Below are 57,671 nucleotides of genomic sequence, written 5' to 3'. Positions count from 1 at the left end.
TAGACTTTCTTCACCAGCAAGCTTAGCGAGTTTATTCCCTGACGTAATTAAAATAATCGAAACAAAACTGTTAAAAATCCCTGCTGCAGTAGCAAAAGAATAGTTATTTAAACTAATTCCATATTTTAATACAAAAATATCAATTGTCTGGGAAACTTCTTGTACTAAACCATTACCTAATAGATACTGAACTTCAAATCCAGCATTTAAAACACCACCAATATTGATTAACAATAAAATAAAAATGGTTGGTTTAATTCCTGGTAGCGTAATATGCCAAATTTTTCGTATTCGATTCGCCCCATCCATTTCAGCAGCTTCATATAATTCATCGTTAATCGCAGCCATGGCAGAAAGATAAATAATACTTCCCCATCCAGTGCTCTTCCAAACATTTGAGAATCCAACAATCCACCAAAAATATTTTGGATCAGAGAGAAAGTTAATCGGACGATCAATTAAGTTAAAACTCATTAGTAGCTGATTAATAATGCCAGTTTCTGGTGATAATACATCTAAGATAATCCCTGTTACAATAATCCAAGAGAGAAAATGTGGTAAATAGGAAACGGTTTGTACGACTTTTTTTACGTGTCTACTGCGTACCTCATTAAGTAAGACCGCAAACCCGATAGAAAAAAAGAAACCTAACGATAGGTTGATAATCCCCATAGCTAAGGTATTTCGAATGACTCTCAGAAAAGCAGGATCCGCAAATAGTAATCGAAAATTGGCTAATCCGACCCACTCTTGTTCAAAAAAACTAAATCCTGGTCGATAGTTTTGAAAAGCTATTACCCAACCTGCTAAAGGTGCGTAGTTAAAAACTAGAATATAGATGACAAAAGGTATCGATAATAAAATTAATTCCCGTTGTTTCCATAATCGTTTACTAAAATTTTTTCTATTGGCTTTCACTTTTAAACCCTTACTCTCTATTTTGTCTTGCTTTGCTTCCATATCGAATATCCACCCCTATCTTTTTTACTTCTTGTAGAGGAGAACTCCCCTACAAGAAGTAAATGAATTTTTATTCTGCGCCTAATCGTTCACGGATTTCTTTATCGGCTTCTACACGTCTTTTGACTTCAGTTGTTAACGCTTCTTCATAAGCCTTATAGTTGATACGTTTTTCATAATCATTTGTATACGATTTCCAATTTTCTGCGAAGTTCTCTGCACCACCACTAATAACTTTTGGTAACCATTGCATCTTAACTTCTTGCATATTTTGGCTAGCAATTCCAGCTTCATCCTTAGCTGTCCAACTGTTGCGTTCTGTATAAATTGGGAACCATGGTGTTAATGGATCTTGTGCGGCAACAAAGTCTGTCCACTTTTCGTGTCCGTAAGCTGCTAACAATTCTTTATCATAGTCCTCTAAAGTAGCAAGATATTCTTCCGGTTGCTGACTTGGATTTACAGCGTTAATGCCGTCTGGTAACATTCCTTTGAAGCCTGGTAAATAACTATACGGTGTTCTATTCACTTTATAATAATCTGGGTCTTTCCAAGTTGCACGTTGTTCTTCTGTTCGATAGAATTTTCCTGAGTCATCAATTTCGTAGTCGACTCCTACTTCACCCCAGTTACTAAGAATTGTTCCTTCTTCACTCACTAAATAGTCAAGGAAAGATAAAATACCTTCAACGTCTTTCGCACTTGTTGTAATCCCAACACCACCATTGGTATTTAATGTATTAACCTCACGATATTGCGGTGTCACTCCACTATCTAATACAAGGCCCCATGGAATATATGTCAAATCATATTTCTCTTGTGCATTTAATGAATCTACTGCAGTGTTGAAATTCCATCCTTGATCGATCATTCCTAATACACGACCAGATGATAATTTAGCGATATATTGATCATATTTTAATGTAAATGTTTCAGGATCAATCACGCCTTTGTCATATTGCTCACTTAGGATTTGGAAATATTCTTCAGCTTCTGGAATTAAATCGTATACTTTTGCCTCCAACGTATCTGGATCGACAATCGCTGCACCATCATTCGGATAGCCTGCTAAGAATTGCGGTGGATTTTCTAAAGCAAAATACCGCCAGTCATCCGACAATGTTTCAAACCCAATATTCTTTTGTCCATCCGTTTCTGGATTTGCTTCTAAGTATGCGCCAATCAAATCAAAGTACTCTTCAACTGTCGTTAGAACTGGCCAATCAGCCCACTCTAACACGCGTTTTTGAATCCAAAAAGCTTCTCCGCCGTAATTTGGATCCATATCCTCTACTTTAGTTGAACTAAATTGTGGAATGGTATAAATGTGGCCATCATTAGCCGATTTAATTTTTTCCCAATCAACATCTGAATAAAGCGCTCTCAAGTTCGGATAGTCATCTGTTTCTAAAATATAATCCTCTAAAGGAATATACGCACCTGCATCAATCATTGCGGAGCGACCATCGGAAGCATCCACTAAATCAGGATAATCTCCTCCTGAAATCATTACGCCAATCCGTTCTTTTGCTGTTTGTCCTGTTAGCCATGTAACTTTAACTTTTGCACCTGATTCTTTTGCTATCGCTTGATATAATCTGGATGAATCGGGGACTTCTTCACCTGGTACAGCAAAAAATCCCGAATAAACTTTAATACCATCTTCTTCTTTCTGTTGCCCGCCATTTTCACTAGAGGCACTCCCTCCTCCAGAAGAACATCCGGCAAAGACAGTTAACATAGCAGCAGAAACGAGTACAGATTTTAAAAGTTTTTTCATTTTTTTCTCTCCATTTCTAAAATAGTTTTTATCAATTCTTAGAACGTTTTCCTAGCGTGTTCCAGCTAATAATATGACTATAGCAATATTTCCATCCCCTTTGACTCCTAATTTTAATGCAACATACCCTTAACAATACTCTTTGTTGCGTTTAGCTGTATTCGATTTGTGATTACATCTTACAACTAAAACGCTTGCAAAAACAAGACACTAATTATATAGTTGTAGACAATAATATATTTCAGAGGTGAAAAAATGATTAAATTAGAAGATTACCATTTCGGAGAACGACTCTCTTTTGAACAATATCATCCAGAGTCACTAACATATGATGAGCATTTACATCGCAGTTTCGAACTATTGATTTGTCGAGCAGGAAAGGTCCAGATTACTGTAAATGATACGATGTATACACTCAAAAAAAATGATCTTTTATTAGTTCTGCCATACCAATTACACTGGATTCAAACGCCTGACTATTCAGAACTAGATATTTTAATTTTCTCACCGGAGTATGTGAGTGACTTCTATTCGAAAACAGAAAAATGCTCATTTGATTTTCCCGTCATCACGTTAGATGCAGCCTTAATCGAACAATTATATTTTCCTCTATTTGATACGGATTCCTTATTTTTTAGAAAAGCAGCTCTATACTTGATTATCCATCACTTTGACCAAGAGACTCGTTTAGTTCCAGATAAAGGAACTGAAGGATTACTTGCCCAACTTCTAATTTATATCGAAATGAACTTCAAAGAAAATATTACGTTGGATAATCTTAGTCAATCATTAGGATATAGTAATATTTATATTTCTAAGTTTATTGCAAAATATTTAGGAACGACTTTTCCAAAATTACTTAATCATCATCGCGTGAATCATGCTTGTTATTTATTATTAAATTCTTCTTTATCGATTACGAGTATTGCTACAGAGGTTGGTTTTCAAAACGTCCGAACATTTAATCGAAACTTCCAAGCATTTATTAAAATGACTCCCAAAGAATATCGTATTACACGAGACATTTCGTTTGTGCCATCGAAAATCATCTGGTACGGAAATTAATAGATACGATAAATAAGAAATAGTATGACTTTAATAGGACGAGAATATAATTATTTTTTGGCATCACAAAATAGGCTGCATTTATTTCCAATGCAACCTATAGTAATAATCTGTTATGTTAAGTGATTTTTATTATTCTATTATATGACACTTTAAAAAGTCGATAATTGTATCAATTACCGCTTCACTATAAAAAAGTGGTCCTCCATGATCTGCGTCATCCACACAATAAAATTGCGCTTCTAAATCATGTTTTTTGCACGCTTCAAACAATTGAATACTCTGTTCAAAAGGGACGACACGATCTTTATTCCCATGAAGAATTAATAAAGGGGCATATTCCCATTCTTGATTGATATAAGAGACGACCGCTGATTGTTCGGCCAACTCGGGGAAATCAAGGGGACGCTTACCGCCAAGAAATTGCGCCTCGACACTGTTAATGGACGCATGATCAAAAGTCGAGGCACCGTTAGGCGTGGTTCTTAAATCGACTACACCGTAATGATTAATGCATCCGCGAATCGGAGGCAATTTTTCTGAAGACTGCTCAAAAAAAGGCTGGTTCCAAGTGGCCCAACTCATCAATGCTGTATGGCCACCACTCGAATCTCCTGAAAGAAAAATGTTATTTAAATCAATGTGATACTTTTGACTATTTTTTGAAAGAAAGTGCACGGCAGTTTTTAAATCTTCAATTTGACTCGGAAAAATAGCTTCAGGTAATGGCAAATATTCAACAACTGCCAAAATAAATCCTGAGGTCACAATTTTTTTGAAATCCAATAGGTGTTCACTTAAATTTTGTTGAAACCACGCGGATCCTTGTACATGAACGACCATTGGCCATTTGGTAACAGCTTGATTTGACTGTGGATAGACCATTCGAATTCTTAAATCTTTATTGTTTTTCTTTGTATAAATGATATCTTCTATTTCTTGTCTTGCAAGAATATTCGAGTAATCGCCTTTAATGATTTTCATACCCGTAGTTGTTGCCTGTGATTTAGGCATACTCTCATCATCGTAAATTTGTTGCGCACACATGGTAATCCTCCTAGCTTCGATAGCGTTTTCAAATTATCATAGCGGAATCATGCTCTACTGTCAATCCTACTGGTTTTCCTATCAACGCTTTACCTACTAAAAGTGAGCTTTCCTAGCTGTCTTGATTTTGATGTTATCATGACTTCACACAGAATCAATCTTCTTTTGGCGCTTTTAAAATAAATGGCTTAGCAATTAATAACGTTTGTTTTTTCTATTTTTCCTACTAGAAAAACCAAACAGCCAACAAAAACATCAAGTGTTTTCGCTGGCTATTTGACTTATATAAAGCAATATTCTATTCTTCCTACTGACGGTACATCTTTAACTCAAGGAATAAATCATTGTAGATACTAATGTATTCAGGTCCTAAGTTTTCATAGACTTCCAAGCGGGCGATGAGTTCGTCGTTTGGATAAAATTGTTCGTCTTCAGTAATTTCGGGTGGTAAAAGAGCCATCGCTGCTTGATTAGGTGTTGAGTAGCCGATGTATTCGGCATTTTGCGCAGCGACTTCAGGACGTAACATGAAGTTGATAAAATCATAGGCACCTTGCACGTTTTTCGCGTTATGAGGAATCACGATGTTATCAAACCACAAGTTCGATCCTTCTTCTGGAATGACGTAATGAATGTGTTCATTTTCATACATCATATCCGCCGCTTCTCCAGAAAACGTGATCGCAACAGGGGTTTCTTCGTTGATCATGTACATTTTGATTTCATCAGCGACAAGCGCTTTGACGTTTGGCATTAAATCGCGCAAAAGTGTCACGGCTTCATTGAGCTCTGCGTCATCGGTACTATTTAAGGAGTATCCGAGTGTGTTTAATCCAATTCCAATGACTTCTCGCGCACCGTCAATCATCATGACGCTATTTTCAAGCGATGGATCCCAAAGGTCCGACCATTTACGCATCGCGTCTTCTTCGATGAACTTGTCGTTATAAACAATCCCGAGCGTTCCCCAGAAATAAGGGACGGAATAGTGATTTCCTGGATCAAAACTCATATCTAAAAAGCGCGGGTCAATATTTTCCATGCCTTCTAAACGGCTATAATCAAGCGGTTGAACGAGTTTTTCTTCAATCATCTTTTCAATCATGTACTCACTTGGAATCGTAATATCATACGACGTGCCGCCTTGCGACAATTTTGTGAACATGCCTTCGTTTGAATCAAAGGTCTCGTAATTCACTTTATAGCCAAATTCTTTTTCGAAATCTTTCAGTAATTCTGGATCGATATAATCGCCCCAGTTATAAATATTCACAACTTGTGCGCCAGCCATGCCCGTGCTTCTTTCGAGTTGTTTTACACCTAAGAACGCCACCAAAATAATTAAGAGAATGCCTATAATGAGTGATTGTAATTTTTTCATTAGATGGAAGACACTCCTCTCGTTGCTTGTCGACCACGTTTTAATTTTTTCGGTACATTTTCTTTACTAATTAAATAATAACCGACCACTAAAATCATGGAGAATAAGAACACTAATGTACTTAAGGCATTAATTTCTAAACTAATTCCTTGTCTCGCACGTGAGTATATTTCAACGGATAAGGTACTAAAACCGTTTCCTGTCACAAAAAACGTCACAGCAAAATCATCAAGAGAGTACGTAAAGGCCATGAAATAACCGGCAATAATCCCTGGTGATAAAAACGGTAAAATAATGCGTTGGATGACTTGGAGATAATTCGCGCCAAGGTCTAATGCAGCATCGACCATCGAATCGTTCATCTCTTTTAACTTTGGTAAGACCATTAAGACGACGATCGGAATACTAAACGCAACGTGAGAAAAGAGCACGGTATAAAAACCGAGGCTAAAGTTTCTTAACAAGCCGCCGATAGTTGTAAAGAAAATCAAGAAACTTGCCCCAATAATCACATCGGGAGAAACCAGTAAAATGTTATTTAAACTCATTAACGTATTGCGTAAGCGCCGTTTTCGCGTATAGTAAATTCCCATCGCACCAAACGTTCCAATAATGGTCGCGATTAAAGCGGAGAGAAACGCGAGCATAAAGGTTTCTAACACAATAATCAGTAAACGGGTATCCTCAAACACCGCCGTATAATGTTCCCATGTAAAGCCCGTGAATTCATTCATTGTTCCACCGGCATTGAACGAATAGAAAATCAAATAAAAAATCGGTGTATACAGTAAAATAAATACGAGGGTTAAATAAAAGCGAGGCCAAATTTTCTTACTCATTTGTTTTGTCCTCCTTTCGCTCTTTCACCGGTTAATGACATCACGACAAACATCGCGATAATCAAAATCACACCGATGGTTGACCCCATTCCCCAGTTTTGTGTCACGAGGAAATGTTGCTCAATAGCGGTTCCTAACGTAATAACCCGATTTCCACCAATTAAACGCGTTAACATAAAGAGTGAAAGCGATGGAATAAAGACCGCTTGCACGCCACTTTTCACCCCATTTAACGAAAGCGGGAAAATGACACGACGGAAGGTCTCAAATTGATTGGCCCCTAAGTCTTTACTCGCGCTAATTAAGGAAGGATTGAGTTCTTCTAACGCATTATAAATGGGAATAATCATAAACGGTAACTCGATGTACGTCGCAACCGTTAGGAAACTCACATCGGTAAATAAGATTTGTTTGGCACCAATACCAAAGAAAGATAAGAAACCATTCATGCTGCCGTTAATCCCAAAAATCCCAATAAAGGCATAGGCTTTCAGTAGTAAGTTAATCCAAGTTGGTAAAATAATCAGGAGTAACCACAAATCTTTGTGTTTTAATTTTGTTAAATAATAAGCCGTTGGATAGCTAATGATAAACGTGATAAAGGTAATCAAAAAGGCGTACCAAATTGAATTTAACGTCATCGTTAAGTATTTTCCTGAACTAAAATAATCTTGGTAATTCGCAAGAGTAAACGTGCCACTCATATCAAAAAACGATTGATACACAATCAATAGAACGGGTGCTAATACAAACAATAGAAGCCACAACACATAAGGCACGGCGTAAATACGTCTAACTTTTGTCATGTTCGTCCCCCCTACTCTTCGTAACTTTCAAGACGTGCATCAAAGTCTTCTTCAGATTCGTTAAAACGCATCACGTGGATATCTTCTGGTTCAAAGAAGAGACCGACTTCGCTACCTTCTTGTGCTTTACGGGTCGAGTGAACCATCCATTCATTACCTTCTGCATCGTAACAAATAATCTCATAATGCACCCCACGGAATAACTGCGTATCGACACGTGCGACCAGCTTGCCTTTTTCAACCGTCGTCAACGATAAATCTTCCGGACGAATGACAATTTCAACGGGTTCATTCTTACGCATCCCACCATCGACACATTCAAATTGCTTGCCGACAATTTCAATTAAATAATCATCAATCATCGTCGCTTTAATAATATTACTTTCGCCAATAAAATCAGCAACGAAGTTATTGATTGGTTCATCATAAATATCAACTGGCGTTCCACTTTGAACGATTTCACCTTGATTTAAAACGAAAATTTCATCACTCATCGCCAGGGCCTCTTCTTGATCGTGTGTCACGAAAATAAAGGTAATACCGAGTCGTTGTTGCAATTCACGTAATTCATATTGCATATCTGTGCGCAATTTTAAATCGAGCGCCGAAAGTGGCTCATCGAGTAACAAGACTTTTGGTTCATTGACAATTGCCCGCGCAATCGCCACACGTTGGCGTTGACCACCGGACATTTCACTGATTTCACGGTTTTCATACCCCGCTAAACGAACGAGGCGTAACGCTTCTTCGACTTTTTCTTTGATTTGATTTTTCGGTAACTTCTTGATTTTTAAACCGAAAGCCACATTCTCAAAGACATTCATATGTGGAAAAAGTGCATAATCTTGGAAGACTGTATTTACTTGGCGTTGATTCGCAGGCACATCATTGATGCGTTTGCCTTCAAAATAAACATCGCCCTCACTTGCCTCGGAAAACCCCGCAATTATCCGTAATATGGTTGTCTTGCCACAGCCCGAAGGCCCGAGCAACGTATAAAACTTTCCTTCTTCTATCTCAAAACTAACACCTTTAAGTATCGTTTCGTCATCGTATCGTTTCACCACATCTGTGAATGAAATGATTGGTTTTCCCATTTTTCTTCCTCCCCAATTGGTTGATTATATGCTCTTTTATATCCGTTTTTTCCTATATCACTGTTAGTCTTTCGAACTGCTCGTTTATTTGATTTCAGACCAGAACATACTTGTTAAGAATAGTGTTTTTCATATCAAATTACAAGTTTATTTGCTTTTTTTGTCTAATTTTCGCAAAAGCCTAATTATATGGTATGATATCTCTAATTTCTAATCAAATTTATTCTAAAGGAGTGGGATTCATGTCCGGTTTTATCGCTTTTGAAGTCAACCAAGAGGCACACGTTTTTTCACGTGGATTAATCAAAAAAGAAAGACAACCTTTACAAGACGGGTTTGTTGAAATTCGAGTAGCGTATTCAGATATTAATTACAAAGATGCGCTTGCTGCATCTAAAAATGGTGGGGTCATTCGCCAATACCCGATGGTACCCGGAATCGATTTAGCGGGGGAAATCGTGCAATCAGCAGACGAAGCGTTTCCAGTGGGCGAGCATGTCTTAGTGACTGGTTATGGTCTAGGCGTCAGCGCACCTGGTGGCTACAGCCAATATCAACAAGTTCCTACCAAATGGCTCATTAAAATTCCTGAAGCCTTAGATGCCAAACGAGCTATGATGTTTGGGACGGCTGGTTTTACTGCTGCATTGGCCGTTTTAGCCTTAGAAGAAAAAAAATATCCTAAAGAAGCGGCGATTTATGTGACTGGCGCATCGGGTGGTGTAGGTAGTCTTTCGATTCACTTATTACACAAACTAGGGTATCGAAATATTGTGGCTGTGACGCGTAAAAAAGCCGAATGGTTAACCGCTTTAGGTGCCACTGAAATCGTGGCACCGTCTGAAATCATTCCGTCTACGATTAAACCACTGGCTCGTCAAACAATTACCGCCATTATTGATACGGTCGGCGGAGAGCTTTTATCAGCATTATTACCGCAACTCGTTTATAATGGCAGTGCCTACCTTTGTGGCAATGCGGGTGGAATCACGTTTGAAACAACGGTCTTACCGTTTATCTTACGCGGTATCCAAGTCATTGGAATTGACTCCGTAGCGGTTGATCAAGCGGTGCGTCAGACCGTTTGGGATTTTTTAGCCGCCCACCACGAGCTGCTTAACCAAATGAAAATCAGAGAAGTTTTATTAAGCGATTTAGATGAAACAATTGAGGCGCTCCTTGCAGGAGAACATGAAGGTCGGACAATTGTAAAATTGGATGTGTAAAGATGAAGCAAATATTAATTACAGCGGGCGGAACTGCTGAAAAAATTGATCAAGTCCGTTCGATTACCAATCATTCTACCGGGCAATTAGGTTCTCTAATAGCGGAAGCCTTTTTAGCTCACGGTTATCAAGTGGATTATCTCACAACACCCACCGCACTACGACCAGTCAATCAAGACGGATTAGCACTCCACTTTATTCAAGATACAAAAGAACTTGACGAAACATTAACTTGGTTATTGCAACAAAAACCATATGATGCCGTCATTCACAGTATGGCTGTCAGTGATTTTACACCCGCCAACAGTTTTACGCTTGAAGCATTTACGAAAAAGATCAATCAGCAATTAACGAAACACTCAGCGCCTTTCACCAAAGAAGACGTTGCTAGCTTAATTGAACAGACGACAGCACAAGAAACAGCGACAAAAATTTCCTCAGATACCGATTATTTATTTTTAGTACTCAAAAAAACGCCGAAAGTCATTAAAAAAATCAAAGAAATTCAGCCAAATACGATTCTCGTAAGTTTTAAATTACTCGTCAATGTAACCCAAGAAACGCTTTTTGAAGTCGCACAAGAAAGCATGGCAAAAAATCATGGGGATTACGTGTTAGCAAACGATCTAACTTCGATTCATGTCGGTTCCCATACGGGCTATTTAATTGATAAAGAAGGGACTCTTATCGGAGGCGCCCAAACAAAAGCCGATATCGCAACACTGATTACCGGTACATTACTAGATAGGAGAGCTGATTAACGTGACGCAAAAAACAATCTTACTCGGAATTTCCGGTAGTATTTCTGCCTACAAAGCAGCCGATTTAACCAATGAGCTCACAAAACTTGGTTATGCCGTCGATGTTGTTATGACCCAAAGTAGCCAAGCGTTCATCACGCCGCTCACGTTACAATCGCTCTCAAAGCGTCTGGTTCATACCGATGTAATGACTGAACCACAAGCCGATAAAATCAATCATATTGAACTAGCCAAACAAGCGGATCTCTTTGTCGTAGCACCCGCCAGTGCGAATATCATTGGGAAGTTAGCCAATGGTCTGGCCGATGATTTACTGACCACGGTGGCGCTCGCCTTAGAAAGTCAGGTACCTAAACTCATTGCACCCGCGATGAATACGCAAATGTATCTGAATCCTGCTGTTCAAAAAAATCTTGCCACCCTAAAAGAGTATGGTTATGCAGAAATTCAGCCTCGTGAAGCTTTGTTAGCTTGTGGCGATTATGGCCCAGGAGCATTGGCCACGGTCGAAACCATCATTCAATCCATCACAAAAATTTTTAATATATAAGGAGTAGCCATGAAAAATAAAGAAAAAACCTTTCAACTTGTCTTAACCGCCCTCTTTTTGAGTGTGATGATTTTACTTGCCAGTGTCCCTTTCCTCGGATTCATTCCGATTGGACCCATTAACGCGACAACACTTCATATTCCTGTCATCATCGCGTCTATTGTCTTAGGACCAAAAATTGGCGGTTTCTTAGGCGGCTGTTTTGGACTTATTAGTATGATTCGTTCAACCATGATTATTACGCCAATGTCTTTTGTCTTCTCACCCTTTATTGCGCCCCTTGGAACCGATGGCGCAGGAAGTTGGAAAGCCTTGTTAGTGGCTTTTATTCCTCGTATCTTAATCGGTGTCGTTCCTTACTTTGTCTATCGTTGGAGCCAAAACTATTTCAAAGGCCGTGGCCAATACTTCGCCTTGTTCTTAGCAGGCATGGCGGGTGGCTTAACGAATACGATTCTTGTCATGAACATGATTTATTTCTTATTCAAACCAGAATATGCCCAAGTTCTCGGACAAGCTGGTGATGCAGTATACGCGGCGATTATCTCCATCGTATTTGCCCAAGGAATCCCGGAAGCAATCGTTGCCGGACTCGCAACGGCTGCGGTTTCGATTGTGTTACTGAAATTTATGGAACAACGAAAACAACATCTTTAAAAAGAAATGATGAACCCCCTCAGAGAAAAAAATTCTGAGGGGGATTAATGCTGTTGCGGGCTCTTTTCAACTAATTTAAAAGCCATACATATTATTTGATATTGATCATTTTTCATGAATATAAACTAATGATATTAATTAGTGTTATCTGTTGGTTCCTCCAATTCTTGATAATTAAAATAATCAAACTCTGCGAATGTATCATATCCTGCGTAATCAACTGCCGCCAAACCAACAAATGCACCTGTGAAAAAAACACCATGAGTTTCTGCTACATAATCATCGGAAAGAATTGCTGCATCAAACTCAACAGGTATCTCAAACCAATGTTCTCCATCAAAAGAATAGTGATAAGTATACGTTTCCTTACAAACCTCTGTACGAAACCAAACATATTCTATGTTATCAGGAATTTTAACAGCATCTTCTTTCAAAATAGAACGGTAAATGCCTCTATTATTCTCTGCTACTTCAATTACCTGCCCATTCAACTCATTCCAAGTTACAAAAATAAATGACCAGTGTTTATCATTATAAAAGTTCGTTAAGCCTGCCATTTGTTGATAAGAAAATAGAAGCCATCTAAGACGAGTTGCATTTGAACAATCATATGAATTTACTTAGTTCAATAGTAGGTCAAATAATCTTTTTGTAATATAAAGTGGGACGTTGACGCTTTTCCCAATATTCCACGTCCATCTCTTTGAACATGTAAACTTTTGGGAAGCGTAAGATCTGCCAAGGATAATTTTTTAGTAATACTCATTAATTCCTCGCTCATTTTATCTACAATTTCATATTACTGTTTCATTATCCACATCTCTTTCCAAAAAAATGGTATTACGTAAAACTGAATCATTTTCATATAGTAAGATTAAAATATGTGTCTAATCAGAAAAACTGATATACTCTAATTCGTTTTGAATATCCTGTATTTCTTAAATTAAATTTCTGTATGATATAATTTATTACTTCAAACCACAGCTTAGGATTTTTTTAGTTAAGTTAACGTAAACGAGAGAAAGCTCGCATGACCACTTCCCTTAAAAGTAAAATACAAGGCATGGATACCATCCGGAATATTGATATCTATGCTGTTTTCAGTCCAAATATTAGTATACTTAACCGGAATTTCACCAATGACTTCACCGTTCCACGAGGTTTTTACCTCAAAACGACCATCCGCATAGCCTCTTGTTTTTATGCTAATATGCTTAATATTTTCAAAATCAAAGTATTTAAAACCAACTGTTGCTCCCTCACGCATATTTGCAACATAGCTCACTTCAGCATCTCCATCTTTGCCTTCTTGAGTAATCTTTGGAAATGAGTTATTCATCCAAGCATCAAAGGGAGCCGAATACATCTCTTCTTCCTGACAGAATAAATTACAAGCGATGTATGTTGGATACTCACCGGTACCTAAAAAAGGTTTTTTATTCATCCCTAAAGAAGTCATCTCGACTTGTGGAATTGAACCATCGGGTAGTATTTTAATAGGCTCTGCCATGCCTTGACGACTAAAATTAGTGCCATTTGTATGACGGTGATAAAATATATACCAATCATCATTGATGCACGCCATACCTCCGTGATTATTTCCACCATAATACATTGGCTGATTAATAGGTTTATAGGAGTCAATGCCGATGTCATTATTACTAATGACTACTCCTCGATATTCAAAACCTTTAGTTGGGTAGCTACTAGTTGCATAACATAATTCATGCATAACAACAGATGAATAAACTAAATAATATATGGAATTAATTTTTCGGATTGAGGCACCTTCAAAAAATGGATGTTCTTCAAAAGTTGTTCCCTTAGCACGAGACTCTGAGGGGATAACAAATTGTGGTTCCTTAATAATAGTTAGCATATCTTCGTTCAATACTGTCACCATCATTCCCGACCGACTATCATCATTGAATCCTCCACATCCGGTATATAAATAGACTTTACCATTCTCCATTAGAATTGCTGGATCGAACTGGGGTTCATCAGTCGATTTTTCACCTAACAACGTACCATCTTGATAGTGCACGTAACCATAAAATTCATACTTTCCCGCCGGAATATCGCAAACCGCAACGGATACGACAGAGACTTTATCTAATACATAATACAAATAATAGCGGCCATCTAATCCTCTAATAACATCTGGTGCATAAAGACACATTCGCCCATCTTCATTTAATGGATCGTCTGTCTTGCTATAAATGACTCCTTCATAACGCCAATTGTTCAATTCATCAACAGGAGCCGAATAACAAACATAATCATTTAAACAGTAAACATAACCGTTAAACTGATCGTGACTTCCATAAATATAAATTCTTCCATCAAATATACGAGGTTCACCATCGGGTATATACTCATATGAAGGAAGATAAGGGTTTCTAGCTTGTGTTTTCATATGTTCTCCTTCTGAAAATTGCCATATAAACTTATGAGTAAGTATAGACGGCAATATTATATTTTTATTTTTTTAATTTGATACTGACTACCCTACACTTAGGTAATGTCACATGTAAAACTGTTTGAATTACTTCTAAACCTTCACCAATGACAGTTTTTTTGTATTGTTTAAAAGGTTTTAGACATACGTTATTTTTAGCATCGAAATCGTTATATTCGTTAAAATCACCTGTTAATATTTCAGCTGCTACGACTTCAAAACTTCCTCCTAGTATAACCATATTTGTCGAAATAGGCTTATCATGACAACAATTACTTATTGTTACAAAAATTTCCCCTAACTCATTAATAGAAGCTGTATGAGAAAGTTCATCCAATGGTAGGTTTTCTGCCGTTAATGGCGTATTATTTCTATCAATTGCATTCGGATTAAAGATACTCTTATCATCAGTTGCTAGGTTCGTTTCGATACCATATGTCACTTTATCTACTGTTTGAAAACTCTCAAGTAACGTTGCTTCTTGATGCTCTTGATACAATTTAAACACATGATGACACTCCACACGACTAAAGTCGTCGGATTCTTAGGTAGTACGCCCTAACGGACGCAAATTGACTAAGCGATCCCCGAAAGTCCTTCGGTTTTAATATTTATGCTTGCATTAATATCTCTGTCATGAATTGTTCCACAATTTGAGCATACCCATTCACGAATATTTAGCTCTTTTTTGCCGTCATTATGACCACAAGAAGAACAAAGTTGTGAACTTGGGAAAAATCGGTCAACTTTAACTAAAGTACGACCTTTCCATGCACATTTATAGTCTAATTGTCGAACGAATTCACTCCAAGATACATCTGAAATTGACTTCGCTAATTTATGATTTTTAACCAACCCTTTTACATTCAAATCTTCAATACAAATGATTTGGTTCTCATCAGTAAGTCGTGAAGATAGTTTATGTAAAAAATCAGTACGTTGGTTGGCAATTTTCTCATGGATACGCGCAACTTTTACTTTTTGTTTTTGGTAGTTGCGACACTCATCTAATTTTCGATTGTGTTTTTTCGCAACTTCCAAACGCTTGGAAAGTTTTCGTTGTTCGCGTATTAACCGTTGTTCAAGAGAGCGATAGAATCGATTATTATCGATTTTTTCTCCTGCGGATGTGATACAGAAATGAGTTAAGCCCAAATCTAATCCAATGTTATTTGCTACGGGTTCTTGTTGGAAATTCTCAGCATCAACTAAGAATGTCGCAAAATATTTCCCTGATTTAGTTTGACTGATCGTCACGTTCATTAATTTCCCTTTGAAACGCAATTCTTCTGCCATCTTGACCCAACCAACTTTAGAAACATAGAAGTATCGTCCGTTGACTTTCATGCCTACGGCAGTTCGATAGGATTTCTTTGAATATTTTTTACTCTTGAATTTAGGAAATCCGAATTTAGAGTTGAACGTATTTTTGTACGCTTTATTCAAATCCATATTCACTTGGCTTAGAGGTTGTGCTTCAACTTCTTTTAACCAAGAAAATTCTTCTTGCTTTTTCAGTCCAGCATAGGTCAGTTTGTTTTCAATATATTCAGGATTTTCTTTTTTCATCTTGTCATTCGTAATCCGTTGGTCAAGTAAAAAATTCCAGTAGAACCGAACACAACCAAAGGTTTTTTGAAATTGAATTTCCTGTCTTGAATTAGGGTAGATTCTGATTTTATGGGCTTTTTTCATTTCTGTACACCTCCTTAACGTAAACTCAATATCTTGTCCTTTGACTTTCTACATATCGTTTAATTGTTTCACTAGAAACATTCCCTGCTGTTGAAACAAAGTAAGATCGTGTCCAAACACTTGGCATTTTACTTAAATGTTCAAATGATTGTCGTAATTCTCTAGATGTTCTTCCCTTAATCACCTTCATGATATCCGCTGGTGAATAGGTAGGTTGAATATTTACAAAAAGATGACAATGATCTTTATCTGTCTCTATAGCCATGATTTCCCATTCATTTTCTTTACAGATTGAATGAACAAGAGATTTAAAACGAGCGTCTACTTCGGAATTGACAAATAGTTTCCGACGATATCTAGGACAAAAAACAAAATGATAGTTGAGTAACGATACAGTTGTCTTAGAATGTCTATATTCGTTATCCATGAGTCTATTATACACCAGAAAGTGTATTAAATAAATTTTATTATACACAAATAGTAACATTTTTTTGACTTTATCATGTGGAGTTTGTTCACACAGGTTCGCGACTTCCCATGCAGGCACAGACTATATCTTATCCTTCAACTTTACTTGTTAAGGCGAAACCACTTCCACATGCTTGTGTGGACTTCCCTCATGAGGAATAGTCGTTGAACCTTCCTATTTCTAGGCTTGGCTGCTGATTTTCGATTATGTGAACACTTAGGATTTAATAAGGTCATGATGAAAGGTGGCCAATGAAAGTGACAAAGTACGAGACAATCGCCAATGTATTGTGCGAAAGAATTCAAAATGGGATTTATCCGACAGACTCACTGTTACCAAACCAACTAGAGCTGGTAGATGAATTTAATGTCAGTCGAGCGACGATCAAAAAAGCCATTAACATTTTAGCAATGGAAGGGCTCGTTTATAGTCAGCGCGGTTCTGGAACGCGGGTACTGAAAAGCAGTATTTGGGGAGCTGAAAACGATTCGGCGACTGAATATGACGGTCTAAGTAAACAAATGAAAAATCGGAATCTCACGAGTCAAGTGATTGTCTTTGAAGTGGAATTTCCAGATGAAACGATTAAGAAAAAATTACTTTTAGAAAGTCATCAACCTGTGTACAAAATTATTCGTCTGCGACTGTTAGATGGCAATCCCTATGTCTTAGAACATACTTACATGCCGACGGAACTCGTTCCCAATTTGACTCCCACTATCTTGGAACAGTCGATTTACGACTACCTCCATCAAGAATTAGGCATTTATTTTGCGGGTGCCTATCGTAATTTGAAAGCTGATAAAGCCGATCACTATGACACGGATTATCTCAATTGCCAAGTCACCGATCCGATTTTAGAAGTGGAACAAGTGATTTATCTAAAAAATGGGCAACCCATCGAATACTCTCGCAGTCGCAATCGTTTCGATCAACGGAGCTATTCAATCTTAGATGTGATGGAATAATACGAATTTTAGTCATCAACACTAAAAGTTATACAGCCAAAAAGCGTTGCGACAGTCTGAGTTTCATCAGAGTGTCGCAACGCTTTTTAGTTTCCTTTATTCTTCGCCTATAATGCGTACTTCTGGTTCTAACGTGACGGCGAATTTTTCTTTGATAACGGCTTGAATATGCGCGATTAATTGAATGTAGTCAGTGGCCGTTGCTTGATTGATATTGACAATAAAGCCAGCATGTTTCATCGAAATTTGCGCGCCACCGAGTGTATAGCCTTGTAAACCGGCATCTTGGACGAGTTTGCCCGTAAAGTGACCTTCCGGACGTTTAAAGACGCTACCACATGACGGGTATTCTAACGGTTGTTTCGCTTCACGTAACTCGGTCAATTCGCGCATTTTCGCTTTGATTTCAAGTGGATTGCCTTTTTTCAAAGCAAAACGGCTACTCAACACAATGCCACCAAGTTCTTGAATCTGACTATGTCGATAACGAAACGCCATCGAATCTTGGTCCATTGTAATGATTTCACCACTTGGCAATAAGACTTCTGCTGAGACAAAAATATCTTTGATCTCGCCACCATAGGCTCCTGCATTCATAAAGACGGCACCGCCGACACTACCGGGAATGCCACAAGCAAACTCGAAGCCTGTTAAGGACGCGTCACGTGCGACTTGACTGACTTCAATCAGACGGGCGCCCGATTCAACAATTATCGTCTCACCTTCAAGCTTAATTTGTTTCATTTCCAGCAAAATGATGACCACACCACGGATGCCACGATCACGAACAATGAGGTTACTCGCATTGCCTAACACAATCCAAGGAATATCTTCATTTCGACAATAATCGACTAACGCTTTTACTTGGGCGCTCGTGTTCGGAAAGGCTAGAATATCCGCTGGGCCCCCTGTTTCAGTGTAAGTATATTTTTTTAATGGTTCATCTTTATATAAAATCATTTCAGGAAAGGCATGGATTAAGGCTTCTTTAAAATTAACATTCACGATTTTTCTACTCCCTTTTTTTCATCTCTATCATTCTAGCATTTTTCCTACAGCCTGACCACAATCTTAGAGAAAATCACCTTTTTTTGTCCTGGCACTTTGAGAAAGTCTTAAGGTTTTGACAAGCCCTTGTCATCCTTATTTCGCAAAAAAAAAAAAAGGAAAGCTTCAGAAGTCAACACACTCCTGAAGTTTTCCTGTTAACGCATAATCGATTCTCCGCCGATTTTATTTTGAAGGGACGTGAAGATTTGATGAGGCTTGGTACAATTTCCCTTGATGCATCAACTGACGATTTTGTGGGACACGAGCCACTACTTCGGCACTACAACTAGCCTCCACAAAGACAAAGCTCGCTTCATCGCCAACTACTGGCCAAACTTGTTGGCCGTTTGCATCGAGTGGCGTGATTCCTTGAGTGATCAGTCCTAAACTTTCTCTTAACGCCCGTTCGCTTGATTTTCCAGTATATTCACAAAACTGTTGAACTTTTTCTAAAATATCACCAGAAAAATTGGGATTCCATGAGTCATAAAAGCCATCACATCCGACCGATACGCGCACCCCTTGTTGCCGTAACGTATCAATTGGAATCAACTGGTTATGAATGGATATCGGAATGGTCGTCATGATTTCAACTTGCTGCGCGCGCAATTTTTGAGCAAAGTTCGTTTGCATCGCTGGACTTAAATGTGCTAAACCAAATGCATGACTAAAAGCTGTTCGTCCGGTATACCCACAAGCTTCAACCATCTCTAACCAGCGATCCATCGTGTAAAACCCAACTTCGCCACGATCATGGAGATGCATATCGACATCGACATCAAACTCCTGAGCAAGCGCCATGGTCAAGGCCAAGGATTCTTCCACCGCTTGATCAATTCCTGCAGGATCAAGCGCCCCTAAAATCGTCGCACCTGAGGCTAACGCTTGGCGTAATAAATCAGGCACTTCCGCGTGTTCTAGTAAACCATGTTGAGGAAAGGCGACAATCTCATACGTTAAATACGGTTCATATTTTTTCAGTGCTTTTTTGACGCCTTCTAAATTTCGCAACCCAATAAACGGATCAATATTGACGTGCGTCCGAATATGATTGACACCATAAGATAAGTGACGTTCGATCATAGCCGAAGCTCGTTGTTCGACACTTTCTGCTAGTACTTCTAACTCGGCTGCTTCTAACGCCAAACGCTCTGAAAGTTTGCTCACTGGGCGACATGCTTTCCATCCTAAAGACAAATACGTTTTATCCAAATGATTGTGACGCTCTTTAAAAGCCGGTAAAGCCAGTTTGCCTGCCATATCAATAGCGGAAACTTCTGGCAGCACCTCACTTACCGGAAGGATTTGGACAATCCCCTCTTCACTAACTTCTAAATGAAATAATGCCGTTAGTGTTTGAACGTGCCCGTCCTCAGATACTTGCTCGCCGACTTCTAATCGGACATTTGTTAACCATGTACTCATCGCAATGCCCCCTTTTGTACCATTTCAACTTGATGAACGATGGCTCCTTTGGAAATCACGGTCGAAATCGGACATTTTCTCGCAATGAAATGCGCCGAACTCACCGCATCGACAAGAATCGCATTCGCACGATCGCCAACTTTCGGCCACTGCATGCAGCCTTCTTCCGTTAACGGAGTCAGACCGCCTGTCGCGTATTTCAACGATTGACCAAGATGCCATTCATCAATATAGCCAAAACGTTGGACAAAGTGATTCAGTTTTTGAATGGTATCCCCACTCCCAAAAGGAGACCAATGATCAATCAAACTGTCATGCCCAAAAGCCACGTCCACCCCGTTATCAAATAAATACTTGACTGGCAGCGTGATTGGTCCAGCACCCATCGCAACCGTTGTGGTAACACCGACTTTTAATTTGGCCATTCGTTTCACTAAAAATTCGAGTTCGGCAAGTGGTAAGTCTGCCAAAGCAAACGCATGACTCACGGTCACATTCTGCTCAAAAGGCTGACGTTCCATCTCATCTAATAAGCGATGAATCTCAAAAGCACCTAACGTATTGCGCTCATGTAAGTGCATATCCACCCCAATGTTATACTTACGTGCCAAATCAAACGTCAATTGAATGACCGCTTGACTTTGACGATCAATCACTGCCGGATCGACACCCCCAATATGGGTGACACCCATTTGCAATGCCTCTTCTAGTACCTCAAGAAATTCAGGTCCATTGCGCAGTAAGCCATGTTGCGGGAAAGCAACAATTTCATAGTCTAACTGATCGTCGTAATGCGCTAATACTCGTTTGGCAATGGCGACATGTTGTGTCCCAATATGCGGATCGACATTCACATGGGTCCGAATAAAGGTGTGGCCATTTTTTAGATAATGTTGCACCATGTGATGCGCCCGTTCTTCTGCCACGCTAAGTTGCTGAGGCAGCAAGGTCGCTTCTTCTTTAAAACGGGTAAAAATCCCATCCGTTGCGGGAACCGGTGCTTTCCACGGACCACCAAAATACGTTTTATCAATATGCGTATGCATTTCTTTAAACGAGGGCAAAAGTAGTTGCTCCTTGGCATCAATGATGACCGAATCATTCACCTCGATTGATTCGGCAATGTCAACAAATTCCCCCGCTTCCATCAAGACATCAAAAATACCCGTTTGGGTTGCCGTAACGAACGTCTCCTCATACACATAACCTGTTTCTAACCGCACATTTTTCAATAATAACCTCAAAAGCTTCACGCTCCTTTTTCTCGTTTTTTAGGCCCCTGCTGCTTGTAAAATTCGTTCAATCTCAGTAAAGCCACGATCGATCGCATGTTGTAAGGGTGTAACACCTTCACGGTCACCTTGTTTCACATCTGCTCCGTGATCGACTAATAATTGCACAATTTTTTGATACGTTTCACTACCATCACCTAAAATAACCGCTTCCAATAACGCTGTCCAATGCAAATTGTTCAGATGATTCACATCAACGTCAGATTGCGTTAACAAATATTCCACAATATCAACGTGTCCTCGATCAGCTGCCGGGATCAAGCCCGTGCCACCAAATCGATTGGTAATGGTCGTATCGGCACCTGCTTCAATGGCTAACTGGACAATCGCCAAATCGCCTGCTGCACTCGCATATAACAACACATTATCTTGATTGTGATTTCGACGATTCAAGTCTGCTCCTTGGGCAATCAAGGCTTCCACGGTTGCCACATGCGCCCCTTTTGTCGCAGCCATAATAGCCGTATCTCCTTGTTGATTCGTTGCATCAATCTTAGCGCCACTGGCTAATAATTCTAAGACACTTGCCGTATCACCCTTCGCCGCAGCCGTAATCAGTGCTTGTTCCATCTGAGTTTCCTCCCTTATTTCTGTCGTCATGGTCGATTCGTCAGAGGTTGCGACGTTTTGACAAGCGGTCAAGACGCTGACGCAAACAATACTCATAAAGATCATTTTTCGCTTCAAATCATCCTGCACCTCCTTATCCTCTATGGTATCATGAGGTTATCTATATGAAAAATATTAACAATATTCTTTTTAGCAATGTTTTACCTATACCTATGAAGAAAGGATGAGCGCGTTGGATATCCGCCAATTACGCTACTTTATTGCAATCGTCGAAGAAAAAACCATTTCAGCCGCCGCTAAACGACTGCATATGTCTCAACCACCTTTAAGCCAACAATTAAAAGCGATGGAAGAAGCCCTTGGAACGACATTAATCGAACGAAATGGAAAATCCTTAGCCGTGACGGAATCCGGAAAAACCCTCTATCAACATGCCTTAGAAATTGTTCAATTGATGGAAGAAGCCCAAACAGCCGTGACAGCAGTCGGCCAAGGCATGAATGGAAACCTATCATTAGGGGTCAATACATTCTCAGAGAATCTTTTGCCCGCAATCTTAGAAGACTTTCAAGCAGCATTTCCGGAAGTAACCTATAAAATCCAACAAAACGAATCGGTCCACCTTTGTCAATTAGTCCGTGAACGCGTCCTGGAACTCGCTATTATTCGACTCCCCTTACCTTTAGAGGACTTTCACGTGCTGCATTTACGGACAGAACCGTTTTATTTTGTGACTGCCCAAAAGTTACCCATCGAAAAAACAGAGATTGAGCTACGTGATTTGCAACAGTCCCGTCTAATTTTCCCGAGCACCGAAGGCTTAGGCGTCCATTATTTACTTCTAGAAGCCTTCTCTCGTTATCTGTTCACGCCTAATATCGTCGGCGAATGTTCCGATATTGAATTACTGATGACGTTAGTCGCAAACAATTTTGCTGCAACGATTGTTCCCGAAACACTCATTCCACGCTTCACGAAGCGAGCCGTCCATACTTACCGGATTGCGAACACCAGTGAATTAACGGGATCGGTCGGTCTCATTTGGTTAAAAAATCACCATTTATCAAAAGCTGCCCAGAATTTCATTTCCTTCTTACAAGCACGTCTATGACGAACACACCAAAAAACGATCATACCTCGTAGGTATGATCGTTTTTTATATGATGGGAAAATCCTTTAAAATGATGAACAGAAGCGTCTGTGATACTCGTCAATCGTTGGCTTTAATCATTCACCATATAACTCATCAGCCAAACCTTTAAAAAATGCCCGTCATCTGCTCTGGCTCCGCGTTCCATTAAGGATTCTTTTTTAAATCCAAATTTTTCATAGAGGGCGACGGCTCGTGGATTTTGTTCTTGAACCGTTAGTTCAATTCGGAATATTTCTTGGCTGGTCTGTGCCCATTCTAACAGTTCTTCGATTAAGATACTGCCGAGTCCAAGCCCCCAGTATTCTTTTAAAATCGAAACGCCTAACTCGCCAATATGTTTAATTCGTCTTTCCGGTTGTGACTTAATCGAAGCCGTCCCGACAATGCGGTCGTCGACTAAGGCTAAAAACAACACGTTAGAAGGACTTTCGTAAAGATCGGCCAACTGGAGTGCCAGTAATTCTTCCGGCAACTGAATACCGGCTTCATCCATCACTAAAAATTCAGTTTCTTGTCCAATTTGGCGCATCACCGTTAACAATTGCGCTGCATCGTCTGGGATGGCTTCACGAATGGTGATATTTAATTCCTCGCTCATTTTCCTGCCTCCCATGTCGTTTTAATCCGTTCTTCAAATGCTTGTGCCTTTGGACCAAAAGCCTGGAAAGTGACACTTCGACGGTCAGAATGGTCTGCGTCTTTTGTTAAAATGATTTCCAAGTAGCTTTCCGGCAAATACGTTTCAAGCAAATTGCCCCACTCAATGACACAAAGACCTTCACCTTCAAAATACTCATCTAAGCCTAAATCCCCTGCACTTTCACCCGTGCGATAAACATCCATATGGTATAAAGGAAGACGGCCTTGGGTGTACTCCCGAATAATTGTATAAGTCGGACTTTTAATCATTTGATCAATCCCGAGACCTTGGGCAATCCCTTTTGTCAGCGTTGTTTTGCCGGCACCTAGATCACCTGTTAATACAAGATTGTCGCCCGCTTGCGCAACCGTTCCAATCACTTGTGCAAACAGAATCGTTGCTTCTGGACTTTCTAACATCATCAATCAATGGACCTCCTTTCGTTTTTTGAAACATTAATAAAAATCAAAGGATTCATTCCCTTACCTACTTCCATCTCTTTTATAAAGAAGGAATGGCATTTTTTCTTCCTCCATCATATCACAAATGTTGCGAAGTGCGCGGACTATTTCTTTGACTTGGTGGAACAAAAAAAGAAAGTAAAAAATATAGTGACCCCAAAAAGTCTAACTTTTTGGGATCACTATATAAGACGTTCTCTTTATGTGATGCTTAGTCGTTTAATGTTTGTGCTGCCGTAATGATTGATAATTTGTAAACATCTTCTTCATTACAACCGCGTGATAAATCTGAAATTGGTTTGTTTAATCCTTGTAAGATTGGGCCAATCGCTTCAAAGTTTCCTAAACGTTGTGCTAATTTGTAGCCAATGTTTCCTGATTGTAAATCTGGGAAGACATAGACATTTGCTTTACCCGCAACGTCTGATTCAGGCGCTTTTAATTGTGCAACAGATTGGTTGTAAGCTGCATCAAACTGTAATTCACCATCAATGACTAAATCAGGTGCTAATTCTTGCGCGATACGAGTTGCTTCAATTGTTGCGTCAGCTTGTGGTGCTTTCGCAGAACCTTTAGTTGAGAAGCTTAACATCGCAACTTTTGGATCGATACCAAACATTTTCGCTGTTTCAGCAGAAGCAATCGCAATTTCAGCTAACTCTTGTGGTGATGGGCTCACGTTGATGGCACAGTCAGCGAACAAGTATTTCTCTTGCTCATTTCCGCGCATCATTAAGAACGCGCCACTTGTACGAGAGATTCCTGGTTTTGTTTTGATGATTTGTAAAGCTGGACGAACAGTATCACCTGTTGAGTGAATCGCACCAGAAACTAAGCCATCTGTAATGCCCATGTGTGTTAACATCGTACCAAAATAGTTTTCATCTTTTAATAATACTTCAGCTTGCTCACGAGTGATCTTGCCTTTACGAACTTCTACAAAAGCATCAACCACTTCATCCCAACGCTCACAATCATAAGGATCATAAATCGTAAAGCTTGCAATATTGATTCCACGTACTGTCGCTGCTTGCTCGATATCTGCACGTTTACCAATTAAAACAGGATCGACTAATTCTTCCCCTTTTAAACGCGCAACCGCACTTAAAATACGTGTATCGGTTGCTTCTGGAAACGCAATTCGAATCCCACGACGAACAATTTTAAATTTCAAATGATCAAATAATTCCACAGTAAAACCCTCCAGTTTGTTTATTCCTATTCATCATACACCATTCACCAAAAAAAGAACAGTTTTTTTCACTGTATTAATCGAAAAAATCCTTCTTATACCATTCAATTCAACAGATTATCCGACAACTGTATTATTTCTTAATTCTCTTGTTATAGCTGAGGTGGGATTTGCCAATCAATCGGCTGTTCTCCCAACTGTATGAGTGCTTGATTCGCCTTTGAAAAAGGTCGCGACCCAAAAAATCCACGACTAGCGGCCAAGGGACTTGGATGAAATGATTGAATAATCACATGCTTATTCGTATCAATCATCGCACCTTTTGCTTGGGCTGGTTTCCCCCACAAAATAAAGACAATCGGTGTCGGGCGTGCATTTAAATAGGCAATCACATGATCGGTAAACGTCTCCCACCCTTTTTTACGATGCGAGTTTGCTTCGCCTTCTCTGACGGTCAAAACCGTATTTAATAACAGCACGCCTTGTTGCGCCCACGAACTTAAATCACCATGCGCAGCTGGGGCAATGCCTAAGTCACTTTCAAGTTCTTTATAAATATTACGCAAAGACGGTGGAATCTTGACGCCTTTTTGAACTGAAAAAGCCAAGCCATGCGATTGATGCGCGCCATGATAAGGGTCTTGTCCTAAAATGACGACTTTAACTTTTTCATAAGGTGTTTGTTCAAACGCCTTAAAAAGATTTTCTTTAGCTGGAAAAACCGTGGCTTGTTCATACTCTTCATCCACCCATTTCGCTAACGCTTTAAAATAAGGTTGCTCAAATTCAGTGGTGAATAAGGATTGCCAACTATTCGTTATCATCGTTTGCACGTTGCAATCACCTCCCTCCTTAGCTTAATCCAAGTGACCATTTTCCTCAACCAATCCTTTTTGAAAATAAGAAAATTCTTATCTTTTATGGTACACTAAAGATAGAAAAAAAAGGATTGGAAGGGACTGCCTACATGATTAAATTAATTGCCTCAGATATGGATGGAACATTACTCGATGCTGAAATGCGAATTTCACAAGAAAATATTGACGCGATTCGTTACGCCCAAGAGCAAGGAGTTGAATTTGTGATCGCCACTGGTCGCAATGTCTTTGAAGCCTTACCGCCTTTAAAAGAAGCGGGTATCGAATGTGCGATGATTACGTTAAACGGCGCACACGTCTTTGATAAAGAAGGAAATTCATTATTTACAACCCCAATCGACAAAAACGAATTATTACAAATGTTTGATATTTTAGATCAACATGGGATTTACTACGAAATTGCGACACAAGAAGGCAATTTTACGATCAGTAAAGAAGCCAGAATCGAACAATTCGCGGCACATGTCACCGACGCCTTGCCCCATTTAACGCACCGTATGGCGATTGCGATGACAGTCGCACGCTTAGAATTTTTCCCAGTAAAAGTCGTTCCAAGTATACGTGAACTCGCAGCACAAGAAGACATCGAAGTGCTTAAAGTGATTTGTTTTGACAAACGCGGCAACAAACACCTTGGTGCAGCTGGCAAAAAAATTGCCGAATTTGAAGATTGTGTTGTGACGTCCTCTGGGAATAACAACATTGAAATCAACCATAAATACGCCCAAAAAGGAATTGCGGTCAGCCATGTAGCGAAAGAACGAGGCGTTGAGTTAGAACACGTCATGACGATTGGTGACAACTTAAACGATCTAAGCATGATTCAAGTTGCGGGTGTCAGTTTTGCAATGGGTAATGCGTTAAATGAACTCAAAGAAGAAGCGAAATATTTAACAGATGAGAACGTGAATGCGGGCGTTGGAAAAGCCATCATTCGCGCGATTGAGGAACAATTGTAAGAACCGAAGTTTGCAAGGAAAGGACGAAGAAGGATGTCAGATTTTTTGATCCAAGAAAAGCCGTTTGGTCATTCAACACAAACCGTGGTTAAAGACGCCGATGGTCATCCTTTGTACACGCTTCTAGGTAACTGGGGAAGTAAAGGTGACTCACTGATTCTTTACCACATGAATGGGCGTGTCGCTGCTTCCGTCAAACAAGTCAGTTTTCCTTTTGTTCGCCGTTTTGAAATCTACGAAGCAGGCGAAAAAGTCGGAACGATGCAGCGCTTTTTAAACTGGCCCAGTGACTTTTATTATGTGCAACAACTCCATTGGACCGTTTATGGCAATATCCAACAACATCAATATAAAATTCATCATTTCAATAAAGAAATCATGACGATGGATAAAACGCTACTGCATCATGGGATGTATTATCTTTTACAAGTTCACGATGATGCCGATGCGCCCAAGTGCATTTGTATTGCGAGCGTCTTAGATTATTGGCTTTATAACCGTGAAAGAACCCCTTTACCTTATTACAAAGAAGCCTTGTCCTTCAACTAAAAAAAGCAGCAAGTACGCGTTTAAATAACGGTACTTGCTGCTTTTTTAGTCCTAAATCAGGTGTGCGATTACAGCTTACGTTGCATATGGTAATAATCATGGCCACTTAATACTTGCGTACCGACCACTTCAAAACCAGAGCGTTCATACAAACTGCGCGCACGAGGGTTGGCTAAATCGACACATAACCCAATTGCCGGTGCCCCTTCAGCTTTGGCTCGTTGACTCGCGGCTTCAATCAATTCTGCCCCGACTCCTTGCCCACGAAACGTCTCTTTTACGACAATCGTATCTAGATACCATTCATCCGGATACGTCTCTAACTCAAGAAACAACGATTGATTAGGGAGACCAAAAGAGGCCAGTACTTCTTCTAGTGGTTGATCAATCAATGGTTCTTCGCTATCTTTATAGCCAAAAGCAACCCCGGCAACTTCACCGTCGATTTCTTTCACAATTCCTCGCAAGTAGCCATAACGATACGTTGGATATTCAACCGCTCTCGTTAAAATCGCCATCGTCTTTTCTTCACCGACTTCTTTGACAAAAGGCAGCTCCATATCTTTTAATACCACAAGGACTAGTGCGGCAATTTCCTTCGCATCTTTTGTTCTTGCTGGACGAATCATCTCATCATTCCTTTCATCTAAAAATGGACTCCCATCTCTTCCCGATATTTGTTATACTAGCGTAAAAGGAGGTCGAAAAATGACGATCAATTTACTATACATCTCGATTTCCGGTAATGTCCGGTCCTTCGCTAAACGGATCCAACAATTGTCAGAAAGTAAACATCAAGAGAATCCATCTTTTCCTATTATACAGGGAAAAGAAATCCATGACAATTCCAGTGTTGTTCAAGAAACCGAACCCTATGTCGTAGTTGTTCCGACGTATCTAGAAGGTGGCAATGGCATTGACAGTGGCGATCAAGAAATTCTAACGGAAAGTTTTGGGGACTACCTCGATGATCAAACCGATCGAACCTTGTGCTTGGGAATTATTGGAAGCGGGAATAAAAACTTCGCCCATCAGTATTGTTTAACCGCTAAACAATACGCCAAACGGTTTAATCTTCCGTTTCTTGCTGATTTTGAATTACGCGGCAATGCGAAAGAAATTGAAACAATCTATCTGATGATTGCTGACCTTTGGCAAGAAACTCATAAAATAAACTAAGAGGTGCGTCCATGTTCCAGATATTTAAAACCTTTGTTTCTGTTTACGAAACACATAATTTCACGCGTACGGCAGACAAATTGTATTTATCACAGCCGACTGTTTCTTCCCAAATCAAAAAATTAGAAGAACAGCTACAAGTTTCCCTCTTCATTCGCAATGGAAAACAAGAAATTATTCCCACTAAGGAAGCAGATTTTTTATATCCACGCATCATTAAAATTATGGAAGAATGGACAGACTTAACCGTGCACATTCATTCCGAAGAGATCATCCGAGAATCGTGTGTGCTCGCTTGTACGCAAAGTTGTGGCATGTACCTACTACCCACCTTCGTTCCAAAATTAATCGAGAAATTCCCAATGATTGATTTTGAATTCCCGATTATGGGCTACCAAGACATTGTCCATGGGGTAGAGCAAGCTAAATTTGATTTTGGACTGATTGAATGGGCAGAACGCAGCGAACAATTAAAACGCTATATCGTCGCACGCGATGAACTGGTGCTTGCCGGAGACCCCTTGTCCCCTTATTGGCTACTGAACGATTCCCTGAACCCACTCAGAGAAATCAACGATCAGTATTTACGTGACAATAATTTACTGCCCATTTTTATTCGAACCAACAGTTTTGAAATGATTAAAAACTTACTCAACCAAGGTGTTGGACGAGCGATTATTTCAAAACTAGCGCTAGCCAAGCACGTCCCTTACGAAACACTAGACGTCGATAACCTTCGTAATTTTTACTTTTTAACACGCGAAGAAGTGATTTCGAAGTTGCTAGGTGAAGTCGCGTTGTTTATTCAAACCGAGCTAAAAAATGAGGTCCATCTGTAATGAACTGAAATGAACAAACCTCTTCCTTAACGACAGAAAAGCGAGTCGTCCAGGAAGAGGTTTGTTTCTTTTAACTGTTAGTTATTATTATATGTTTTTTTCAATTGCCGATGCATTCACAATTTCTGCTTCTTTATATTTTCCGTTTAAGAAGTTAGCTAAATTTTTGAAGTTGTCTTCCGCGCCTTGGATAAAGGCTTCTTGCGAATAAAATGCAATGTGAGGTGTTAAAATCGTGTTACTTAGTGTGAGTAATTTCTCGTTTTTTAAATCCGGATCTTCCGAAGTTAACACATCCAAAATCGCGTAGCTTAATTGACCGTTCGTTAATGCATGGTAAAGGGCGTCTTCGCTCACAACACCACCACGAGAAGAATTAATAAAGATCGGTGCTTTAGTTGTTAAGTTAAATAATTTTTCATCTAATAACTTTTCAGTCTTCGCGTTCAATGGTAAGTGAGAAGAAATATAATCGCCTTGTTGGAAGGCTTCTTCTAGACTGACCTTCTCAACGCCATAGGCAGCCATCGCTTCTTGTGTCACGAATGGATCATAGGCAATCACTTTTGGCCCAAATGACTTCAAACGTTCCACAATTAATCGTGGGATATTGCCAAATCCAATCAAGCTAACGGTTAACGAGGATAAACGTCTCATATCAGGAAACATTTCGTAATCCCACACATGATCTTGTTTCACTGCTTGGTTAAAGTCATGCAAACGACGATTATGCATTAAAATTGCGGCAATCACATAATTAGCGACTTCATCGGTACAATAACGGCTAATATGAGAAACTGGTAGATTGATTTGGTTCGCATATTCTAAATCAATCGTATTAAACCCAATCGAACGAAAAAGAACTATTTTTAAATTCGGTAATTGTTTTAGTACATTTTCCGTTAATGGTTCATAAACAGTGATAATGACATCCGCATCCTTCGCATTCTCAATAACTTCTGCTTCAGTCACACTCGGTCTCACTTGTAAATCAATTGCTAAATCTAATTCCTTAATCATTTTTTCTTCATGTTGAAACGTATCATCTTCAAATAAACGTACCACTTTTAACATTCTTATCTTCCTCCATGTTTCATTTAAGATTATCCATTTTTTATCTTTTTCAAAGAACTAATTTCACGAAAATAATCACAAATGGCAATGAAATGATTGTTCGTTGAATGAAAATAATGAGGACATCCAGGAATTTCGGAACGGCTTTTGTTGATGTTAATAAAGTTGCTGTCTCTGATAAGTAAATAATAGGCATAATACTCATAATTGCGACAATCATTCTTGTTTCAACTGATGCAATATTTGAAGCTAAAATTACAGGTAAATTCTATAAATGGTATGTTATTAACTTATCTCCCATAGGCGAATGAGGTTCTCTATGATAAAATAGAAACAACCATCATAGAAAGAGGCGAAAATTGCATGCCAGTTGTCAACATTCAAATGCTTGAAGGCCGTACCCCTAAACAAAAAGAAAACTTAATCAAAGAAGTAACGGATGCGGTCGTTCGCACTACCGGAGCGAAAAAAGAAGCAGTCACGATCATTATTAGTGATATGAAAAAAGAAGATTACGGCCATGGCGGCGAAGTAATCAAGTAAAAGTACCATATGAGCACATTAAAAAACAGGATCGCCACGAAATATTGGCGGTCCTGTTTTATTGACTTAATGATATTCCGGCAAGTAATCGCCGTGCGCTTCAATCAAATCATCCACTAAGTGACGAATATCGTCAATTGATAATTCTGAATTCGTATGAGGATCGAGTAAAGCCGCTTGATAGATTTTATCCCGTTCGAGCGTTAAGGCAGCTTCGACGGTCAATTGTTGAACGTTGATATTAGTCCGGTTCAGCGCAGCGAGTTGCGTTGGCAAGTCGCCTACAAAAGTTGGTTGGATACCATTTTTATCAACAAGACAAGGCACTTCAACACAACTATCTGTTGGGAGATTCGAAATGAGGCCATTGTTCATGACATTCCCAGCAATCATTGTCGGCTTGCCCGTCACAATCGCATCCATAATATAAGAAGCATATTCTAGACTACGAACGTGCCTCAATTCGCCGTTATGGACAATGGCATCCCGTTGCTCTTCCCAGCCAGCAATTTGAGCCACGCATCTTCTTAAGTATTCATCAATCGGAATAGCAAAGCGCTCAATTAATTCAGGATATTTTGATTTAATAAAATATGGATGGTATTCCGCATTATGTTCACTCGATTCTGTGACATAATAGCCAAAGTTGCGCATCAATTCATAACGCACGGCATCGGCATGCGGCAATGTCATTTCTAACGCTTTCTGGCGAATCACTGGGTAAAAATCCTCGCCTTGATAATTGATTTCAAGTAACCAAGCCATATGATTAATTCCCGCAATTTTCCACTGAAAATCATTCAAATCATAATCATCTTGAATCCCTAACCCTTTAAATAAATCCGGCACACAAACTTGAACACTATGACAAAGTCCCACTGTCTTAATCTTTGTCGCTTTCAGTACAGCCATTGTAAGCATCGCCATTGGATTCGTATAGTTCAGTAACCAAGCATCGGGACAAACTTCTTCCATTTCACGAGCAAATTCAAGCATCACGGGAATGGTCCGTAACGCACGGAAGATTCCACCAATCCCCATCGTATCGCCAATCGTTTGTTGCAAGCCGTATTTTTTAGGAATTTCAAAATCAATGACTGTTGAGGGTTCATATCCCCCAACTTGAATCGCATTCACTACAAAAGTTGCGTCGCGTAAGGCTTCCTTTCGATCAGTATAAGAGCGAATCGTCGCGCGATTTTGATTACAGTTTTGATTAATGGTGCGTAACATTAGTTCTGATTCTTTCAGCCGTTCTTCATTAATATCTTGACACTCCACACGACTAAAGTCGTCGGATTCTTAGGTAGTACGCCCTAACAGGCGCAAATTGACTAAGCTATCCCCGAAAGTCCTTCGGTTTTAATATTTATGCTTGCATTAATATCTCTGTCATGAATTGTTCCACAATTTGAGCATACCCATTCACGAATATTTAGCTCTTTTTTGCCGTCATTATGACCACAAGAAGAACAAAGTTGTGAACTTGGGAAAAATCGGTCAACTTTAACTAAAGTACGACCTTTCCATGCACATTTATAGTCTAATTGTCGAACGAATTCACTCCAAGATACATCTGAAATTGACTTCGCTAATTTATGATTTTTAACCAACCCTTTTACATTCAAATCTTCAATACAAATGATTTGGTTCTCATCAGTAAGTCGTGAAGATAGTTTATGTAAAAAATCAGTACGTTGGTTGGCAATTTTCTCATGGATACGCGCAACTTTTACTTTTTGTTTTTGGTAGTTGCGACACTCATCTAATTTTCGATTGTGTTTTTTCGCAACTTCCAAACGCTTGGAAAGTTTTCGTTGTTCGCGTATTAACCGTTGTTCAAGAGAGCGATAGAATCGGTTATTATCAATTTTTTCTCCTGCGGATGTGATACAGAAATGAGTTAAGCCCAAATCTAATCCAATGTTATTTGCTACGGGTTCTTGTTGGAAATTCTCAGCATCAACTAAGAATGTCGCAAAATATTTCCCTGATTTAGTTTGACTGATCGTCACGTTCATTAATTTCCCTTTGAAACGCAATTCTTCTGCCATCTTGACCCAACCAACTTTAGAAACATAGAAGTATCGTCCGTTGACTTTCATGCCTACGGCAGTTCGATAGGATTTCTTTGAATATTTTTTACTCTTGAATTTAGGAAATCCGAATTTAGAGTTGAACGTATTTTTGTACGCTTTATTCAAATCCATATTTACTTGGCTTAGAGGTTGTGCTTCAACTTCTTTTAACCAAGAAAATTCTTCTTGCTTTTTCAGTCCAGCATAGGTCAGTTTGTTTTCAATATATTCAGGATTTTCTTTTTTCATCTTGTCATTCGTAATCCGTTGGTCAAGTAAAAAATTCCAGTAGAACCGAACACAACCAAAGGTTTTTTGAAATTGAATTTCCTGTCTTAAATTAGGGTAGATTCTGATTTTATGGGCTTTTTTCATTTCTGTACACCTCCTTAACGTAAACTCAATATCTTGTCCTTTGACTTTCTACATATCGTTTAATTGTTTCACTAGAAACATTCCCTGTTGTTGAAACAAAGTAAGATCGTGTCCAAACACTTGGCATTTTACTTAAATGTTCAAATGATTGTCGTAATTCTCTAGATGTTCTTCCCTTAATCACCTTCATGATATCCGCTGGTGAATAGGTAGGTTGAACATTTACAAAAAGATGACAATGATCTTTATCTGTCTCTATAGCCATGATTTCCCATTCATTTTCTTTACAGATTGAATGAACAAGAGATTTAAAACTAGCGTCTACTTCGGAATTGACAAATAGTTTCCGACGATATCTAGGACAAAAAACAAAATGATAGTTGAGTAACGATACAGTTGTCTTAGAATGTCTATATTCGTTATCCATGAGTTTATTATACATCAAAAAGTGTATTAATTAAAAATTATTATACACAAATAGTAACATTTTTTTGACTTTATCGTGTGGAGTTTGTTCACACAGGTTCGCGACTTCCCATGCAGTTCTCTGATGAACTTCTTACACTTTTATGCAAGCACAGACTATATCTTATCCTTCAACTTTACTTGTTAAGGCGAAACCACTTCCACATGCTTGTGTGTACTTCCCTCAAGAGGAATAGTCGTTGAACCTTCCTATTTCTAGGCTTGGCTGCTGATTTTCGATTATGTGAACACTTAGGATTTAAGCTTATGCCATCTAACGAATTTTTTCTGTTTTCACCACGTTCACGCTTGGGTTTGATATCCCTACGTTGTCGTTTCGTTAGCTTTACGAGTTCCCAGTAATTCAGTTTCTTCATTGGACAATACGAGTATTTGTATTGCCTCTAAATGCAAGTTTCTCTACATTCTTACAGTACGTCTACGGGCTATCATCCCACCATTAAAATAGTGGGTTTTCTCGCCCGCAAATTCTATAAAAAAACATCTAAAACAGAATCGTTCCCTCTGTTTTAGATGTTTCATTCCCTACTTCCAAAAATCATCTTTCATCGAAATGGGTAAGTGACGTTTATGTTGGCCTTTTTTCCACCAATTTTCAATGGTCGTTTGCGCTTGGGGCGAAACGGTTTTTCCTTCAAGATAATCATCAATTTCTTCATACGTGACACCAAGTGCGGTTTCGTCTGGTAGCATTGGACGATTTTCTTCAAGGTCCGCTACGGGTGTTTTTAAATACAAGGCTTCAGGTGCGCCCAAGGCTTTTAATAACGCGCGGCCTTGACGTTTATTCAACGAAGCAATGGGGATTAAATCGGCTGCTCCATCACCAAATTTTGTGAAAAAGCCGGTTAGATTTTCCGCCGCATGATCCGTTCCAAGAACAGCTCCTTGGAAGGCGCCAGCTAACGCGTACTGAGTCACCATTCGTTGACGCGCTTTGATATTGCCCTTGTTGTAATCAGATATCTCGACGCCGATTTTGTTTAATTCAGCGACTTGAGCATCCACGGCCGGTTTGATATCGACCATGATTTGACTATCACTATTGACAAAATCCATCGCCAATTGCGCGTCAGCTTCATCGTTTTGTTGCCCATAAGGTAACCGCACACCGATAAAATAATAATCCGAATCGTTCGTTTCATGGCGCATTTCTTCCATCGCGAGTTGTGCTAGTCGTCCCACTAAGGTCGAATCTTGCCCCCCACTAATTCCGAGAACAAACGTTTTGATAAACGGATGTGCCCGTAAATAGTCTTTCAAGAATTCAATACTGCGACGAATCTCAACTTCTGGATCGATCGTCGGTTTAACTGCTAATGTTTGAATAATTTCTTGTTGCAAACTCATGGATTTCACTCCTATTCTTGCATTTCTTTGACTTGCTGACGAACAGCATCAAAAGTCTTCATTTTATGATCCCAACACTCTTTTGACAAATCGACTGGGTATGGTTGCGGATTTAAATCGCGTTTGTATTCATCCCATAACGCATCTAAACAGTCGTGACAATAGGCTTTAATCTCGCCTAAAGAAGGCAATTCGTAGACTTGTTTTCCTTCAAGATAAATATCTTGCAACACGGGACGCGCATCAAACTCTGTAACCGTCTTACTAATATACGTATGCACCGGATGGAACATAAAAATACTTTCTTCTTCGCGCGGATCTTCATTCCAAAGAGTGACATAATCGCCTTCTGATTTGCCATCTTTTTTACGCGTAATGCGCCACACTTGTTTTTTACCGGGCGTTGAGACTTTTTCAGCATTACTCGAAAGCTTGATGGTGTCAATCATATCCCCATTTTCGTCTTCAATCGATACCAGTTTATAAACAGCCCCTAACGCGGGTTGATCATAGGCCGTAATCAGTTTTGTGCCGACGCCCCAAACATCAATTTTGGCTTTTTGCATTTTCAAACTTAAAATCGTACTTTCATCTAAGTCATTTGACGCATAGACTTTTGCTTCCGTGAATCCCGCTTCATCGAGTTGTTCACGAACTTTTTTAGAAATATACGCCATATCACCACTATCAATTCGTACGCCTAAGAAATTAATTTGATCACCCAACTCTTTCGCCACACGAATCGCAGTGGGCACACCGAGTTTTAACGTGTCATACGTATCAACTAAAAAGACACAATCTTTATGCGTCATCGCGTACGCTTTAAACGCATCGTAATCATTCCCATATGACTGAACGAGAGAGTGCGCATGCGTACCACTAACTGGAATCCCAAAAATTTTCCCGGCACGGACATTACTTGTCGCTCCAGCCCCTCCAATGAAGGCTGCTCGAGTTCCCCAAATCGCCGCGTCCATCTCTTGCGCCCGACGCGAACCAAATTCTAAGAGCGGATCTGTGCCGATAACGGATTTAATGCGGGCTGCTTTCGTGGCAATCAACGTCTGGAAGTTCACGATATTTAAAAGCGCCGTTTCGATTAACTGTGCTTGCGCTAGCGGTCCTTCCACTTGAATAATCGGTTCATTGGCAAAGACCAACTCCCCTTCTTTCGCCGAACGAATCGTACAAGCAAATTTAAACTCACGTAAATACGTTAAAAACTCTTCTGGATATTCGCCTAAATCGCGCAAATAATCCAAATCGCTTTCGCTAAACGCTAACGCTTCTAAATACTTGACTAAACGCTCTAACCCCGCAAAAATAGCATAGCCATTTTTAAACGGCATTTCACGAAAATAACATTCAAAAACCGCATGCGTATCCGCTCGATCTAACGCCCAGTAAGTGTACATCATATTAATTTGATATAAGTCGGTATGTAAAGTTAAACTGTCATCTGCATATAATTTATCCATGATAAAATAACTCCTCTTCTCAATCTACCTTTCTATTATAACAAATAATCGAAAAATAAACGTCAAAAGGAGTCAAAATAGTCGAAAAAACCATAAACACACAAAAGAAGTGCTTTTAACATATCCAATTCCTTCCCTCGTTGCATCCATCCTCCCATGAAAAAAAGACCCTGATTCCTCAAGGTCTTTGATCATGTTATTGTTTTGCTTTTTTATTTAAGTAGAAGACAAAGAATAAATCTAAGGCTCCCATCACCAATAAGATAAAACCATATATTCTAAAAAATAAGATGAGACTAATAGAAGTATTAAACATAAAGAATAAGGACAGACCAATTAATATCGCACTATAGAGAAACATTGGAACCGTATTAATATTCGGGATATTTCGAAAATGAATCGCACGAAACAATTGTGAAAATCCTGAAAATAAGATAACTAGACCGAGAATAAACGGAAAGGCACGTAAAATATCGACAGCAAAGTAATAAATAATTGCGGCACTCACGATATAAAACAGTCCATACGCTAAAAACATTCCAAATCCGCCACTGCGTTTTTTCTCACGTAGACCATCAAAAAGATTAATGAAACCGATAATCACTAAATAAATGGAAAGTAGTCCAACACTGATATCAAAAACACCTTGTGGATTAATCAATACCGCTAATCCTAATGCAATATTCAAGAGTCCATTAACAATAATATGACTTGTTACTTTTTTAATTGCTTCAACCATTTTACCAACCCCCTATTTTTTAGATTACGCCTTTAGTTTAGTCTATTTCCAGATAAATAGCTATTGCGATTTTTAGGATAATCGCTGATAATATGGCTAAATGCTCCCTCTTTTATTTTCATTCAAATATTTGCTTGAATGATGAGTCGAAAATGGTTATAATATATTCAAATAAATATTTGAATGAAGGTGGGATGATAATATGAAAAAGAAAGATACTTGTGAAATTTTTTGTTATGACGAAGAAAAGGTTAATCGAATACAAGGGGATTTACAAACAGTTGATATTTCTGGTGTTAGCCAAATGTTAAAGGCTATTGCCGATGAAAATAGAGCAAAAATTACTTACGCTCTGTGTCAGGATGAAGAGTTGTGTGTTTGTGATATAGCAAATATCTTAGGTGTTACGATAGCAAATGCATCTCATCATTTACGTACGCTTTATAAGCAAGGGGTGGTCAACTTTAGAAAAGAAGGAAAACTAGCTTTCTATTCTTTAGATGATGAACATATCAGGCAGATAATGATGATCGCCCTAGCACATAAGAAAGAAGTGAAGGTCAATGTCTGAACAAAAGGTTAAACTAATGGAAGAAGAAATGAACGTCTATCGGGTCCAAGGATTTTCATGTGCAAATTGTGCAGGAAAGTTTGAGAAAAATGTTAAAAAGATTCCAGGCGTTCAGGACGCAAAAGTAAATTTTGGAGCTTCAAAAATTGATGTCTTCGGCAGTGCAACTGTTGAAGAACTAGAAAAGGCTGGTGCTTTTGAAAATCTTAAAGTGGCACCAGAGAAACCTAAAAGACGGGTAGAACCTGTGGTAATTAAAGATAAAAACGTTTACCGTGTGGAAGGATTTTCCTGCGCAAATTGTGCGGGGAAGTTTGAAAAAAATGTAAAACAAATAGCTGGGGTTGAGGATGCAAAAGTAAACTTTGGCGCTTCTAAAATTGATGTATATGGAAATGCATCGGTTGAAGAACTTGAAAAAGCAGGTGCTTTTGAGAATCTAAAAGTATCTCCTGAAAAACTAGCGAATCAAACGATACAAAGGGTTAAAGATGACACTAAGGCTCATAAAGAAGAGAAAACACCATTTTATAAAAAACATAGTACATTGCTGTTTGCCACACTACTAATTGCTTTTGGTTACCTTTCTCATTTTGTAAATGGAGAAGATAACCTCGTAACTTCCATGTTATTTGTAGGTTCTATTGTAATTGGCGGATATTCATTATTTGAAGTCGGTTTTCAAAATTTGATACGCTTTGATTTCGACATGAAAACCCTGATGACCGTTGCCGTTATTGGAGCTGCCGTTATTGGTGAATGGGCAGAGGCATCTATTGTTGTTATTCTCTTTGCAATCAGTGAAGCACTTGAACGCTTCTCTATGGACAGAGCAAGACAATCCATACGTTCATTGATGGATATCGCCCCAAAAGAAGCACTAGTTAGACGAAATGGTCAGGAAATAATAATCCATGTGGACGATATCGCTGTGGGTGATATCATGATTGTCAAACCAGGGGAGAAAATTGCCATGGATGGAATCATTGTGAATGGCTTGTCGGCTGTCAATCAGGCAGCTATAACAGGAGAATCCGTTCCCATCTCCAAAGCGGTAGATGACGAAGTATTTGCAGGTACGCTTAACGAAGAGGGACTACTTGAAGTAAAAATCACCAAATACGTAGAAGATACAACCATTGCCAAGATTATTCATCTTGTTGAAGAAGCACAAGGGGAGCGTGCTCCAGCCCAAGCATTCGTTGATAAATTTGCAAAATACTACACTCCGATCATTATGGTTATTGCAGCCTTGGTTGCAGTCGTTCCACCCCTATTCTTTGGTGGCAGTTGGGATACATGGGTTTATCAAGGATTAGCAGTTCTTGTAGTTGGATGTCCTTGTGCATTAGTTATTTCTACTCCAATCTCGATTGTCTCGGCAATTGGAAATGCAGCGAAAAAAGGTGTGTTGGTTAAAGGTGGTGTCTATCTCGAGAAATTAGGAGCCATTAAGGCAGTCGCATTTGATAAAACAGGAACACTGACAAAAGGTGTACCAGTGGTAACAGATTTTGAAGTATTAAATGACCAAGTGGAAGAAAAAGAGCTATTCTCTACCATTACAGCTTTAGAATATCGTTCACAACATCCACTTGCTTCAGCAATAATGAAAAAGGCAGAGCAAGATAATATCCCTTATTCTAATGTACAAGTGGAAGAATTCACTTCGATTACTGGGCGAGGTATAAAAGGGATTGTAAACGGAACTACTTACTATATTGGAAGCCCAAAACTTTTCAAGGAATTAAATGTTTCCGATTTTAGCCTTGGGTTTGAAAATAATGTGAAAATCCTACAAAATCAAGGCAAAACAGCCATGATTATTGGAACGGAAAAAACAATTCTCGGTGTAATTGCCGTTGCAGATGAGGTTCGTGAAACAAGTAAAAATGTGATTCAAAAACTTCATCAGTTAGGTATCAAGCAAACAATTATGCTGACAGGTGATAATCAAGGTACTGCAAATGCAATCGGTACACATATAGGCGTTTCTGATATTCAGTCTGAATTGATGCCACAGGATAAATTAGATTATATTAAAAAAATGCAATCGGAGCATGATAATGTAGCTATGATTGGCGATGGCGTTAATGATGCTCCAGCACTTGCTGCATCTACTGTTGGAATTGCAATGGGCGGTGCTGGAACGGATACTGCAATTGAAACAGCTGATATTGTATTAATGGGAGATGATTTAAGTAAGCTTCCATTTGCAGTAAGACTCAGTCGAAAAACTTTAAATATCATTAAAGCTAACATCACTTTTGCTATCGGAATTAAAATAATTGCCTTACTATTAGTTATCCCGGGATGGTTAACCCTTTGGATAGCGATTCTTTCCGATATGGGAGCTACTATTTTGGTAGCATTAAATAGTTTACGACTGATGAGAGTGAAGGATAAATAGGTAGAAAACAGAATAGTAAGGTCACGCTGTGCGCAATTCAAGGGGGCTTTTCAATTTGAAGAAAAGTCCTACCCCTAAAATATTGGAGAATGAGTATCTAACAGGTCTTGGTACTAGGCGACCGTTCGTCTCTATGCTTCTTTTGAATACTGGCTTACACACCATTTAGCGAAGAACCGTTCTTTCATCATGACAAACCAAAAAACCACATGAGCACAAACGTCTCATGTGGTTCTTTCGTATCAAGCTTTGTTTAAAAGCGAGTTTACATCATGCCGCCCATCATTGATGGGTCCATTGGAGGCATTGCTGGTCCAGCTGATTCTGGTTTTGATGCCACAACTGCTTCTGTTGTTAAGAGTAAAGCAGAGATGGATGCTGCGTTTTGTAAAGCAGAACGGGTTACTTTCGTTGGGTCAACGATTCCTGCTTCAAGCATGTTTACCCACTCACCAGTTGCTGCGTTGAATCCTGTGCCTAGTTCTGCACGTTTTAATTGATCCACGATTACAGAGCCTTCGTAGCCAGCATTTTCTGCGATTTGGCGTACTGGTTCTTCTAAAGCACGTAAGACAATTTTCACACCTGTTGCCACATCGCCAGTTGCTTCAATGGCTGCAACTTTTTCGATTACGTTGACTAAAGCAGTTCCCCCACCGGAAACCATGCCTTCTTCAACGGCTGCACGTGTTGCGTTTAACGCATCTTCAATACGTAATTTTAATTCTTTTAATTCTGTTTCAGTTGGTGCGCCGACTTTGATGACTGCGACTCCGCCAGAAAGTTTCGCTAGGCGTTCTTGTAATTTTTCACGATCAAATTCAGACGTTGTATCTACGATTTGATTTTTGATTAAGTGTACGCGAGCAGCGATAGCGTCAGATGAACCTGCACCTTCAACGATTGTAGTATTGTCTTTATCGACAACCACTTTGCTTGCTTGTCCTAACATATCAATCGTTGCGTCTTTTAATTCTAACCCAAGGTCTTCTGTAATGACTGTCGCTCCTGTTAAAATCGCGATATCTTCTAACATCGCTTTACGACGATCACCGAATCCTGGTGCTTTAACTGCAACCACGTTGAATGTTCCACGGATTTTGTTTAATACTAAGGTTGGTAATGCTTCGCCATCAACATCATCTGCAATGATTAATAATGGTTTAGAAGCTTGTAAAATTTGTTCTAATAACGGCAAGATATCTTGGATGTTTGAGATTTTCTTATCCGTAATTAAGATGTATGGTGCTTCAAGTTCAGCTTCCATTTTATCGTTGTTTGTCACCATGTATTGTGATAAGTACCCACGGTCAAATTGCATTCCTTCAACCACGTCTAATTCTGTTTCGATTCCTTTTGATTCTTCAATGGTGATCACGCCGTCGTTGCCCACTTTTTCCATTGCATCTGCAATGTATTGGCCGACTTGTTCGCTACCTGAAGAGACAGAACCAACTTGTGCAATCGCATCTTTTGAATCCACTTTGACAGAAATTGCATGTAATTCTTCAACAGCTACTTGAGTTGCAAGTTCAATTCCGCGACGAACGCCCAGTGGATTTGCACCAGCAGTCACGTTCTTCATCCCTTCACGAACGATTGCTTGTGTTAAGACGGTTGCAGTAGTTGTTCCATCTCCAGCAATATCATTTGTTTTAGAAGCAACTTCTGAAACAAGTTTCGCACCCATATTTTCAAAGTGATCTTCTAATTCAATTTCTTTTGCAATGGTTACGCCATCGTTTGTAATGAGTGGTGAACCAAATGATTTTTCTAAAACAACGTTACGACCTTTTGGACCTAAAGTTACTTTTACAGTATCTGCTAATTTATCTACTCCACGTAACATTGCGCTACGTGCGTCTTCTGCAAATTTAATTTCTTTTGCCATTATTCCTTCACCTCATTAATTATTTTTTTATTCTACAACTGCAATAATATCTTTTACTGCGAAAATCATGTATTCTTGGCCTTCGTATTTCACTTCTGAACCAGCATATTTTTCAAATAAAACTGTTTCGCCAACTTTTACAGGAACGGGTGCCAAATCGCCACTATCGAGTAGGCGACCTTCACCAACTGCTACAACTGTACCAGTTTGAGGTTTTTCTTTTGCGGCTGAAGCTAAAACGAATCCGCTAACTGTTTGTTCTTCTGCTTGTGTTACTTCAACGAGTACACGATCACCTAATGGTTTTAACACAATAAATCCCTCCGATATTTTTTCGTTTTTTTCATTAGCACTCGACATTGCCAAGTGCTAACTTACATGTTTTATATTACTCACTTTTGCTTCGTTTTGCAAGTCTTTTGAACAAATCTTCTTAGAAAAGTCAAAATTGGTTAGACTTTGTCCGATTAAGACACGAAAATCCCTCTAACCCACACAGGGCAGAGGGATTTTGGTGTTTGATTACGCTTTGTGATTTTTTGGAATTACCCAATATTGGTTTTTGTATAGTTGTAAACCACTCATCATTAAAAGCACGGCCATCCCAACAAGTGAGACCACTTTTAACATTGGATAAGCATCATTAAATCCTTCTGGAGAAATTAAGAAACGATAAATTCCAAAGAAGGCCCACGCAATTGGAATCGGGAAAACCGCATTTTTGACCCGTAATAGCACACCAAAGACTAAAACGATCGCCACAATTAACGTCGCGGATGCTAAGACTTCTGTTGGTAACCCAAAACCGTTCCACTCATTTTTGACTAACGTCGCCGCGACATTCACCACAGAAGCGATGAATAACCAACCTGTATATAACCCAAACGTGAGTGGTAATAAGAAATGTTGACCCGTTTGAATTTTCAGTAACTCTAAACAAATTAAGGTCAACGTTACGGCAAATACTAAAATAAAGATCGTGGATAACACTAATTGTTCAAAAGAAAAGGCGATAATCCAAGCCATATTTAAAATAGAAGAAAAGATGAATAAATACGATATTTTATTAATAGCAGCTTGGTAATAGGCATCCTCTTTTTTCCAAATCATGAAGACAATCGAAAGCGTTAAGAAAAGATAGATAACACTCCAGATACTAAAGGTCGATGGATCCGGGGTAATCAACGTTAAATACTTATCGGATACTTCCTTTTGTGAACTACCATTGATGAGACCAAAGGCACCTAGCGCATTGACGACTAAGGCGACAATAAAAAATAATCCATTTAACCATGCTTTTTTAACATAATCCACCTTAATTCCTCCTTGTAAAAATACTATTTTTTCATTTTATTCTTTCGACAGCAACAAAATGTTCTAATTTTATTTTAACATAGGCATCAGGAACACCATAATAATAAGGGTTAGCCAACACTTACCTCTCATGCACCAAATTCGATAACTGACACTTATTTAACGGGTAAATTATACACTTCGACAATCACATTCGCTAAAATAACCAACGTGTTCATCCCGACATGCGTGATAACCGAGGTCCAAATACTGCCGGTAATGATGTATTGCAAACTAAAAAAGGCGCCTAATGCGGAATAAAGTAACCAGTGACCATCTTGATGCATCAGCGCAAACAGTACCGCGCTCACGAGAACGCCTAGCCAAAGATTCGAACGACGCGTCACCATCCCCATAATCGCCCGGCGAAAGACAAATTCTTCCATAATTGGACCACCAATCATCACGGCTAAAATCATTAACGGATTTTGGAAAATTAATTCCAAGATCCCTTGGGTATTGGCGGAATCCACTTGACCACCAAAATAAAGTTCAATCGTAATCATCACATTTTGTAATAAAATCGCGAGAAAAATCCCGATAATTCCGAGCGTTATAATACGACCCCTACTCATAGGATTCGCTTCAAAAGAAAGCGATTGAGTCGTTTTTTTGTAGAGACGTATCATCACGATTGAACCGATTAAATACGTTAAGATCGTCAAAATAATTCGAATTTCTAACGTTGGACCAAACGCTGGTGCTAAAAACGCAATGAAATACGTGAGTAACGTGAGCGTCGTATATTTTTTTTCAGACATCATAATCTCCTAACTAACAAATGGAACGCTTCAAGCAATACCTAGCTCAGACTGCCACCAAGTGCTTGTTGCGCTACCGCTGTTATAACAAAGTAAACAACAATACCAGTAATAACGTCACCAATACAATGTTGGTACTAAGACTTGTAGCGTCGCAATGTCGATGGGCTTGACTAACTGCTCCACTCGCTTAATGAACTTAAAATCTCTCATGACTGATCCTCCTCTTCCTTATCAAATGAAAAGTTGTTCTTGTATAAAGCATAGCATAAACAAGGAGAAAAAACTTCCCTTATGCTAACTGTTGCGTGAAATTTCGGAAGTTTTTTTCAGGCCATTTCTTTCTAATTTCTTCATAAAATAATCAAATCAAATTAAAAAATAACAAAAAAAAACTAATTCTTCTTTCTCTCCCCACTCCCTCGCACACTAAAAAAACCGTCCCCTATCTCAGGGAACGATTTTTCATCATTTCAATTTTTTCGTCGTTTTTCCTTGCCCATAGTGGACCGGAAGAACCGTTCGTTGTGGAACCGACTCGCCTTTCATGACATGAAGTAAGCGATCAACGGCAACTTCTGCCATTTCTTGAATCGGTTGAACAATCGTTGAGACGAGATACGGTGCATCTTTATGGATGCGTTGGCCATCAAAACCTATAACTTGGACTTCATCTGGTACCATGCGACCCATTTGGTCTAAGACTTCACAGACATCGATTGCTACCGTGTCACTGATGGCAAAAATGCCATCAATTTCAGGATGTGCTGTCAAAAAGTGACGAACTTCTTTTTTTAAATCTTCAATCGGTTCGAGCATCTCTAGGATCAGACATTCTTTCCCCAATTCTTGGCATTCAAGTTCAAAATATTTTCGACGGTTCGTAATCTCACTTGGCGTATCTTGATAGCCACCAATATAGGCCACATGTTGACAGCCGAGTTCATGTAGTTTTTGCGCAGCTAGCCGTCCGCCACTACTATTATCAGCCGTGACATAAATCACGTCTTCGGTAAAATAACGATCAATACTGACAAACGGGAAATTCCTTGAGATATATTCATCAATATCTGAATAGGTAATCCCAATAATTCCATCTACGCGATGTTGCATGACCATTTGTAAATATTCTCTTTCTTTATCGACGGTACCGTTGGAATTACAGAGATGCATTTTGTAAAAATTTTTTTCGAGTGCATTTTCAACATGGAAAGCAAATTCAGCAAAAAAAGGTTGCCAGACACTTGGAATGATTAACGCGACATAAAATGTACGATCGAGTTTTAAACCACGAGTGTAATCATTGGGTTTGTAATTCAATGCTTCAATCGCAGCCTCTACTTTTTTGCGAGTGGAAGGTTTAGCTGGACCGTTATTTAATATTCGAGAAACAGTTTCAATCCTTACACCTGCCATTTTGGCGACATCTTTCATTGTGGCACTCATGTAATCGTCTCCTTCTAAAGAATATCTACTATTTAGTATAATCGAGAAGGCTTAAAAATGCTATCGCTTTCTTTCACAAGCGGTGTTGACTTGTGCTGATTTAAACGAAGTAATCAAGGCTTTCCCTTGTGATTCAAAAACAAGTTCGCTACTTGCTTCAATTTCATAGAAGGTCGACGTACTTGTCTCTTGTCCATTGACAAAAATTTCGATGGCGTTTGTATCACGGAAAATCTCGATTGTTAGTTGGTCGTGAATGAGTGCGACCGGAAATTCTCGAGTATGCACTTGTTCTTTTTCGATTCCAGTAATCGCATAACCAAAGTTCTCACGACTAAATGAAAAGAGCGCTGTTTCCTTGTCGTACGTCATGAATAATGACTGATGTTCTTTTTTAGCAAACGCCATTGTCAGTTTCTGTGCTTGAGATAAATCAGCAACAATTTTTAGATAGACGTTCTCCGTCACCACATCTGGAAACGAAACCGGTTCCTTTATTACTTCGATATTTTCTACAACTTGTTGATCAGTCAAATAGTCATAGATTTCAGAAACAGGAAGTTGGACTAAACGATTATGATTGATGCTTAATTCACGCGGCAAACACATTTCACCGGTCCAATTGTGACCTAATTCATGCGTTGGATACGTCCGCTCCCACATTTGCATCCAGGCAATTAAAATCCGGCGACCCTGATCATCCAGTAACGTTTGAGGCGCGTAATAGTCCATTCCGTAGTCCATCTCATGAGAATTCTCCACAAGAAACGTCCCACTTTCCCAATCCATTTCACCAATCCAAGCCATTGTTGAACTTGTATTATGGTATTCATGCGCGTCACGCTGAATCTGAATCGGTGACATAATCAACACGTCTTTCCCATCCAAATGAAATAAATCCGGACATTCCCACATCACGCCTTGTGTCGCAGTCCCTTCTAAAAGAACCGAAAAGAACGACCACTGGATTAAATCATCTGAAGCAAACAATAAAATTTTGCCACGATTATCCGGTGTTTTCGTCGCTAAGACACTATAGTAGCGACCGTCATGTTGAATGACTTTTGGATCACGACAATCATGAATGCTTCCTTCATCGCCTAACAATTCCGCTCCAATCACTGGATTACTCGCTAACTTTTCAAAGGTAATTCCATCATCGGAAACCGCAATACACTGGGTTTGCGTGACAACGTCGTCTTCAACCACATGCCCGGTATACATTAAATAGAGACGACCGTCTTTTTCAATCGCACTACCAGAGAAACAACCATCTTTGTCATACCACTCATCTGGTGCCAGTGCGACAGGTAACTCTTCCCAATGAATTAAATCTTTCGACTTCGTATGACCCCAATGCATCGGACCCCATTGACTGTTATAAGGATAGTATTGATAAAACAAGTGATATTCTCCTTGGTAATAAATAAACCCATTTGGATCATTCATCCATCCAACTGGCGGCGCTACGTGAAAAGCGGGTCGATAACGCGGATTGACCTTCTCCCGATTTTCTTGAATGTAGTCATTTGCTCGTTCAACGGTCATTCTTCCTTCAACATACATCTTATTTACTCCTTCTTTAAAGATAATCATCGTCCTTATTTTTGATTTCTCGCTACTCTTTTAATACTACTTAAACAAAAAGTTTCGCTCTTGGTAACCTTTCCAATTATTTCGGAAACGTTTCCGTTTAAAAATGAGAATAGCACGTTCCTAATTTTGTGTCAATCATCGCTGAGAAAAAAACATCATCCTGTGAAGGTTAAATACGTGCAAAACAATTGATTTCATTCATGTTATCGATTATATAAATCATAATTTGTACACTAAATTCTATTATTAAAACGAGAAACATGACTTCGCTAAAAAAAGTTTCCCTACTGCCTAAATCCTGTTACCTATTCATTTATCCTTTTTATCATCAATCGATGATTCGAATCGCGATTCCTTCTTTTGCGCCTGCATAGATGCGATTCGATAATGCTTTGCCACCTATATATACGACCAAAATATCTTTTTCTTTTACAATCTGCACCGAATAGGCGTCACTTTCTTCAAATTGAATCGCTGTTTTACTTTCACTGTTCTCAAGATTATCAAAATGATCGTAGTAATACGCCATCGTCTGTTGGTTGAAATCGAGAACGACATGATTTTGATCACCGACTGATAAGACGATTCGCTTATTTGTCGGCGAATAAGTTGATTGATAAAGCATACTTTCTTCTTTGAAAGCGAGCGTTTGTTCTTGTTCTAAAGCGATTGTCTCTTGTTTTATTTTTTTAGTCGCTGCTATCGGTAAAGTCGGTGACAGGATTCCTGCTTTGTTTGAACGTAATTGATGAACAGCTAAATTACCTGCCCAATTGTAATTTCCACGATCTTCGTGATTGTCTTTCGTTGGAATCCAACCTACTAAATATAAATTCTCACCATCTGTTTCCAAGCGTCCAGCATAGAAACCCGCGCCATCGACGTAATCCGACTCATCTACGCGTTTAAATTCTCCCGTGATCTCATCTGCTACGCGGTAATGAACGAGGCGCTCGCCAAATTGATCAGAAAAAGCCAAATACCATTTCCCTTGATAGTGAACGAGTGACGGACATTCTAAATTAGAATCGTCCCCTAAATCATTGCTAAAAAAAATGCCCTCGTCCTGCCAATTACTTAAATCAGTCGAAGTGTAACGGGCAATCACGCCTGTATCATTCGCTCTTGTTGTAATCAGCATCCAATACTCTTGGCTTTCTTCTTCCCAAAAGACAAAAGGATCACGAAAATCATCCGCTGCATAGTTTGGTCCTGCTTTAAAAGTATCATGCTCAATTTTTTCCCATTTTACCCCATCGCGACTGGTGGCATGCATAATTTGTTCTTTTGGCGTTAAAGAACCATTATGTCCCGTATAAAAAGCATGATACGTTCCTTGCTTATCTTGCGTGATACTTCCTGTTCCGAGTGCGCGTTCGATACTGTCTTCCTCATTCACATAAGGAAGTACCTCTCCTTCATCAACGTACTGATAAAAATTCCGTGTGCGCAATAAACTAAAGGGATGAAAGCCAATCGTATCAAGACGCTGATCTTCTAAATAATAAATTAAAAAATCTTTCCCATTATAATACGGCATCGGATCGCCCACAAAACTTTCGGGTGAACGAGGATAAAGTGCCGTAATCGTCGACTTCTCAGACTTCATTAATTGCATGCCTCCTAGTAATAGCGGTACGATTAATAACAACAGCAGATATTTTTTATTTTTCATTTTTTCATTCTCTCCTTACTAAAAATGTGCCGTAACTTTCGTAAGTTACAGCACATTTTACTTATCATGATGTTTTAAATAAAAATCAGCTTCAAGAAATCAATTCACGGACGTCACTTTTTTAGTTGTTTTCCCCTCACCAAAATAAACAGGGATTACCGTCCGATTCGCTACCGTCTCCCCTTTAATGACTTCCAACAAAAGGTTGACTGCGGCTTCCGCCATCGCTTCAATCGGTTGAACGATGGTTGAGACAAGATAAGGGGAGTGTCTCGTGATTCTCTGACCATCAAAGCCAATCACTTGGACGTCTTCTGGGACAGCTTTTCCCATTTGCTCTAACACATCGCAAACCGTTAACGCCATTGAGTCATTAACGGTAAAGATCCCATCAATATCAGGATTTTCCGTTAAGAAGGCCACAATTTTTTCATTTAAATATTCTAACGGTTCCAACATATCCAAAATGACGACTTCTTGTCCCAGTTGATTGCATTCAATTTCAAAGTACTTGCGACGATTCTTTGTTTCATTCGGAATTTCTTGGTAGCCCCCAATAAATGCAACTTTTTTACAACCGAGTTCTTGCAATTTCTGGGCGGCTAGACGTCCACCGCTGATATTATCCGCGGTGACATAAATGACATCTTCCGTAAAATAGCGATCGATGCTCACAAAAGGTAAATTACTTGAGATATATTCATCAATATCGGAATAGGTAATGCCAATAATGCCATCTACCTTATTTTGCGTCACCATTTGCACATATTCTCTCTCTTTATCGACCGCACCATCTGAGTTACATAAATACATTTTATAATGATTCTTTTCTAGTGCCGTCTCTACATAAAAGGCAAATTCAGAAAAAAATGGATTCCAGACACTCGGAATAATTAAAGCGACCGTAAAGGTTTGATTCATTTTTAAACCCCGAGCATAAAAATTGGGTTGATAATTCAGTTCCTTAATCGCCGCTTCGACTTTTGCTCGAGTTGAAACTTTTACTGACCCGTTATTTAATACCCGAGAAACGGTTCCAACACCCACACCCGCCAGTTTCGCGACATCTTTCATTGTTGCCTTCATTTCACCGACTCCTCACAATCTCTCTATTAATTCAGTATAATTGAGAGGATGAAAAATTACTAGCTGTTCCAGTTGTTCTACGCCTTAATACTCGCCGTTTCAAAAGAACCAATCATGGTTTTTCCTTCAGAATGGAAGACCAAATCGCTCCCTTTTTCGATTTCATAGAAAGTGGCACTGATGACTTCTAGTCCATTCACAAAAATTTCAATGGAATTGGTATCACGGAATATTTCTAAAATGAGTTGTTGATTGACCAATTCTACTGGAAATTGTCGCGTATCAACAGGTTGTTTTTCAGCACCTTTGAGTTCATACCCAAAGTTTTTCCGACTGAAAGTAAAGGTCGACGATTCCGTCTCATAGTTCAAACGCAAGTACTGTTCTGCTTGTTTCGCAAATTGAATGGAAAATTGACTCGCTTCAGATAAGTCAGCAACAATTTGCATGTACGTATTATCTTTAATTAAGTGATGGAAAATAACGGGCTGTGAACCAACTTCTAGATTCTCAATACCATGCTCGTATTCTAACTGACTATAGACTTCAGAGACAGGGCGTTGAATCAAGCGATTATTGCGGACCCGTAATTCTCTAGGTAACGTCATACTACCAGCCCATTGATGACCCAAATCATGAGTAGGAAACGTGCGATCCCACATTTGCATCCACGCAATCACAATGCGACGATTCTTATCATCAAGCAAACTTTGTGGTGCATAATAATCCATGCCAAAATCCATCTCGTGGAAATTTTCAACGGTTAATTTCCCAGTTTCCCAGTCCATTTGACCAATACAAGCCATCGTCGAACTAATATTATGATACTCGTGTCCTTGTCGCTTAATTTGAATCGGAGACATAATCAAAACATCCTTACCATCGAGTGTAAAGAAATCAGGACATTCCCACATGATACCTTGTTCTTTTGTTCCTTCTAATAAGACTGAAAAGAAAGTCCATTCGTTTAAATCCTCCGATGAAAAAAGAACAATTTTCCCGCGATGATCATGGGTTTTCGTCGCGACCACACTATAATAGGTGCCTTCATGTTGGAACACTTTCGGATCGCGGAAATCATGAATGCTACCTTCATCGCCTAACAATTCCGCTCCAATCACGGGATTACTCGCTAGTTTCTCAAAGTTAATCCCATCATCGGAAACCGCAATACATTGCGTTTGCGTGACAACATCGTTTTCAACCACATGCCCGGTGTACATTAAATAGAGACGACCGTCTTTTTCAATCGCACTTCCTGAGAAACAACCATCTTTGTCATACCACTCATCTGGTGCCAGTGCGACAGGTAACTCTTCCCAATGAATTAAATCTTTGGATTTCGCATGGCCCCAATGCATCGGACCCCACTGACTGTTGTAAGGATAAAATTGGTAAAACAAATGATATTCTCCTTGATAATACACAAAGCCATTTGGATCATTTAACCATCCGACCGGTGCTGAAACATGATACGTTGGACGATATAGGGGATTCACATTCCCTTTATTTTCTTGAATATAGTGATTTGCTCGCTCTAATGTTAATTTTTCCTCTGTTAACAATTATTTGGCTCCTTCCACAAAGGTGTCATACCCTGCTTGTTTAATTTCTAACCATTCATTGATTCCAACACGTTCTAATTCCGCTAAATACTCATCCCACTCTTCGTCAATCTTGCCGTTAGTAATCCATTCCGCACGTTTACGATAAATATAATCCCACATATCGGTTTCGATTTTCGCTAAACGGTCGGTTTGTTCTTTTTCTAAGAAGACTTTAGGATAGTTATTTTCATTATTAACATACGGTAAATAGTGCTCATGCATTAAATCTAAACGCCATTTTGCATCGTCTGGCATCGTCGTAACCGTTCCGTAATACGTATCTAAAATCGCTAAAGGACCTGCTGCTTCGGTTTTTTGACGTAATTCACCAGGTGCTTCACCCGCTAAATCTAAATGATGTAACATGCCATCTTTTAATTCAAAGATATTTGCTTGTTCTGTATCACCATATGTTCCCCAGTTATTTTGAACCGATTGAAGTGGCGCATACATTTGATCGACCCAGCGAGCCGTCAATTCAAGGTTTTTATTCGCACTTGTGATGACAAAACGATCACGTGAAAAGCCCATTCCATTCGTTCTTGTAACGTGTTTACGACCATCAGGACCTGCTAAAACAGGTAATACATCATAACTCTCATTCATCCCTGAAATATTGGCTTTATCCCATGTGAAATACACACCGTAACGTTTTTCTTTTCCTTTGGCAACATAGGTATTCCAATCTTGTTCAAATGCTTCAGTATCGATTAGACCTTTATCATACATTTCATTAAAGTACTTCACAGCATCTTTGTATCCTTCTTTATCTGCCGTAAATTGGACATTTCCTTCATCATCGACGACTAAATGATCATCATTGTCACCTTCACCAAAAGCCCCAAATAATAATTTCAAATCTTCATTTCCGCCATTGTTAATAAATGAAAATGGAATTTCATCTGCTTCGCCATTACCATTTGGATCTTGCGTTTTAAAGGCTTCTAAGACAGTCATTAATTCATCTGTCGTTGTAGGCATCGGTAAATCCAAAGCGTCTAACCACTCCACGTTTATCCACGCCATATCATTTACAGTATGAATCGATTCTTTCCCTTGACCTAATTCTTCAATCCAAGGGAATGAATAAATGTGGCCATCTGGCGCTGTTGATAACGAGCGATATTCTGGATTTTCATCAAGTATTTTTTTTAAGTTCGGCATGTATTGTTCAATCAAATCTTCGACAGGAACAATAACTCCACTTTCCGCCCAATTTAATAAATCATAATCGCCTGCACCTGCATTAAAAATGGCATCCGGTAAATCACCACTGGCAATGTCTAGATTTCTTTTTTCTGCAAAATCGGCATTATAGTTCGTCCAATCAATATGAACATTTAATTCCTCTTCTAAACGTTGAAAAATAAGCTTTTCATTTGGATCCTTTGGTGCTAACGCTGCTCCTTGAGAAATCATTTTTAAGGATACTTTTTCTTCTAAAGGAAACGAAATATTCTCAAGTTCATAATCCGGACTTGATGATGATTTATCTGCTTTATTCCCACAAGCACCTAGTAACAAGACACTACACAAAGCGAACGGTACAACACGTTTAGTTATTTTCATTTGATTCTCTCCTCATATAAATAATTTTTAAAATAATGTTTTTATCCTTTAATGGAACCAACCAGAACACCTTTATCAAAATATTTCTGGAAGAATGGATACATAATAATTAGGGGTAAACTCGAAATCACGATTGTTGAGTATTTAATTAACTCCGCAATTTGTTTCATCTCAGCCATTGCCGTATTGGCGCCCACCATGTCTTGCGATGGTTGGTTTTGAATCAAGATATTTCTAAGAACTAATTGCAGTGGTTGTAAATCTTCATTTTTAATGTAAATCATCGCATCAAAGTAAGAATTCCATTGACCAACAAACGCATATAAGAACAACACAAACATAATTGGTTTTGATAAAGGCAAAATCACTTTAAAAAGAATTTGAATTTCATTTGCCCCATCGATTGTCGCGGCTTCACTCAGTTCTCTCGGTAATCCGCTGAAATAAGTACGAGCCATAATAATATTCCATACGTTAATGGCACCAGGGATAATCAAGGCCCAAACCGTATCCAACATGCCTAGATTTTTGATTAATAAGTAGGTTGGAATTAATCCACCACCCACAAACATGGTGATAATAAAGAATGTCATCAAGATACCGCGTCCGTATAAATCCGGTTTTGATAAAGGATACGCCGTAATCATCGTCACAAAGACTGTTAATGCACTAAAACTAAAAGAATAAAACAGAGAGTTCAGAAATCCACGGACAATCGAGTCATCCGCAAACACTCGCTTATAACCTTCAACCGTCCAATCACTCGGATTAAAACTAATTCCCTGACTAATGAGCGTTGAGGGATCCATAAATGACGCAATTAAAACATAACCTAATGGCACAATGGTAATGAATACAAGTAAACCAACCAGTACCCAGTTTACCCATACGAATTTTTTATCGAAACTTGTGTATAAATTCATTGTTTTCTCCCTCTCTTACAGTCCTTGACCGTCATTTAAACGCTTCGTAATGTTATTCACGATTAAGAGTAAAATGACGTTGATAATCATATTAAAGAGTCCTACTGCAGCTGAATAAGCATAGTTCCCTGATTGTAAACCAACCTTATACACATACGTTGAAATGATTTCTGACGTTGGAATATTCATCGACGTTTGCATTAAGTACGCTTTTTCGTAGCCCACGTTCATAATATTTCCTGCCGATAAGATAAAACTGATAACCATAATTGGTCGCATCGCTGGTAAATCAATATGCCAAATCTTTTGAATCAGATTTGCACCATCGATATTCGCTGCTTCGTACAAGTCAGTACTCACACCCGCTAATGTGGCCGTATACAGAATGGACGACCAACCAATCCCTTGCCAAATACCAGATAAGATGTAAATCGTTCGAAAATAATCAGGACTAGACATAAACATAATCGGATTACCCGTCAACTTTTGTACAATCGCATTAATGGGACCATTCGCAGATAAAAACAAGAACAACATCCCGACAATGACAACGACAGAAATAAAGTTTGGTGCATATAAAATTAACTGTAATTTCTTTTTGATTTTTTCATTCAACACTTGGTTCAAAGAAAGAGCCAAGATAATTGGTGGGAAAAAACCAAGAAGCAAGCCATAAATACTAATTTTCAACGTATTGCTTAACAACATCCCAAAGTTCGGTGATGAAATAAATTCTCTAAAATGCTCTAACCCTACCCAAGGACTATCTAAGATTCCGAGCATGGGATTGTAATCTTTAAAAGCAATAATCGCGCCATACATCGGGAAATATCTAAATACAAGCGTTAATAAGATCCCCGGTAGCATTAAAAAATAAAGCCACTTATCTTTTTTGAGTTGTTTTAATATTCGAGCTCTCTTCTTCTTGGTCATCTGACTTTTAGAAGGTTTAATTGCTGTCACTGCCTCTTCCATTTTAAATTCCTCCATCCATTTTAGAAACGTTTCCACTTTTTGTTTTAAAAATAAATACAAACGCTTTTGTTGAAAGTGGAAACGTTTCTATTTACAAAAAGAGAATATCACGTGAGCGCTTTCTTGTCAACGATAAATTTAAGGGAGAAGGATTATTTTGTTATTTACGGTCATCATACGAAATTCCTAAGTCGTCCAAGCTGGTAACTATTCGCTATCCATTCGAGCATATACGATTGGAAACAAGGCAGCTGAAGACGATGGGAAAACTAAAATCCCTTATTTTTTCCGACGATTCCATCTGATTTTATTCTTACATTTTTATTGAAATAGAAAACACGACAATTATTTTAAGGAAGTCGGGTAGGAGAATCATCATTAATTGATTATTTGTCCTATCACACCACCATAAGTACCGATTGGTATATAGCGGTTCCGTTGTTCTTGCTTTTGGCTATGTGCTTCGCACTAATAGGTCACAGTCAGGACTTTCAACTATTAGAGTTCGCCCGTGCTGAGCGAACAAAAAAAGCAAACGAGAGACAACGATCTCGTTTGCGTGTGTTATTTTACGAATAGGTGATGATTCGTTTTTTTGCTCATCGTATATTCTTTAGTTGCTCGTAAACATTCTCCTGCGTACCACAAAGGTATACGGGGATAATAGCATTATTTTGAATTTTGTAAGCGACGCGAGCAGAAAAAGCTAGTGTTGTGAAACAAGAAATGTTTCGTGCAACACTAGTGTTCAAATTCATTGTTAAATCTAATTTTCCACTATCAAAATCACGTTATCTTTTCATTTTTTTGAAAAATCACTTTCACTTTCACTAATAATTCATCTATCAATTTCTCTGGAACGCTCTCCACATAACTATATTTCCTTGCGTTGTATTCAATGGTAACTAATTAATCTAACAAAACTTTCCCTGAAGATTTCGTATCTTTTAAAGGAACATATAAAGGATAGTTGCGTTCTGTGTTTGATATTGGAGCAAAGACTGCTATATTAGCATAGTCACTGACACCATGATAACTTAAACAAATATAAGGTCTGTATCCTTGCTGTTCATATCCTTGTTTAGGATCTAAATTCATCTTAACAATATCGCCTTGTTTCACCATTTCTCATTTTCTATAGGAGAAAAATGTTGTAGTTCTGTTGTAAATGTTTCTTTGTTGTAGCCTTTGAATAGTTCTTCAAAGGTGACTTCTTTTTCGGCTTTAGTTAATACAATCGAATGATTCATAACTTCTACATTTAACTCATCATCTTTTTCTACTTTCAATGCTTCTAATAAGCTTTTTGGTAAACGGATTGCATGACTGTTACCCCACTGCTTAACTGGTAGTTTAATCATTAGAATCCCTTCCTTTCTTTTGTTCATTATACCAAACAAGTATCTATTTTATATACACTTGAAACTCGTTAAAAGTAGAAAGATGATAGCATTTACCTTCACTAAAAAAGAACTTCAGTACTTTAAAAGTGTCGAAGATTCTTTCAATCGATTTCCAAATTTTGGAAATTCACTAGAGTAAAGTCACCCCCATTCCTTCTTCTGCCCCGAAAAAAATCAGTCAAAGAAAAAATGCCAGCACCCTTCTCTCATAGAAGAGTGCTGGCATTTTGTGCGCGATTATGCCTTTGTCAAAAAGGCTTCTTGACGAGTGGCGTGTTTATCGATCATGATTTGATTAGGCGAAATCCCTTGCTTTGTCAGTAGCGCAATCGTTTC

At 38.9% G+C, this 57,671-nt stretch carries 56 protein-coding genes and 3 pseudogenes (2 of these 59 running past the window's edge); 14 read left to right on the top strand and 45 right to left on the bottom strand.

The window, feature by feature from the left end:
* A protein-coding gene (locus IGI68_RS07220) for an ABC transporter permease (RefSeq protein WP_438731852.1) crosses the window boundary here: on the bottom strand, positions 1–960 show its 5' portion. 6 nt of this gene lie to the left of the window's left edge; only the first 960 of its 966 coding nucleotides appear in the window; the start codon lies at positions 958–960; its stop codon lies off the left edge, out of view.
* Positions 961–1,030: 70 nt separating this feature from the next.
* Entirely contained in the window at positions 1,031–2,740 is a 1,710-nt protein-coding gene (locus IGI68_RS07215) for a sugar ABC transporter substrate-binding protein (protein WP_438731849.1), read from the bottom strand.
* 255 nt (positions 2,741–2,995) lie between these two features.
* Between IGI68_RS07215 and IGI68_RS07210 the strand changes: the two genes are divergently transcribed.
* Complete coding sequence (locus IGI68_RS07210) at positions 2,996–3,805, top strand: AraC family transcriptional regulator (protein WP_273230296.1); 810 nt, start codon at positions 2,996–2,998, stop codon at positions 3,803–3,805.
* A 132-nt stretch (positions 3,806–3,937) separates the two neighbouring features.
* On the opposite strand, the gene IGI68_RS07205 is transcribed toward IGI68_RS07210, so the two are convergent.
* The 5 genes from IGI68_RS07205 to IGI68_RS07185 all read right to left on the bottom strand — a co-directional run bounded on the left by IGI68_RS07205 (position 3,938) and on the right by IGI68_RS07185 (position 8,975).
* Complete coding sequence (locus IGI68_RS07205) at positions 3,938–4,852, bottom strand: alpha/beta hydrolase fold domain-containing protein (RefSeq protein ID WP_438731845.1); 915 nt, start codon at positions 4,850–4,852, stop codon at positions 3,938–3,940.
* 307 nt (positions 4,853–5,159) lie between these two features.
* A complete protein-coding gene (locus IGI68_RS07200) occupies positions 5,160–6,233 on the bottom strand; it encodes an ABC transporter substrate-binding protein (RefSeq protein WP_071875316.1) in 1,074 nt (357 codons plus the stop codon).
* Positions 6,233–7,072, bottom strand: coding sequence for an ABC transporter permease (locus tag IGI68_RS07195; protein WP_071875315.1), 840 nt, complete (start codon positions 7,070–7,072; stop codon positions 6,233–6,235). Before IGI68_RS07195 ends, IGI68_RS07200 begins: the two co-directional genes overlap by 1 nt.
* Positions 7,069–7,878 carry an ABC transporter permease gene (locus tag IGI68_RS07190; protein WP_071875314.1) on the bottom strand — a complete coding sequence of 270 codons (810 nt, stop codon included), beginning with the start codon at positions 7,876–7,878 and terminating at the stop codon, positions 7,069–7,071. Before IGI68_RS07190 ends, IGI68_RS07195 begins: the two co-directional genes overlap by 4 nt.
* Before the next feature lie 11 nt (positions 7,879–7,889).
* On the bottom strand, positions 7,890–8,975 hold the full coding sequence (locus IGI68_RS07185) for an ABC transporter ATP-binding protein (RefSeq protein ID WP_071875313.1): 1,086 nt from the start codon (positions 8,973–8,975) through the stop codon (positions 7,890–7,892).
* A gap of 242 nt (positions 8,976–9,217) precedes the next feature.
* Between IGI68_RS07185 and IGI68_RS07180 the strand changes: the two genes are divergently transcribed.
* From IGI68_RS07180 to IGI68_RS07165, 4 genes are read left to right on the top strand one after another with little or no spacing between them, the layout of a single operon-like run.
* Positions 9,218–10,201, top strand: coding sequence for a YhdH/YhfP family quinone oxidoreductase (locus tag IGI68_RS07180; RefSeq protein WP_438731838.1), 984 nt, complete (start codon positions 9,218–9,220; stop codon positions 10,199–10,201).
* 2 nt (positions 10,202–10,203) lie between these two features.
* Entirely contained in the window at positions 10,204–10,962 is a 759-nt protein-coding gene (locus IGI68_RS07175) for a phosphopantothenate--cysteine ligase (RefSeq protein WP_438731834.1), read from the top strand.
* Position 10,963: 1 nt separating this feature from the next.
* A complete protein-coding gene (gene coaC / locus IGI68_RS07170) occupies positions 10,964–11,512 on the top strand; it encodes a phosphopantothenoylcysteine decarboxylase (RefSeq protein ID WP_438731831.1) in 549 nt (182 codons plus the stop codon).
* 9 nt (positions 11,513–11,521) lie between these two features.
* Positions 11,522–12,169 (top strand): ECF transporter S component, encoded by a 648-nt coding sequence (locus IGI68_RS07165; protein WP_071875309.1) that lies wholly within the window; start codon positions 11,522–11,524, stop codon positions 12,167–12,169.
* Positions 12,170–12,303: 134 nt separating this feature from the next.
* On the opposite strand, the pseudogene IGI68_RS07160 reads toward IGI68_RS07165, so the two are convergent.
* The 5 genes and pseudogenes from IGI68_RS07160 to tnpA (IGI68_RS07140) all read right to left on the bottom strand — a co-directional run.
* Positions 12,304–12,783, bottom strand: a pseudogene (locus IGI68_RS07160) (hypothetical protein); the annotation flags it as partial.
* 386 nt (positions 12,784–13,169) lie between these two features.
* Positions 13,170–14,585, bottom strand: coding sequence for a family 43 glycosylhydrolase (locus tag IGI68_RS07155; protein WP_438731826.1), 1,416 nt, complete (start codon positions 14,583–14,585; stop codon positions 13,170–13,172).
* A 64-nt stretch (positions 14,586–14,649) separates the two neighbouring features.
* Positions 14,650–15,135 carry an alpha-L-arabinofuranosidase C-terminal domain-containing protein gene (locus IGI68_RS07150; RefSeq protein WP_438731823.1) on the bottom strand — a complete coding sequence of 162 codons (486 nt, stop codon included), beginning with the start codon at positions 15,133–15,135 and terminating at the stop codon, positions 14,650–14,652.
* 68 nt (positions 15,136–15,203) lie between these two features.
* Positions 15,204–16,322 (bottom strand): IS200/IS605 family element RNA-guided endonuclease TnpB, encoded by a 1,119-nt coding sequence (tnpB, locus tag IGI68_RS07145; protein ID WP_438730138.1) that lies wholly within the window; start codon positions 16,320–16,322, stop codon positions 15,204–15,206.
* 25 nt (positions 16,323–16,347) lie between these two features.
* Positions 16,348–16,749 (bottom strand): IS200/IS605 family transposase, encoded by a 402-nt coding sequence (gene tnpA, locus IGI68_RS07140; protein ID WP_438731820.1) that lies wholly within the window; start codon positions 16,747–16,749, stop codon positions 16,348–16,350.
* A gap of 299 nt (positions 16,750–17,048) precedes the next feature.
* On the opposite strand from tnpA (IGI68_RS07140), the gene IGI68_RS07135 reads away from it, so the two are divergent.
* Complete coding sequence (locus tag IGI68_RS07135) at positions 17,049–17,759, top strand: GntR family transcriptional regulator (RefSeq protein WP_438733245.1); 711 nt, start codon at positions 17,049–17,051, stop codon at positions 17,757–17,759.
* Between the two features lie 96 nt (positions 17,760–17,855).
* Here the strand turns inward: IGI68_RS07135 and murB are convergent, their stop codons facing one another.
* From murB to IGI68_RS07115, 4 genes are all read right to left on the bottom strand, one after another.
* Positions 17,856–18,719, bottom strand: a complete 864-nt coding sequence (gene murB, locus IGI68_RS07130; RefSeq protein ID WP_438733243.1) for a UDP-N-acetylmuramate dehydrogenase — start codon at positions 18,717–18,719, stop codon at positions 17,856–17,858.
* 273 nt (positions 18,720–18,992) lie between these two features.
* Entirely contained in the window at positions 18,993–20,234 is a 1,242-nt protein-coding gene (locus IGI68_RS07125) for an amidohydrolase (RefSeq protein ID WP_438731817.1), read from the bottom strand.
* Entirely contained in the window at positions 20,231–21,478 is a 1,248-nt protein-coding gene (locus IGI68_RS07120; RefSeq protein WP_438731814.1) for an amidohydrolase, read from the bottom strand. Before IGI68_RS07120 ends, IGI68_RS07125 begins: the two co-directional genes overlap by 4 nt.
* Before the next feature lie 27 nt (positions 21,479–21,505).
* Complete coding sequence (locus IGI68_RS07115; RefSeq protein ID WP_438731811.1) at positions 21,506–22,213, bottom strand: ankyrin repeat domain-containing protein; 708 nt, start codon at positions 22,211–22,213, stop codon at positions 21,506–21,508.
* A 115-nt stretch (positions 22,214–22,328) separates the two neighbouring features.
* On the opposite strand from IGI68_RS07115, the gene IGI68_RS07110 reads away from it, so the two are divergent.
* Positions 22,329–23,207: a LysR family transcriptional regulator gene (locus IGI68_RS07110; protein WP_438731808.1), complete on the top strand. Its 879-nt coding sequence runs from the start codon at positions 22,329–22,331 to the stop codon at positions 23,205–23,207.
* Between the two features lie 112 nt (positions 23,208–23,319).
* Here the strand turns inward: IGI68_RS07110 and IGI68_RS07105 are convergent, their stop codons facing one another.
* The 4 genes from IGI68_RS07105 to IGI68_RS07090 form a co-directional block, all read right to left on the bottom strand.
* Positions 23,320–23,847 (bottom strand): GNAT family N-acetyltransferase, encoded by a 528-nt coding sequence (locus tag IGI68_RS07105; protein WP_438731805.1) that lies wholly within the window; start codon positions 23,845–23,847, stop codon positions 23,320–23,322.
* The gene (gene tsaE, locus IGI68_RS07100; RefSeq protein ID WP_273229499.1) at positions 23,844–24,311 is read right to left on the bottom strand and encodes a tRNA (adenosine(37)-N6)-threonylcarbamoyltransferase complex ATPase subunit type 1 TsaE; all 468 of its coding nucleotides are present in this window, start codon (positions 24,309–24,311) and stop codon (positions 23,844–23,846) included. The genes IGI68_RS07105 and tsaE overlap by 4 nt, the downstream gene beginning before the upstream one ends.
* A gap of 250 nt (positions 24,312–24,561) precedes the next feature.
* The gene (pta, locus tag IGI68_RS07095) at positions 24,562–25,542 is read right to left on the bottom strand and encodes a phosphate acetyltransferase (RefSeq protein WP_071875545.1); all 981 of its coding nucleotides are present in this window, start codon (positions 25,540–25,542) and stop codon (positions 24,562–24,564) included.
* A 152-nt stretch (positions 25,543–25,694) separates the two neighbouring features.
* Positions 25,695–26,375 (bottom strand): uracil-DNA glycosylase, encoded by a 681-nt coding sequence (locus IGI68_RS07090; protein WP_438731801.1) that lies wholly within the window; start codon positions 26,373–26,375, stop codon positions 25,695–25,697.
* A 134-nt stretch (positions 26,376–26,509) separates the two neighbouring features.
* Here IGI68_RS07090 and IGI68_RS07085 point away from each other — a divergent pair, with 134 nt between their 5' ends.
* Both IGI68_RS07085 and IGI68_RS07080 read left to right on the top strand, forming a co-directional pair.
* Positions 26,510–27,379, top strand: coding sequence for a Cof-type HAD-IIB family hydrolase (locus IGI68_RS07085; protein WP_273229505.1), 870 nt, complete (start codon positions 26,510–26,512; stop codon positions 27,377–27,379).
* Between the two features lie 33 nt (positions 27,380–27,412).
* Positions 27,413–27,928, top strand: a complete 516-nt coding sequence (locus tag IGI68_RS07080; protein ID WP_438731797.1) for an LURP-one-related/scramblase family protein — start codon at positions 27,413–27,415, stop codon at positions 27,926–27,928.
* Between the two features lie 68 nt (positions 27,929–27,996).
* Here IGI68_RS07080 and IGI68_RS07075 read toward each other — a convergent pair whose 3' ends face one another.
* Positions 27,997–28,557, bottom strand: a complete 561-nt coding sequence (locus IGI68_RS07075) for a GNAT family N-acetyltransferase (RefSeq protein ID WP_438731794.1) — start codon at positions 28,555–28,557, stop codon at positions 27,997–27,999.
* A gap of 85 nt (positions 28,558–28,642) precedes the next feature.
* On the opposite strand from IGI68_RS07075, the gene nrdI reads away from it, so the two are divergent.
* Complete coding sequence (gene nrdI, locus IGI68_RS07070; RefSeq protein ID WP_438733240.1) at positions 28,643–29,107, top strand: class Ib ribonucleoside-diphosphate reductase assembly flavoprotein NrdI; 465 nt, start codon at positions 28,643–28,645, stop codon at positions 29,105–29,107.
* Between the two features lie 11 nt (positions 29,108–29,118).
* Positions 29,119–29,946: a LysR family transcriptional regulator gene (locus IGI68_RS07065; RefSeq protein WP_071875540.1), complete on the top strand. Its 828-nt coding sequence runs from the start codon at positions 29,119–29,121 to the stop codon at positions 29,944–29,946.
* Between the two features lie 87 nt (positions 29,947–30,033).
* On the opposite strand, the gene IGI68_RS07060 is transcribed toward IGI68_RS07065, so the two are convergent.
* Complete coding sequence (locus IGI68_RS07060) at positions 30,034–31,020, bottom strand: C-terminal binding protein (RefSeq protein ID WP_273229510.1); 987 nt, start codon at positions 31,018–31,020, stop codon at positions 30,034–30,036.
* 49 nt (positions 31,021–31,069) lie between these two features.
* Positions 31,070–31,240: a hypothetical protein gene (locus IGI68_RS07055; RefSeq protein ID WP_438731790.1), complete on the bottom strand. Its 171-nt coding sequence runs from the start codon at positions 31,238–31,240 to the stop codon at positions 31,070–31,072.
* A 107-nt stretch (positions 31,241–31,347) separates the two neighbouring features.
* Here IGI68_RS07055 and IGI68_RS07050 point away from each other — a divergent pair, with 107 nt between their 5' ends.
* Entirely contained in the window at positions 31,348–31,563 is a 216-nt protein-coding gene (locus tag IGI68_RS07050; protein ID WP_438733238.1) for a 2-hydroxymuconate tautomerase, read from the top strand.
* Positions 31,564–31,629: 66 nt separating this feature from the next.
* Here IGI68_RS07050 and IGI68_RS07045 read toward each other — a convergent pair whose 3' ends face one another.
* From IGI68_RS07045 to IGI68_RS07020, 6 genes are all read right to left on the bottom strand, one after another.
* Entirely contained in the window at positions 31,630–32,844 is a 1,215-nt protein-coding gene (locus IGI68_RS07045) for an alpha-glucosidase/alpha-galactosidase (protein ID WP_438731787.1), read from the bottom strand.
* A 53-nt stretch (positions 32,845–32,897) separates the two neighbouring features.
* Positions 32,898–34,016 (bottom strand): IS200/IS605 family element RNA-guided endonuclease TnpB, encoded by a 1,119-nt coding sequence (gene tnpB / locus IGI68_RS07040; RefSeq protein WP_438731784.1) that lies wholly within the window; start codon positions 34,014–34,016, stop codon positions 32,898–32,900.
* Between the two features lie 25 nt (positions 34,017–34,041).
* Positions 34,042–34,443, bottom strand: a complete 402-nt coding sequence (gene tnpA, locus IGI68_RS07035; protein ID WP_438731781.1) for an IS200/IS605 family transposase — start codon at positions 34,441–34,443, stop codon at positions 34,042–34,044.
* A gap of 584 nt (positions 34,444–35,027) precedes the next feature.
* Entirely contained in the window at positions 35,028–35,852 is an 825-nt protein-coding gene (nadE, locus tag IGI68_RS07030) for an ammonia-dependent NAD(+) synthetase (RefSeq protein ID WP_373757603.1), read from the bottom strand.
* Positions 35,853–35,863: 11 nt separating this feature from the next.
* On the bottom strand, positions 35,864–37,330 hold the full coding sequence (locus IGI68_RS07025) for a nicotinate phosphoribosyltransferase (protein WP_071875532.1): 1,467 nt from the start codon (positions 37,328–37,330) through the stop codon (positions 35,864–35,866).
* A 196-nt stretch (positions 37,331–37,526) separates the two neighbouring features.
* Positions 37,527–38,069 (bottom strand): HdeD family acid-resistance protein, encoded by a 543-nt coding sequence (locus IGI68_RS07020; RefSeq protein WP_438731776.1) that lies wholly within the window; start codon positions 38,067–38,069, stop codon positions 37,527–37,529.
* A 202-nt stretch (positions 38,070–38,271) separates the two neighbouring features.
* Here IGI68_RS07020 and cadC point away from each other — a divergent pair, with 202 nt between their 5' ends.
* Both cadC and IGI68_RS07010 read left to right on the top strand, forming a co-directional pair.
* A complete protein-coding gene (gene cadC / locus IGI68_RS07015) occupies positions 38,272–38,640 on the top strand; it encodes a Cd(II)/Pb(II)/Zn(II)-sensing metalloregulatory transcriptional repressor CadC (protein ID WP_011304078.1) in 369 nt (122 codons plus the stop codon).
* Positions 38,633–41,050, top strand: a complete 2,418-nt coding sequence (locus IGI68_RS07010; protein ID WP_438731771.1) for a heavy metal translocating P-type ATPase — start codon at positions 38,633–38,635, stop codon at positions 41,048–41,050. The genes cadC and IGI68_RS07010 overlap by 8 nt, the downstream gene beginning before the upstream one ends.
* Before the next feature lie 265 nt (positions 41,051–41,315).
* On the opposite strand, the gene groL is transcribed toward IGI68_RS07010, so the two are convergent.
* From groL to IGI68_RS06930, 16 genes and pseudogenes are all read right to left on the bottom strand, one after another.
* Positions 41,316–42,941, bottom strand: coding sequence for a chaperonin GroEL (gene groL, locus IGI68_RS07005; RefSeq protein WP_071875515.1), 1,626 nt, complete (start codon positions 42,939–42,941; stop codon positions 41,316–41,318).
* Between the two features lie 27 nt (positions 42,942–42,968).
* Positions 42,969–43,253: a co-chaperone GroES gene (groES, locus tag IGI68_RS07000; protein WP_071875514.1), complete on the bottom strand. Its 285-nt coding sequence runs from the start codon at positions 43,251–43,253 to the stop codon at positions 42,969–42,971.
* Between the two features lie 210 nt (positions 43,254–43,463).
* Positions 43,464–44,255: a tryptophan-rich sensory protein gene (locus IGI68_RS06995; protein WP_438731767.1), complete on the bottom strand. Its 792-nt coding sequence runs from the start codon at positions 44,253–44,255 to the stop codon at positions 43,464–43,466.
* Positions 44,256–44,410: 155 nt separating this feature from the next.
* Positions 44,411–45,055: a lysostaphin resistance A-like protein gene (locus tag IGI68_RS06990; RefSeq protein ID WP_438731764.1), complete on the bottom strand. Its 645-nt coding sequence runs from the start codon at positions 45,053–45,055 to the stop codon at positions 44,411–44,413.
* 468 nt (positions 45,056–45,523) lie between these two features.
* Positions 45,524–46,501, bottom strand: coding sequence for a LacI family DNA-binding transcriptional regulator (locus IGI68_RS06985; RefSeq protein WP_438731761.1), 978 nt, complete (start codon positions 46,499–46,501; stop codon positions 45,524–45,526).
* Between the two features lie 60 nt (positions 46,502–46,561).
* Positions 46,562–48,067 (bottom strand): glycoside hydrolase family 32 protein, encoded by a 1,506-nt coding sequence (locus tag IGI68_RS06980; protein WP_438731758.1) that lies wholly within the window; start codon positions 48,065–48,067, stop codon positions 46,562–46,564.
* A 358-nt stretch (positions 48,068–48,425) separates the two neighbouring features.
* Entirely contained in the window at positions 48,426–49,772 is a 1,347-nt protein-coding gene (locus tag IGI68_RS06975; RefSeq protein WP_438731755.1) for a family 43 glycosylhydrolase, read from the bottom strand.
* Positions 49,773–49,871: 99 nt separating this feature from the next.
* Positions 49,872–50,858 carry a LacI family DNA-binding transcriptional regulator gene (locus IGI68_RS06970; protein WP_438731752.1) on the bottom strand — a complete coding sequence of 329 codons (987 nt, stop codon included), beginning with the start codon at positions 50,856–50,858 and terminating at the stop codon, positions 49,872–49,874.
* Positions 50,859–50,935: 77 nt separating this feature from the next.
* Complete coding sequence (locus tag IGI68_RS06965; RefSeq protein WP_438731749.1) at positions 50,936–52,423, bottom strand: glycoside hydrolase family 32 protein; 1,488 nt, start codon at positions 52,421–52,423, stop codon at positions 50,936–50,938.
* Positions 52,424–54,034, bottom strand: a complete 1,611-nt coding sequence (locus tag IGI68_RS06960; protein WP_438731746.1) for an ABC transporter substrate-binding protein — start codon at positions 54,032–54,034, stop codon at positions 52,424–52,426. It lies immediately after the preceding gene.
* Positions 54,035–54,075: 41 nt separating this feature from the next.
* Positions 54,076–54,957 (bottom strand): carbohydrate ABC transporter permease, encoded by an 882-nt coding sequence (locus IGI68_RS06955; protein WP_071875795.1) that lies wholly within the window; start codon positions 54,955–54,957, stop codon positions 54,076–54,078.
* A gap of 15 nt (positions 54,958–54,972) precedes the next feature.
* Complete coding sequence (locus IGI68_RS06950) at positions 54,973–55,890, bottom strand: ABC transporter permease (RefSeq protein ID WP_438733236.1); 918 nt, start codon at positions 55,888–55,890, stop codon at positions 54,973–54,975.
* Positions 55,891–56,531: 641 nt separating this feature from the next.
* A pseudogene (locus IGI68_RS06945) lies at positions 56,532–56,627 on the bottom strand (type II toxin-antitoxin system RelE/ParE family toxin); the annotation flags it as partial.
* Positions 56,628–56,718: 91 nt separating this feature from the next.
* A pseudogene (locus IGI68_RS06940) lies at positions 56,719–57,057 on the bottom strand (type II toxin-antitoxin system PemK/MazF family toxin).
* Positions 57,051–57,293, bottom strand: coding sequence for an AbrB/MazE/SpoVT family DNA-binding domain-containing protein (locus tag IGI68_RS06935; RefSeq protein WP_438731741.1), 243 nt, complete (start codon positions 57,291–57,293; stop codon positions 57,051–57,053). The pseudogene IGI68_RS06940 and the gene IGI68_RS06935 overlap by 7 nt, the downstream one beginning before the upstream one ends.
* 279 nt (positions 57,294–57,572) lie before the next feature.
* Positions 57,573–57,671, bottom strand: the final stretch of a protein-coding gene (locus tag IGI68_RS06930) for a ferredoxin--NADP reductase (protein ID WP_438731738.1). The gene runs 609 nt beyond the window's last position; only the last 99 of its 708 coding nucleotides appear in the window; its start codon lies off the right edge, out of view — the gene reads right to left on this strand; its stop codon occupies positions 57,573–57,575.

Source organism: Enterococcus sp. DIV1314a, from assembly GCF_051713805.1.
GTDB lineage: Bacteria > Bacillota > Bacilli > Lactobacillales > Enterococcaceae > Enterococcus_I > Enterococcus_I aquimarinus.
Note: the sequence above shows the minus strand (reverse complement) of the source record. Positions and strands in the feature narration are given on the sequence as shown.

Coding starts and splice junctions, on each gene's coding strand:
- IGI68_RS07215 (WP_438731849.1), bottom strand. CDS start 2,740: ATGAAAAAACTTTTAAAATCTGTACTCGTTTCTGCTGCTATGTTAACT.
- IGI68_RS07210 (WP_273230296.1), top strand. CDS start 2,996: ATGATTAAATTAGAAGATTACCATTTCGGAGAACGACTCTCTTTTGAA.
- IGI68_RS07205 (WP_438731845.1), bottom strand. CDS start 4,852: ATGTGTGCGCAACAAATTTACGATGATGAGAGTATGCCTAAATCACAG.
- IGI68_RS07200 (WP_071875316.1), bottom strand. CDS start 6,233: ATGAAAAAATTACAATCACTCATTATAGGCATTCTCTTAATTATTTTG.
- IGI68_RS07195 (WP_071875315.1), bottom strand. CDS start 7,072: ATGAGTAAGAAAATTTGGCCTCGCTTTTATTTAACCCTCGTATTTATT.
- IGI68_RS07190 (WP_071875314.1), bottom strand. CDS start 7,878: ATGACAAAAGTTAGACGTATTTACGCCGTGCCTTATGTGTTGTGGCTT.
- IGI68_RS07185 (WP_071875313.1), bottom strand. CDS start 8,975: ATGGGAAAACCAATCATTTCATTCACAGATGTGGTGAAACGATACGAT.
- IGI68_RS07180 (WP_438731838.1), top strand. CDS start 9,218: ATGTCCGGTTTTATCGCTTTTGAAGTCAACCAAGAGGCACACGTTTTT.
- IGI68_RS07175 (WP_438731834.1), top strand. CDS start 10,204: ATGAAGCAAATATTAATTACAGCGGGCGGAACTGCTGAAAAAATTGAT.
- IGI68_RS07165 (WP_071875309.1), top strand. CDS start 11,522: ATGAAAAATAAAGAAAAAACCTTTCAACTTGTCTTAACCGCCCTCTTT.
- IGI68_RS07155 (WP_438731826.1), bottom strand. CDS start 14,585: ATGAAAACACAAGCTAGAAACCCTTATCTTCCTTCATATGAGTATATA.
- tnpB (WP_438730138.1), bottom strand. CDS start 16,322: ATGAAAAAAGCCCATAAAATCAGAATCTACCCTAATTCAAGACAGGAA.
- tnpA (WP_438731820.1), bottom strand. CDS start 16,749: ATGGATAACGAATATAGACATTCTAAGACAACTGTATCGTTACTCAAC.
- murB (WP_438733243.1), bottom strand. CDS start 18,719: ATGATTTTATATAAAGATGAACCATTAAAAAAATATACTTACACTGAA.
- IGI68_RS07125 (WP_438731817.1), bottom strand. CDS start 20,234: ATGAGTACATGGTTAACAAATGTCCGATTAGAAGTCGGCGAGCAAGTA.
- IGI68_RS07105 (WP_438731805.1), bottom strand. CDS start 23,847: ATGAGCGAGGAATTAAATATCACCATTCGTGAAGCCATCCCAGACGAT.
- tsaE (WP_273229499.1), bottom strand. CDS start 24,311: ATGATGTTAGAAAGTCCAGAAGCAACGATTCTGTTTGCACAAGTGATT.
- IGI68_RS07085 (WP_273229505.1), top strand. CDS start 26,510: ATGATTAAATTAATTGCCTCAGATATGGATGGAACATTACTCGATGCT.
- IGI68_RS07080 (WP_438731797.1), top strand. CDS start 27,413: ATGTCAGATTTTTTGATCCAAGAAAAGCCGTTTGGTCATTCAACACAA.
- IGI68_RS07075 (WP_438731794.1), bottom strand. CDS start 28,557: ATGATTCGTCCAGCAAGAACAAAAGATGCGAAGGAAATTGCCGCACTA.
- IGI68_RS07065 (WP_071875540.1), top strand. CDS start 29,119: ATGTTCCAGATATTTAAAACCTTTGTTTCTGTTTACGAAACACATAAT.
- IGI68_RS07060 (WP_273229510.1), bottom strand. CDS start 31,020: ATGTTAAAAGTGGTACGTTTATTTGAAGATGATACGTTTCAACATGAA.
- IGI68_RS07055 (WP_438731790.1), bottom strand. CDS start 31,240: ATGATTGTCGCAATTATGAGTATTATGCCTATTATTTACTTATCAGAG.
- tnpB (WP_438731784.1), bottom strand. CDS start 34,016: ATGAAAAAAGCCCATAAAATCAGAATCTACCCTAATTTAAGACAGGAA.
- tnpA (WP_438731781.1), bottom strand. CDS start 34,443: ATGGATAACGAATATAGACATTCTAAGACAACTGTATCGTTACTCAAC.
- nadE (WP_373757603.1), bottom strand. CDS start 35,852: ATGAGTTTGCAACAAGAAATTATTCAAACATTAGCAGTTAAACCGACG.
- IGI68_RS07025 (WP_071875532.1), bottom strand. CDS start 37,330: ATGGATAAATTATATGCAGATGACAGTTTAACTTTACATACCGACTTA.
- IGI68_RS07020 (WP_438731776.1), bottom strand. CDS start 38,069: ATGGTTGAAGCAATTAAAAAAGTAACAAGTCATATTATTGTTAATGGA.
- cadC (WP_011304078.1), top strand. CDS start 38,272: ATGAAAAAGAAAGATACTTGTGAAATTTTTTGTTATGACGAAGAAAAG.
- IGI68_RS07010 (WP_438731771.1), top strand. CDS start 38,633: ATGTCTGAACAAAAGGTTAAACTAATGGAAGAAGAAATGAACGTCTAT.
- groL (WP_071875515.1), bottom strand. CDS start 42,941: ATGGCAAAAGAAATTAAATTTGCAGAAGACGCACGTAGCGCAATGTTA.
- IGI68_RS06990 (WP_438731764.1), bottom strand. CDS start 45,055: ATGTCTGAAAAAAAATATACGACGCTCACGTTACTCACGTATTTCATT.
- IGI68_RS06985 (WP_438731761.1), bottom strand. CDS start 46,501: ATGAGTGCCACAATGAAAGATGTCGCCAAAATGGCAGGTGTAAGGATT.
- IGI68_RS06980 (WP_438731758.1), bottom strand. CDS start 48,067: ATGTATGTTGAAGGAAGAATGACCGTTGAACGAGCAAATGACTACATT.
- IGI68_RS06975 (WP_438731755.1), bottom strand. CDS start 49,772: ATGAAAAATAAAAAATATCTGCTGTTGTTATTAATCGTACCGCTATTA.
- IGI68_RS06970 (WP_438731752.1), bottom strand. CDS start 50,858: ATGAAGGCAACAATGAAAGATGTCGCGAAACTGGCGGGTGTGGGTGTT.
- IGI68_RS06960 (WP_438731746.1), bottom strand. CDS start 54,034: ATGAAAATAACTAAACGTGTTGTACCGTTCGCTTTGTGTAGTGTCTTG.
- IGI68_RS06955 (WP_071875795.1), bottom strand. CDS start 54,957: ATGAATTTATACACAAGTTTCGATAAAAAATTCGTATGGGTAAACTGG.
- IGI68_RS06950 (WP_438733236.1), bottom strand. CDS start 55,890: ATGACCAAGAAGAAGAGAGCTCGAATATTAAAACAACTCAAAAAAGAT.
- IGI68_RS06935 (WP_438731741.1), bottom strand. CDS start 57,293: ATGATTAAACTACCAGTTAAGCAGTGGGGTAACAGTCATGCAATCCGT.